Here is a 46,746-nt window from a genome sequence, read left to right as displayed (position 1 = left end):
CGGGGAGGAAATAAGCTCACAATGAAAAAACCACGAAGAAAAACAATTTCTTCGTGGTTTTTTCATTTTAAAGAGGACTTTTGGGACAGCCTCTTCTTCTATTATTCATTATCACTCTTATGGAGGTTTTCCAGCCGTTGAATGCGTGCTTCCAGCAGTTCATACTCTTCGCGGGTGACAAACCCCATTTCTTTCGCCCGCTGCTGCATTTTTGCTTTTCCCTGTTCACTCCATTCGGCATCTTTCTGCATCCCTTTTGCTATGAATTCATCGAACATTTCACGTGCCTGTGATGGACTGAGATCCCCGCGTTGTACAAGATCATCCAATAATTTTTCCGCTTTTTCTTTACCACTAAGAGCAGCTCCCAGCCCTAAATAAAATCCCTTTTTTAATAAATCACTCATCATGGACCCCTCCTGTTAGTATTGATAGCCTGCATCATTTTGACATGTTTCCTTCCAAAAGACAGCAGCCCTGCTGCCCCCATCAAACCGACACCAAATCCAATCCACATCAGCAGCAGATCAGCAGATCGGTACCAGTATAGACCAAATACTCCTCCGGCTATCATAGTGAAAAAAGATAAGCTTGCGTAAAATAAATAAAATTGGTGGAACATATGATTTTGCTGCTTTTCAGCAGACCATTCCCGATCCCTATCGCCACTCTCCAAGAAGCTTACTAGAGCCCTTGGAAGAGATAACAATGGTCTGGCTGTATCGGCTGCTATATCTTTATAAAAACCATACTTGGAATCCGCTCCACTCATCCATTCCCTGATGACCGGTTTCCCCCATGCCATTAAGTCTATTTGCGGATAAACCGCCGTCAGCACCCCGATGATAATGGAGGTTGCCCTGCCTAAAAAGGCATAATCCGCCGGCAGCTGGATCGGCTGGTTTTTAACGAATTGCTGGATATCCTCCATAATGTCGTTCATGATTGTTGCATCAAGCTTTGTAAAATCCCCTTCTAAATACATATCAACGGTTTCCCGCAGCATCTTTTTCACACGTTCTGTATCAGCATTGCCTAATAGAAAATTCATCTTATATAATGCATCAATGACCTGATCATAATCATCGAGGATGAAGCCTTGAATCATCATACGAAGATAACTGGCATCTCGCTTCTTTATTTCCCCTACCATGCCAAAATCAATCACGACAACTGTGCCATCCGCTTTAAGCATCAGGTTTCCAGAATGGGGATCCGAGTGGAACATCCCAGTATATAAAAACTGTTCGACGCACAGATCAAACAATGTCCTTGCCACCTGTTCTCTACTGATGCCATTTTCCTTAATGAACGGGATGTCGGTAACTCTGGCACCTTCAATCCACTCCATTACCAGCACGCGTTGGGTCGAAAGATCATTATAATATTCCGGGATATAAACATTCTCCATATCCTTAAACCGCTTTTTGAAGTGATTGCCGTTTTGAAGCTCTTTCTTAAAATCCAGTTCATTGCTCATTACCGTGACAATTTCACGGTACAATGCCTGTAAATCTGCTTTTTTTCCATAGCTTGAGAACCGGCGGAGCATCCAGAAGACAATCCTCAGTGCTTTAAAGTCCATCTGGAAAATCTCTTTGACTCGATACCGTTGCACTTTGATAGCAACTGGAGTACCATCTTTTAACGATGCTTTATAAACCTCGCCAATGGAAGCCGATGCGACCGGTTCTTCCTCAATATACTCGAGGAATTCGCCCAGCTCTCCTCCCCATTCCTCCTCTATTATCTTTTTGGAATAGGAAAAAGGCACGGGTTTGACGCGATCGACCAGCCCTTCCAGTTCTTTTATAAATACTTGGGGAAGCAAGTCAGCTCGCGAACTGAGAAACTGTCCAAATTTAATCAGCAGCCCACCTAGGCGGATGGATTTGACACGATATTCATGTGCCTGTTTTGCCATCAGGTTGTCCCAATTACGCTTTGTCTCTTCATCCCAAATCCGGTTTGTCTTATGGAACCAGAATAATTGCAGCATGAACTTGGCTGACATCCAGACAATGACGAATACCCGGTAAATGCCTATGTATTTCATCCGATCCCGCACGGCCTCTCACCCCCCTGCTTTTTCTTTCTACTTATTAGTACCCTATTTTTTATCTGTCAATCTTAGAATTGGGCATACGGATTTAGCTACTGAAAGGAATGTTTTTTTCGGTGACAAAAATAATAATTAAATTACATATATTTCTTTTAAAATTGCATTCAATAGTGCTTACGTCTCTCAATATCATTACTTTAGAACCAATTATGGTATAAAATCCCTCCCATTTTACCATTCACAATTTTCCGAATTTTGCCGATAATTATAAACATATGGAAACAATCCATGAATTTAGGGGGAGGAATCACATTGAATAAAAAATTTACAGCCTTGCTGTCAGCTAGTGCGTTAACATTATCGTTGTTCGCGCCAGCTGCAGGAGCAGGAAACGTAAGTGCAGAAAGCAAGTACAGCAATTTTAACACCGAGCGGTACACCGACCGCATCGACATCGACGGATTGTTGGAAAAGCAGTCGCAGGATGAAGATTTTCAAAAGGAAGCAAGGCAGAAGATTAAGGAAGAAGCAGAAGGGATCAATTTTAATGAAACCGAGACTTCTGCCTCTAAAGAATCTGATAGCAATTTCACTTATGATGGTGGAACCAAACAGTTCTTGGATCGCAACCTTGGATTCAAACCATTTACCCTTCGCAGCGTAGGTGAGCATGTTGAAATTTGGGTAGCTAATGATCTTGGTTTTCCCGAAGGAGACCCTCGGGAACCTCATGTTGTGACACAAGAGCAAGTGGACAAGCTTGCGGCTGAGTTTGACAACAATATCTATCCAACCGATACAGAGTTCTTCGGAACTCCAGACAGCCATGACGGTAGTAATTCATTATTAGACGATTTAGGATATGTTCCCGAAGGTTATTATAATGGTGATGGCGATAAAATCATTATGCTAGTAGATAATATTCAAGATGAAAACTTCAACGATCCAGATTATCCATTCTTTGTTGCCGGTTTCTACTGGAGCACGTTAGAAATGTATATGGACCGTAACATTATCACCATTGATACAAATAACTGGGAAGAACGCTTGGAGAGCACTTTCTATGGAACTACTATCCATGAATTACAGCACTTGATTCATGACGATAATGACTCTGATGAGACTACCTGGCTAAATGAGGGTATGTCTACTTTCTCTGAGTATCTTGGCGGATATGGCATGGATGCTGGATCGATCAATTTTCTTCTTGACCATCCAGAGAACTCCTTGACTGCCTGGGACGAGCATTACAGTGCAGAAACTGGCCCTGAAACTATTGCAGATTATGGTCTCGTACAGCTATTCACACTTTACAGTTATGAACAATTCGGGCAAGAGTTCATCCGTACACTGGCAAAAAGTGAAGATAACAGTATCGAAAGCTATAACAATACTTTGAAAGAATTCGGTATAAATAAGACTTTCACAGAAGTCTATCAAAACTTCTCTACAGCACTAGCGATCGATGAAACAAAAACCAAAAACGGTATTTACGGTTTTGAAAACATTGATTTACGTGAACTGCCTGTAGAAGATGGTGTACGTGGTAAAACTGTAGACTTTGAAAAAGCAGACACATATGAAAAAGAAGGCGTACCTGCGTGGGGAACAGACTTTAAAGAACTTAATTTCAATAGTAAAATTCTCGACATCTCTTTTGAAGGCGTAGATTTCTTAGCAAGTAAATGGGAATCTGTCGAAGATCCACTTGAGTCTGGTGACCAAGTCTTATGGGGTAATAAAGGCGATGAAGCAGACCATAACTTAATTTTTGAAGCTGATTTGACTAACGTTGACACAGCAACACTTCAATTCGATAATTACATTGATATTGAAGAACAATGGGATTTTGGAGCAGTACAAGTTTCTACTGATAATGGCGAAAAATGGACTTCTCTTGCAAATGAAAATACACGCTCCGATATTGTAGAACAAGGATATCCGAAAATCAAAGAAAATCTACCAGGGTTCACTGGACATTATGAAGACTGGCAACAGGAAACTTTTGACCTTTCAGACTATGCTGGTGAGAAAGTACACATTTCATTCCGATATATGACAGACTGGGGCTACAACGACAGTGGGTGGTTTATTGATAACATTGGAATTCCTGAGATTGGTTTGAACTATGATGGTTCTACTACTGAAGGCTTCCTATCCATGGACGAACTGGAAGAAAACTATGTAGAGTACGGTGTAACTTTTATTAATGAGAAAAAGAATGGCGGTTACCGTGTACTACATGTCGATCCATTCGATGTTACTGAAGAGGACGCACTTGAATTACGCCAGTTGTTCAAAGACGGTAAGAATTATATGACTACTTACTATGCTGCTCCACAGGACAGCTTAACTTCGGTAGACTTTGAATATGAAGTTAATTTAAAAGAAAATAATAAGAAAAAGAATAAATAAAAATAAAAGCCAACTGGAGTATCCACTCTCTGGTTGGTTTTTTCTTTATTCTATGGCATGCTTAAAGAAAAAAGGCAGGCGAATACCTTTGCATATAAAAGAACTGGAAGTGAGAGATTTACAGAAGGTTTCGGAATGGCTCTATCATATGAACGAGCAGGACAAGCATTTTGTTGCCTGGCTAGCATCGGACCAAAACGAAATCTATGAACAAATCTGGACCTTGACGCAATTCACCGATCCATTAGCTTACGTGGCATGGGAAAACGAGCAGATCATTGGTTTCCTTGGCATCCTGCCGTTTTTCGAACAGAAGCTATGCCGGCTCCTTGGCCCATTCGCCATCGATCAGGAAGCTGAAGTGATGGAAGGTTTATGGGATAAAGCATCGTTAACGATGGAACTCCATTTCAAAGCTGTAAAAGTAGCCAGCTTCAAAGCGAATAAGCATTTGATAGATTTTTGTGAACGACATCGCTTCCACCTGTATAACATTGAAAAAACGATGGTACTCTACCGTGACGACTATCGCTCTGGAGAGTACGAAGCTCGTAATATCGTGGAAGTGACCGATCAGGACGAAGCGGAAATCAGCCGACTCCATCCGGAAGGTGCCTATTACACTACTTCCGAGATGATGACCCTGTCCCGGAAAGAATCGAACAAATTATGGGGCTACCAGAGTGGCGGCGAGCTGAAGGGATATCTCTATTTTGAAACGATCATTCCAGGAATTGAGGGGGAAATTTGTTTCGTCAACGTTGATCAGAGCGAGCGCAGTCAAGGGATTGGCACTGTTCTCATCGATCACGCCCTTCAATACGCATTCCTGGCTCTTGATTTAGAAGAAGTGACGATTTCAGTACGAACGAATAATGATGGTGCCGAAAGCCTGTATCGCGAGCTTGGTTTTGAAGAAGCCCAAACCATTTACGCTTACGAAAAATTGTTCCAGGAACCGGTTCTGAAAAACCCTTTCCATTAAACAACGAAAAGCCGCAGCTAACCTAATCCAGGTTGCTGCGGCTTTTTTTACATGTTCAGGCCTGCTCGCTTATAACTCTAACTTTCTAGTTTGACCTGGTACAATTTCTATTTTCTCTTCCATTACAAACAGCTCCACGCCGTCTCCTTCAACAACCTCCAATTCTACACCTTCCCGGGAAACCTGTACTTTGATTGCACTGCCGTGATCATGCAGATGAAAGGCATAACTATCCCATTGTTCCGGAAGCTGTGGTGACAAATGCAAGCCGTCCTCTTTGATACGCAATCCGGCAAACCCAAAGACAATCGCCATCCAGGTGCCGCCCATATTGGCCATATGGAGACCGTCTTTTGTATTCCCATGGGTATTGTCCAAATCCAGGCGGGCTGTTTCTTTAAAATAGTGATAGGCCTTTTCCATGTTCCCAAGCTTAGCTGCCATCATACTGTACACGCAGGAAGACAGTGAGGAATCATGGGTAGTGATTGCTTCATAGTAATCATAAGTCTGTCGGATTGTATCGTCATCGCTATAGTCTTCCACTAGAAAATGAGCCAGTACGGTATCTGCCTGTTTGCAAACCTGGTAGCGGTATAATGTCAGAGGATGATAGTTCAATAACAGCGGATAATACTCTTTCGGTGTGTTTTCAAAATCCCAGACCGCCTTATTTAAAAAGCTGTCATCCTGAGCATTGATTTGCAGCTTGTCATCATATGGCAGGTACATGGCTTCTGCAGCCTGCTTGAAGTGTTCAGCTTCTCCGGCCTGGAAATCAAGACGGGCAAATATCGTATCGGACTCGTCCTCTTTCCAGTCCTTCATTTTTTCATAGATTAGATAAGCCCATTCCAGATTATATTTTGCCATAGCGTTTGTATAATAATTATTGTTAACGACACAAGTATACTCGTCAGGACCTGTAACATTATCAATGGCGAAACTTCCATCGTCACGGAAATGACCCATATCCGTCCATAGTCGGGCCGTCTCCAATAGTACCTCCGCCCCGTAATCTTTCAGGAAATCGTCATCCCCGGTGACATGGTAATATTGGATATAGCTATAGGCAATATCAGCGCTGATATGGTACTGCGCTGTTCCAGCCGGAAAATAACTGGAGCACTCCCCTCCATTGATTGTTCGCCAAGGAAACAACGCCCCTTTTTCATGCCCCATTTCTTTCGCTCGTTCCCGGGCACGGTCAAGGATCGAGTGCCGGTAGATCAGCAACTGCTTGGCTAATTCTGGAGCGGTCATCAAAAAGACTGGGATCATATATATTTCCGTGTCCCAGAAATAGTGTCCTTCATAGCCTTCACCACTTAGTCCTTTAGCTGATATGTTGCTGAATTTATCACGACCGGCAGATTGTAATAAATGGTACAGGTTAAAGCGAATCCCCTCCTGCAAAGCATCGTCCCCTTGCACCTCCACATCACTATGCTTCCAGAACTGGTGCAGATACTTTTCCTGGGCTTCCTTCAGCTGATCTGCATCCATTGTATCCAGTTGACCTTTGACACGCAGTGCTTTTTGACGTAGGTCTCCATTGTGCCGCAGATCATCGACGTAGATATTCCATTTACTGAACGCCAGGGACTGCCCCTCGTCTGCCTGCGCCTCGTATGTGTAAACGAGCCGTTGGTCATCTGCCTCTTTTTCAATATCCACCAGTTTTCCATCGAGGCCTTTGTGATAACTTAGGCAGGCCATTTCCAGTTCCGATCTTTCCGTTTTGCTTTTCAAAAACGTGTTCCCTTCGAAAGTATCTGCTTCCTGCACATGCAGCAGTTTGGCATGTCCTGCACCGACACGGGGGTCCGTTGGATCAACATGGTTTTCCACCTCTCCATCCACCGTAGAAACTATGGTGATGACATCACTGAAGTTCATCGGAATAATCGTTACCTGGATCAAAAACAATTCTCTGTGTACAAAAGAAACTACACGTTCAAAATGGATTTCCACTTCTTTTCCCAGTGGTGATTTCCAAGTGATCGTCCGGTCTGTTTTTCCTTGATCAAGATGCAGTTTCCTTGCGTATTCCAGCACCTCTCCTTCCTGAATCGAAAAATGTTCCTTTTCCTTTCCTAAATAAATATGAATGGTTTGACTATCAATGACATTCAGCATTTTTTGCTGCGTATCAGGAAAGGCAAATAATTTTTCGCCATAAGGGATATCAATAACATCATGAAAAGCGTTCAGATACGTCCCGCGTACAGTCGGTACTGCCCGGCCATATGCTTCTTCAAAGTTCCCTCTAACACCGATATAGCCATTCCCAAGGAAAAACAAGCTTTCCTCATTATTTAAATCTAACTCTTTCAAAGAATGCCGTTCAATTGTCCAACTCATTCTCTCACTCCTCATACTAATTAATCCAATGGAGTTATCCGTCCAACCTTTTCACAACTATCATTGTTCCCGTTATGCTTAACCAGCAAACACCGCCAAAGGTCGGGTTTAAAAAAATGTTGAAATCGCTTACAATGGTGATGGTATCATTATATAGCAAGATATATTATGCTTAGGGGGCATCACGATGTTGACAATTAAGCAAACGATGATTGACCAGTTTATGAGCATACGCACGGCTAATACTAACCAGTACGCCCACCCACCCTACTTGATGGAACAACAATTGTTAGAGGCTATCACAAACAAAGATAGAGAACGGGCGATTCTGCTATTGAAAAACATCAACCAATCGAAACGCATTATCCAGTCTGAGCAACACTTGCGATCGTGGAAAAATTCGGTGATAAGTTCGTGTACCCTCTTTACAAGAGCGGTCATCAAAGGAGGAGTCGATCCTGATACAGCCTTCCGCTTGAACGATGCTTATCTCAATAAAATAGAAGACATCAGGTATCCCCGGGATATCTATGAACTCGAACATACAATGCTGGAAGATTTTATACATACCGTCGAACAGGCGGACAACCTCCTTTACAGCCCGGTTATCAACAAAGCCATCGCTTATATTCACGAACATATATTATCCGACTTAACGTTAGAGGAAATTTCAAGTGAATGTTATGTAAGCCCAAGCTATTTGTCCCACCTGTTTAAAAGAGAAGTCGGCATTTCGATCGTCCAATTCATCAACGAAAAAAGAGTCGATGAATCCAAGTATTTCTTACTTCATACTTCTACGTCCATTTCAGATATCGCCAAGCTGTTTCAGTTTTGCAATCAAAGCTACTATACTTCTGTGTTTAAAAAGTATGTCAAGCAAACCCCGAGGCAATACCGCGAAGAGTTGGCAACAGCCATACAAGAGGAGTGCTGAACAACAATTCAGGGTATGAGTTTTGGTGGAGGGATAATATGAGAGAATTAATACAAGCCGCGTTGGCTAAGGCGGGAGACAACCAGGAAATCAACACATTTAAGAAAATATCAGGAGGAGATATCAACGAAGCTTTTCAAGTGACTACCTCCGAAAACAGCTATTTTATCAAAGCTAATCAGCAAGTACCTCGCCACTTTTTTCAAATGGAAGTAAAGGGACTTGAGCTTATTCGCGGAACCGAAACCATCCCCGCCCCAACCGTCTACCACTATGACCTTCCAGAAAATGGAGGACCTGGGGTGATGGTAATGGAGTGGATTCATGGTACTCGAAAAGATGATACAGGTAAACGATTAGGGAGACAACTGGCAGCCATGCACCAATCCCAACATGACTATTATGGATTGGATGGGGACACATTTGTCGGGACGCTTACTCAGCCAAATGGCTGGTATGAAGACTGGCCAAGTTATTATCGTGAGAAAAGACTACTTCCACAAATGAAATTAGCAGACAGTCAAGGTCTTCTCCACGCTGGACGCAGAAAAAGGTTAGAGCAACTGATCACTAAGCTGGACGAATGGCTTCCAAAGCAACCTGGTGCCTCGCTCCTTCATGGGGACCTTTGGGGTGGAAATTGGATGGCAGGTCCCGGCGGGCAGCCATATTTGATCGATCCTTCTGTGTTGTACGGAGACCGGTCATTTGAGCTGGCCTTCACCGAACTGTTCGGCGGGTTTCCTGAAGGATTTTATGAGGCTTATAACGAAGTTTATCCACTGCCGGACAGCTATGCTGATCAGAAAGAATTATATCAGTTATTCTACTTGATAGTACACTTGAATTTATTTGGAGAAAGTTATGGACCATCCGTAGATCGTGTCCTGCAGCACTACATTGGCTGACGACTTACGAGTAAGCCCTCCCCTTGCCTGAGTCTGATATTTCTACCAGTTCAAGCGGGTATGGTTCGAAATACGTCTGCCGCTTCAGATATTTTTGATCAAACCGGATTGTCCAGGCCTTCAAGATAGCCAGCACCGTGCTAAGCGGCACTTTTTCTTCCTCGTACTGACGCAATTCGTCCAGGAAGTAGCGTTTCTCATCATGCTCACTACGACTTTTGGGGTAGGAAAGTAACGCATTTTTTACATATCCTCCTCAGAAACTATGATGCTCGTTTTATCGCTTCTAAATTTTTCTATTGGCAATTCATATGTTTTGTATTAAAATAAATCGTGCTGTATTTTTATGAATAATCTTATAGGAGTGTACAATCATGAAAAACTATCGCGCTGTCGATCACTTGAAATTTATTATTCCATCCTTAATCGGTATCATCCTGTTTATGGTACCTTTTTATGATAAAAGAGAAGAGATTGTCACTATTCCGATTGCTATCTTATCCGGGTTGGTGGAAACCGCCCTTGCAGATCAGCTTTCCTTCATTATGATGATCATTATTTCTATCACTGCAATCGGTTCTATTGTCATCAGACTGACAGGTCCATCATTACTCGAGCAATTCCCTTTTTTCCAATCCTTATTCTATGTGTCTCCTGTTTGGCTGATCACAAGGATTCTGGGAATGGTTTTTGCCATCATGGTTTATTATCAAATCGGACCGGAGGCGATCATCTCAGAAAATACAGGCGGGCTGCTGCTGGATTCCCTGCTTCATGTCCTGTTTGCTGTATTTCTGTTTGCCGGTTTATTCCTGCCATTATTACTTAACTATGGACTATTAGAGCTTGTCGGTGTGTTATTGACCAAAGTCATGCGCCCCCTTTTCACACTGCCAGGACGTTCATCCATTGATTCCATTGCCTCCTGGCTCGGCGATGGTACAATCGGAGTGCTTTTGACAAGCAAGCAATATGAAGAAGGTTATTATTCCAAGCGTGAAGCAGCAGTGATTGGGACAACCTTCTCTGTCGTTTCCATCACGTTCAGTTTAGTCGTTATCAGTGAAGTCGGTTTATCCCATATGTTCGTCCCGTTTTATTTGACAGTGGCCTTTTCCGGGTTTGTAGCCGCCCTGATCATGCCAAGGATTCCGCCGCTATCCCGTAAACCTCGGACGTATGTAACCGAAGAAGCAGAAGATATCGAAGAGGAAATTCCAGCAGAACATAACATGTTCAGCTATGCCTACCAGCAGGCAGTGGAACGCGGGAGCAAGGAAACCAGTGTCAAGAAATTCTTCAAACAAGGGGCCCAGAACATCCTCGATATGTGGATGGGTGTAGCACCGATTGTCATGGCTCTTGGTACGATCGCACTTGTTATTGCGGAATTCACTCCAGTTTTCACATGGCTAGGCTACCCGTTCATTCCATTGTTGGAATTGATGCAGGTGCCATATGCAGCAGAAGCATCCGAAACGATTCTCGTCGGTTTTGCTGACATGTTCCTGCCTGCAATCATCGGTGCCTCCATTGAAAGTGAAATGACCCGTTTCATCATCGCTACATTATCTGTCACCCAGTTGATTTATATGTCTGAGGTCGGTGGTTTGTTGCTCGGTTCCAAAATACCAGTGAATATGAAGGACTTATTCATCATCTTCCTCCTTCGTACCCTGATTACACTACCGATTATCGTTCTTGCCGCTCATCTAATCTTTTGATTACTAAAATACACCCCGGAGCTCTCCAATATCTGGAGGCTCCGGGGTGTTACTTTTATTTATTCATTTCATCGACGAAGGCACGACCGGCGCTTAGGCTGGATTGTGGGTTTTGTCCAGTGACGAAGTTTCCATCTACTTTAATATGGTCTTCCCAGTTCTCCTTCGTTACAAATTCCGCGCCTTCTTCACGGAGTTTACTTTCCAGCATGAAAGGCATTAATCCATCGAGTCCTGTATCACGCTCTTCCGCGTCCGTAAAACCTGTGATTGTTTTTCCTTTAACAATAGAATCTCCATTACTGTCTTTCACACCGACAAAGCCAGATGGGCCGTGGCATACCGCACCGATCAGCTTATCGTTATCGGCAAAATGCCTAAGCACGGACTGCAATGTTTCATTCTCAGGAAAATCGAACATGGTTCCGTGTCCCCCCGGCAGGAAGACTCCATCATAGTTCTCGGGCGTGATATCATCCAGCTTCACGGTACTGTTCAGCGGATCCATTACGCTGTCATCCCACTCATCTGGCAGCTCGTTAGAGTAGCTGTTCGGATCAATATGAATCTTTCCTCCCTTTGGGCTGGCAGTTGTTACATCATATCCTGCTTGCGTAAATTCCATGTAGGGTTCGACAAACTCAGATAGCCAAAGACCTGTTTCATGCTCTTCATCAATTTTTTGGGTACTTGTTACAATCATCAATACTTTCTTAGCCATGGCGTTGCCATCTCCTCCTTTATAGTTGAAACTCTCTCTACTTACTATTTCACATTTCCTGTTATTTCAAACAAAGAACAAAAGCGCAAGCGCCTTGTTTACCCCCGACAAGCTTAAGACAAGCCTCGCCGTGACGTTCTTTGTACTTTTAGACCGATTAAGAGTAGAAAAGGTTTAAAGTATAAGTAAAACTAAGGCTTTCGCCATAAAACATTGGCGATAAGCCAAGTTTTTCTAATCACAGAGAGGATTGACTTAAGACCTCGAGGGGGGGGGTAGGCGCTGGAGCTGGATGTAGCCCGTTACAAAGGGTAAACACCAACCAATAATTAATAAAATCCTAGAAAATGAAAAACCGTACCTGTCCGGACAGATACCGGAAGATACGGTTTAATGTTTCTCTTTTATGAGGTTTGCTGTCTTTTTCTTAAGAATGCAAACTTACCTTCGATAAATGGCTGGGCCAGTGTCAATGCAGGCTTACTTGATAATAACAATACGATTAGCATGGATAACACGGCTAAACCGAAGACATCCAGAATACCATCGACTTTGAAAGCGTCAATTTGCCGGAAATATTGGATGAAAAATCCATGGAGCAAATAGACATACAACGTGCGTTGACCTAAGCTGGTCCATCGCATTTCGCGCCCTGGCATCCAGGCGATTACACTAACAATCATCAGACCAGCCAGCAAATAAATGCCTAAGCGTATCAAACCGCCCCAATTTTCCATATTCAATACCGCATAAGATTTAGAACCTAACAGCCAGCCTGAGTTGATTTCAGGTAATATTATTAACAGTCCTGCTACTACTGCCATGACTGCTAATGAGACGATTCTTACAGGAACCGTCCGCCATTGAGCGATATTTTCCTTTGACAGCCAGTAGCCCGCCAGGAAAAATGGGAAAAATACGAATGTCCGTGACAGACTGTAGGCGTGGCCAATTGTATCAAAGTATCCGACCAGCACCCCAATGCTGACCGTGATAGCCATTCCGGCAAGTGGCGGTATTCTGCTGAATAATTGTAATAGAAGATGCCAGCAGAACATGCTCACTAAGAACCAAAGGGACCAATGGGGATAGAAAAGCCCCGTTGCCCAGCTTTCTTTTCCAATAAAAAAGAAATAACCGGAATAAATGGTCTGGAAGATTAAATATGGGAAAAGCAGTTTCTTAGCTAATTTAGCTATATAGCCTTTATTTCCTGCACCTTTTGCAAAGAATCCTGCCAGCAGGATGAAAGCCGGCATGTGAAAGGTGTAAATCCACATATACAAGGTATACATCGATTTGGATCCATCCGTAAACGGCTGAATCATGTGCCCGAATACAACAAGAAATATCAAAATGAATTTGGCATTATCAAACAATGCATCGCGTTTCATACGCCTCAGTCCTTTTTTGCTTCATAAGTGTTCGCTTTCCTATTCACCGTTTCGCTTATTTCTAAACGGCTATTCTCCACTATTTTATAAGAAAAAGACAAAGGGTAGTGCATTTTGAATAAGATGTTATGAGATTTTAAGCAGGATGACAAACTATGTAAATAACCTGTAACAGAAAGAAAAGCAGCTGATGCTCTGCCAGCTGCTTTCGTAATTCTTTTTATTCGAAGTCAATCGCCCAGGTTCCGTCGATGAACAGTGGCTCGGTATGGCCATTCTCTGTTTCTCCCTGAATTTGCAGATCTGCTGATCCCATCATGAAGTCCACATGGATGAGGCTGTCATTGACCCCTTGCTTGTCCATTTGTTCCTTGCTCATATCGGAACCGCCTTCGATATTGGTCGGATAAGCCTTCCCCAGCGCAAGGTGGCAGGAAGCATTTTCGTCATACAACGTATTGAAAAAGATATGACCGGACTGGGAAATTGGTGATTCATGAGGGACCAAGGCGACTTCACCCAATCGTTTAGCGCCTTCATCGGTTTCGAGCAGGTGCTTCAATGTATCTTCTCCTGCTTCTGCTGAGTAATCAACCACTTTCCCCTCTTCAAACGTAAGTGTAAAGTTTTCTATTAAGCTTCCGCCATAGTTTAATGGCTTAGTGCTGGTCACTTTACCATTTACTCCATACTTATGAGGCATTGTGAATACTTCTTCGGTTGGAATATTAGGGTTGAATTCAACTCCCTTGTTGGTCTTTGTGGAACCGCCATGCCAAATATGCCCTTCCGGCAAATCGATTGTCAAATCGGTCCCGGGCGCTTTGTAATGGAGCTTCCGATATTGCTTTTTATTTAAAAATTCCCGAGCATGGCGAAGGTTTTCATTGTGCTGGTTCCAGGCTTCCAATGGATCCTCTTGATCGACGCGCGAAATTTTGAAGATTTGGTTCCACATCCTGTTGACGGCCATCTTCTCCGGAAGATTCGGGAATACCTTTTTCGCCCATGCTGCTTGTGGAAAGGCGATAATACTCCAGGAAACCTTATCATTCATGACATAATCGCGGTAGTTGCTTAAGGCTTGAGCACTGGCTTTGTTAGCTTCTGCAATTCGTTCGGAATCTACGTCATTCATTAAGTCAGGATCGGGACCATAAATAGTCAGCAGGGAGTAACCTTCCTGGACCATTTCTTCTAGTCCTTCAGCTTTCCACTTTGGAAAATTTTTCAGGACATCTAATGGAGCATTTTTCATCTTCATGTAGGAAACAAGTTCATCATTCCATTCTACATGAACGTTTTTTGCTCCCTTCCCATAAGCCTTTGCTACAATCACACGGGCGAGATCGGAGGCTTCTATGGGTGCATTCACGATTAAACCTTGCCCTTTTTGTAAGTTGACTCCCTTGGTAAGAGCTAAGTCTGCATATTTTTCAAGATTTTGCTGGTGGTTTTTCATCTTTTTACCTCCACTAATCCGTTTTTATTATCTATAATTATTTCATAATTTTTGCTTCTTTCCCAGCAATAGCCTCATCAACTACAATTAATCCTCCTTTTACTGAAGGATCCTTATCGAGATAGTTGGGTCCGTTACCATAAGAGGACTGGGATGGGCAGGGAAACCACTCGCTTTCCTGCGGGATGAGCATGACAGGTGAGACCCCGCAGAGCGTCAGCTCGAGGAGGCTCAGCGCATGTCCGCGGAAAGGGAGTCGTTCCCCACCGGACCGTTATGCAGGCAAACATCTCGAAATCAAGTCTTCGACTTTTCGGGACTTTTGGTTAATAAAAAAAGTCCTGTTGATCAAACGTTTGATCAACAGGAGTTCTGTTCATTTAAACAGCAATATCTTTATCAATGGCGCCTTTGTCATTGAACATTTCGTAATTGAATTTACCAAGAATGCGCGAGGTTAATGTACCCGATGTCATGGCTCCATTAACGTTCAAAGCGGTTCTTCCCATATCGATCAGTGGCTCTACAGAGATAAGGAGCCCTGCCAGGTAAACTGGAAGATTCATGGAGGATAACACAATTAATGCTGCAAAGGTTGCTCCTCCCCCTACTCCGGCAACACCGAATGAACTGATTCCAACTAACAAAATCAGTTGGATGAGGAACCCGGGACTGAGTGGATCGATACCTACTGTAGGGGCTATCATGACAGCAAGCATAGCTGGATAAATCCCAGCACAACCATTTTGGCCGATGGTAGCTCCGAATGAAGCCGACATATTTGCCGTTCCTTCATCTACTCCCAGGCTGTTTTTCTGAGCAGAAATGTTTAACGGAATGGTTCCGGCACTCGAACGGGATGTGAAAGCGAAGCCTAATACCGGCAAAACTTTTTTCAAATAGGTCAACGGGTTCAAACCGCTTAATGCTATTAATGACAAATGAAGTAAGAACATGACTAGTAAAGCTACATAGGAAGCCATCACAAACTTCCCAAGCTCCATTATTCCGCCAACATTTGTTTGTGCAACGGTGTTGGCCATCAAACCCATGATTCCAAATGGAGTTAAACGAAGAACGAGTGTAACGATTCTCATGACTACTGTATAAATCGCATTGATTCCTTTAATGAAAACCGATGCCTGTTCCGGATTCTTACGCCTTACCCCCAGGACTGCTATTCCGATGAAAGCCGAAAATATTACGACTGCAATGGTGGAGGTGGCCCTATCGCCCGTCATATCCAGGAATGGGTTGGCAGGAATAAATTGTAGTATCTTTTGCGGAGTACTCATTCCTTCCACATCCGCAAGCCGCTCCTCCATGAAGCTTCCACGTTCCTGTTCCGCCTGGCCTGCTTCAATTTGATCTGCGTTCAAATCGAAGGCAAGGGAACTGCCTATTCCAACAACGGCAGCAACCATGGCTGTTGCTACTAATATACCGATAATCCATCCAGACATTTTTCCTAATTCTGATGATTTTTCAAGATTAATAATAGATTGAATGATGGACACCATTACAAGCGGGATAACAATCATCATCAATAATCGGACATAACCGCTCCCTACTATACTGTACCAGTCTGTCGTTTGAGCTACGACATTTGAATCCGCCCCATAAATCACCTGCATAGCTATTCCCAGCAGAATACCGAAGCCTAAACCAGTAAACACTCGCTTGCTGAAAGAAAAATGTTTTTGCTGCATTTTCACAAGAATACCGATAAGGACAAGTAAAACAGCAATATTCAAGCCAACTAACATATGAATCATCCCTTTCTCACTTTAAACTTTACAATCCCGATAAGTTTAATTGGTGTTAAATAAGATACACTCATTTTATGCAGCTGTCAATAAATAGTTGTCTGCTTTATTATATGAAAATTTAAAGTTGTCCTAGTCTTAGTAAATTTTATAAATACTTGAAAGTTATACTTCCAGAGAATTAAAAAAGCCCACGCATTTAAGCGTGAGCCATATGAAGCCATTATTATTGGTCGAACATTTTATTCAAATTAGCCATTTCAATCGCTGCAGATGCTGCCTCCCAGCCTTTGTTTCCTGCTTTTGTACCAGCGCGTTCAATTGCCTGCTCAATCGTATCGGTTGTGATTACACCGAAAATGACTGGAATACTGCTCTTGCTGGCAGCCTGCGAAACCCCTTTTGCTGCTTCACTGCAAACATAATCAAAGTGAGGCGTAGAGCCACGGATGACTGCGCCTAATGTGATAACTGCATCATATTTCCCTGATTCCGCCATACGGGAAGCAATCATCGGAATTTCAAATGCTCCTGGGACCCAGGCAGCTTCTACCTGTTCTAAATCGACACCGTGTCGCTTCAAACCATCCAGAGCTCCTTCATAGAGTTTGCTTGTGATGAAATCATTGAAACGTCCGACGACGATTCCTATTTTCAAGTCTGTACCGACCATATTACCTTCATATTGTTTTACCATAATCTTCTCCTCCTTCATCCTTTAAAAGTGAAATAGATGACCTAGTTTTGATTTTTTCGTTTGTAAATATTTTTCATTTTCTGTACGGCTTGGCATCTCAATCGGAAGCCGTTCTACTACTTCTAATCCATGTCCGCCTAAACCGGATATTTTTCTTGGATTATTGGTAAGCAGACGTAATTTCGTAATACCTAAATCTTTTAATATTTGTGCACCGATGCCATAGTCCCGGAGGTCAGGCGCAAAACCAAGCTTCTGGTTGGCTTCTACAGTATCAAGCCCTTGTTCCTGTAATTTATAGGCGTGCATTTTATTCAAAAGGCCGATTCCGCGGCCTTCCTGGCGCATATATAGCAATACTCCGCTGCCATTTTCCTCAATTTGACGAAGTGCCGCTTCAAGCTGCGGCCCACAGTCACACCGGTAGGAGCCAAAAACATCACCAGTCAAACACTCGGAGTGTACCCTTACCAACGTCGGTTCATCCGGCTTTATTTCTCCTTTGACCAATGCCACGTGTTCACGGAAATCAACGTCATTGGTATAGCCATAAGCTTTAAAGTCCCCATATTCTGTTGGGAGATTGATTTCTACCTCGCGTTTTACATGGTTCTCATAACGGTTACGGTACTTAATCAAGTCAGCAATCGTAATCATGGTGAGGTCGAATTCATCTGCCATCTTACGCAAATCGGGGACCCTGGCCATTGTTCCATCTTCTTTAATGATTTCACAAATTACACCTGCAGGAGCTGATCCCGATAGCTTAGCCAAATCGACAGCGGCTTCCGTATGACCGGCCCGGCGCATAACGCCTCCATCTTTTGCCAGTAAAGGGAAAATATGGCCTGGCTTATTGAAATCTTCAGGCCGGGATTCCGGATTCAGTAACTGCTTGATAGTCTCAGCTCGTTCTGCAGCTGAGATTCCTGTTGTCGTATTTTTATGATCGATACTGACGGTGAACGCAGTAGCCAGAGAATCCGTGTTTTTTTCCACCATCGGGAATAAATTCAACTTTTCAGCAATCGGCTGACTGACAGGGGCGCACACCAATCCTTTTCCATACGTAATCATAAAATTGATCATTTCCGGAGTCGCATATTCGGCCAGCCCGATGAGATCCCCTTCATTTTCCCTATCCTCGTCATCACATACAATGACTACTTTACCTTGTTTCAAGTCTTCCAGCGCTTGCTCTATCTTATCAAACATCTCGGTCACCTCTCTCAATTTCCTCCAAATCCGTGCTCATCCAGGAATGCCTTCGTCAAGTTTGAAGATTGGCTCTTTTGACTTTGCTGTCCTGATAGAAAATGTGCCACGTATTTACTGATCATGTCACATTCAATATTCACACTGTCTCCTACACCTTTTGCCCCAAGTACGGTATGTTCCATCGTGTGCGGGATTAATGAAATGGTGATGGTATCCTCACTTACGCCAAATACCGTCAAGCTGGTTCCATCAACTGCAACAGAACCTTTATAAACAAAATACCCAAGTAAATCATCCGATAAGGAAATATCATAATATACCGCATTTGAATGGTTATTTTTGCTTACTATCTTTCCTTTTCCATCAATATGACCGGAAACTAAATGGCCACCGAACCGGCCATCAGCTGCCATCGCTCTCTCTAAATTAACTTTGCTGCCTTTCTTCAGCTCATTCAAATTCGTTGCATGGTACGTTTCCGGCATAACATCGAAGGAAAGGTTGTTATTTTTGATATCAGTAATCGTCAAACATACACCGTTAATTGAAATACTGTCACCCAGTTTGGCGTCTCTGACAATAGTATTAGCAGTTATCGTCAGTTCCATCGCTTCTGTTTTTGATGTAATCGCCTGGATTTCACCAATTTCTTCTACAATACCTGTAAACATTTATGTTCTCCCCTTTGGAATGGCTGTCAATTTGATATCTTCGCCCACCATCTCTGTCGATTGAATACGTAAATCCAGGGCCTGCTTTAATTGCTCGAAGCCTTTTCCTTCTACGGGAGTAAGCGCGTTTTTACCACCTAGCAATTTCGGAGCGATGTAGGTGATTAATTCGTTGATTTTACCTGCGCGTACAAAAGCATCGGCTATCGTCCCTCCGCCTTCTACCAGCAGGGAGGTGACCTCTTTCTCCCCTAAATAGCTGAGAACTTCTGCAATTTTAATGGCAGGAGATTTAAGGGAAATCACCTCGACGTGACCTTTAGAGCGATAAGCTTTCAATTGATGAGGAGAGACTCTGCTGCTTGTAATAATCCATGTTGGAGCCTCATCATTTTGAAGCAATTGAGAAGAAAGTGGTGTCCTTAAATGGTTATCCAGAATAATACGGATTGGATTCTTACCGTTCCCCTCGATTCGGGTAGTCAACTTCGGATCATCGTTGATAACCGTCTGCACACCGACCAGGATAGCATCACAACGGCGACGGTAATTATGTCCGTCGTTCCTTGCCGCCTCTCCGGTAATCCATTTACTTTCCCCGGAGGAGGTAGCAATTTTTCCATCCAGGGTCATTGCGGTTTTCAAAAACACATATGGGGTGCCCGTTTCGATGTAATGAAAAAAGTCGGTGTTCAGGTGGTCTGCCTGTTCTTTTAATACGCCGGTCACTACTTCAATCCCGGCATTTTCCAGCATTTTCACTCCTCTTCCCGCCACTTGGGGATTCGGATCGCTTGATGCGATGACCACCCGCTTCATACCAGCATCAATGATAGCCTGGGCGCACGGCGGAGTTTTTCCATAATGGCTGCAAGGTTCCAATGTCACATAAATAGTCGCCCCTGCCGCCTTATCTCCAGCCATCTTTAATGCGTTTACCTCCGCATGAGCTTCTCCCGCTTTAATATGAACACCAAGCCCGACTACTTCATTATCTTTAACGACTACCGCTCCTACAGCGGGATTCGGCGAGGTCTGGCCTACTGTAGGTTTTGCCATATCAATGGCAAGCTTGATATATTGTTCATCTCTCTCCATCATTTCCTCACTCCACATCTTTGCTGCAGAAATTCTACAAAGAAAAACCCTGAAGAAGGCATACTTCTCCAGGGTCTGTAAACGTCTTTATTTTTTAGTATGCTAAAGAAGCCATACTAGCAGTATTTATGACCTTTACTTTTTCCTTCTCCCATCCAGACTGTCACTGTCGGCTTTGGAATTTCACCAAATCAGGGGGAGGACCAGATGCAAAAGCATCTTTTTTCCATAGCCATTTATGGAGGTAATCCCCGTCGCGGGCTGAAAGCAATTACACTTATAACCGCCGGTTGAGAATTTCACTCGACCCCGAAGGAACTTGATACGTATTCTATTGACTTATACTAAATATAAAGGAAATAGTCGTATTTAGCAATTCATTCGTTTAATTAAGGTTCCACACATATATTTCCACTATATTTTTCTTTTACACGGCTACACTAAACATAAACATCAGTAAGAGGTGCTGAATATGAAGCATAAAGAAAAACGAAAAGAACAAAAGTATACGGATTTTTCTAACGTAGAAACACAACGCAACTTTCTGGTGCCAGAGGACTTTCCAGATGGCCCTTATGGTTCACCAATTCGAAAAGATGAGCCGGTGGAATATAAAAGTACCCCCTGGAAAGAGGGTCAACAATATTATAGTAATTTCGCTTATGAAAACCGTAATCTGCACGAGGATTTGCCACGGCAATATCCAGGGGCACATCCGACTCATGACGATAAAGAAATGGACAGTGAAGCTCCTTACGACAATGCTTCAAACAAAGGAGATAGTTAAAAAAGTGCAAAGAGGGATTTCCTTCTTTGCACTTTTTATTTAAGATTCAGCTATAAACGTGTCTGCTTCCAGGGTAAGTTCCACATTTCCCTGGATTGCTTTTGAAATCATGCAGCTGGTTTCCGCTTTTTTCACCAATTTATCAAGTTTAATTAAATCACTTCTTGCTGCTTCTTTTTTTAAAGCAATTTTAGGACGGTGGATAATCTTCTGATAGGTAAAAATTCCATCTGTCACATCGACAATCCCCTCTGATGTCAACCCCATTTCCTTTAATGGCAAACCGGCTCGTTCAATCATAGCTGCAAGAGTAATGAGGTAGCAAGTAGCCGCAGCCCCCAATAGCATTTCGTCCGGATTTGTTCCAATATCAGGGCCTTCCATTTCTTTTGGAATCGATATTTCTGTTTTAAGCTTTCCAGCATCTATATATCCGACATTATTCCTTCCGCCAGGCCACTCTGCCTTTAGATGAAAATGGTGTTCTGCCATTATATCCCCTCCACTTCTCTCCTCTATTGTATACAGGAACAAATTGTTATTCAAAAAAACAACCATGCCCCTAAGACATGATTGTATCATTCATCATTTTCAATTAATTGTTTTAATACAACCGCGTGATTATATTCTTCATTCTTTGCCCCGAACAATAACACCAGTCGTTCGTTTTGCGCCATTTCCTTTAACTGATTGAGCTGTTGCTTACGTTCCTTGCTGTTATCAATCTGTTCTTTATAATAGTCTTTAAACTCCTCATATTTTTCAGGATCATGGTCGAACCACTGTCTTAGTTCCTTGCTTGGAGCTATTTCTTTCATCCATTCGTCTACTTTGGCTTTTTCTTTAGAGATTCCACGCGGCCAGATGCCATCCACCAGGACACGGTTACCTCCTAATGGTTCGGATTCATCATAAATCCTTTGTAAAACTACAGACATTTCTCTAACCCCTTTCTCATCCTTATCCTTTTCTTATAACCGGTTTTTACATCAAATAAACTACTTTTTAAAAAATAAATTTCAGTAGTTCACCATCGGTAGAAAGATCCACCTTTTGCTGTTTTATTATTGAGAAAGGATAGTCTGGGGTTGCTTACGCTTGCCAATCTTTTTGGAATCGTTCGATTTTGATCTGGAGGTCTTTTAGCATACGTGATAATTGTTCCAGCTCAGCACTGCCTGCTTCCTGTTCGTCCATCGAGTCTGCCACTTCATGAAGCATTTTAATGCGGTTTTTAATATATTTCATTTGTTCGCTTGGCTGATCTGTCGCTTTTCCCATCGTGCCACCTCCAATTTATATTTTATTTGGCTCTTTTACTCGGTGTTGATTTTTATAATTTGCTTATTCAACAATAGGGCCAAAAAGTCGAAGACTTGATTTCAAGATAATTATTGGGGATTAGGGGCTCCGGGAAACGATTCGCTTTCCGTGGGCGTGTGCTGAGTCTCCTCAGGCTTCGCCTTGCGGGGCCTCAGCGATCCCGCATATCCCACAGGAGTCTCACCGTTTCCCTACGCCCCTTTGCCATACGAAGTTCTCGAAATCAAACTTGTGGAAAGCGCTCTATGATAATAGAAAGAAGACTATGGACCCTTTACATCCTTTATATATGCCTGAGGATGAAGGTTTATTGTACGCCCTTTTCCCTTTTTGCAGGGTCCGTTTGTTACAAAGCTGTTTGGATGGGCAGGGAAACGGGGAGACTCCCGCGGGAGAAGGGGCTAGGCGAGATCCCGCAGGGCTTTAGCCCGAGGAAGCTTGCCAGGTCCCCCGCAGGAAAGCGAGTCGTTTCCCTGCCCATCCCTTTCCACTTATGGTAACGGACCCAACTATCTCGAAACTGAGCCTTCAGTAAAAGGGGGCTTATTTGTAATATTAACACTGGAGTTTATGAGAGTTTTATTTTAAAACAGCCGCACCATTTGGGTGCGGCTTAAAGGTATTATTCTTCTGGAAGTTCTCTTTTGCTGGATAGGAACCAGCCTGCTGCTGCTATTAATACCAATACAGAATAGAAAATAACTTTCCAGAGAGTTGAATGAGCAAAGTGCTCATCCAGGATTTGGATGTTCGGATGCGCCAGCACAGATACAACCAGCTTGATACCGACCCAGCCGACAATAACGAAGGCTGCAATTTCAAGCCCCGGACGGGTGTGAAGCAGTTTTACGAAGACATTGGCAGCAAAACGCATAATGATAATACCAATCATTCCCCCTGCCAATACGACCGCAAACTGTCCACCATCCAAACTACCTACGTTCGGGAGACCGGTTTCAGGAAGCGCAACTGCTAAAGCCACCGCTGCAAGAATGGAATCGACAGCAAACGCCAAGTCTGCAATTTCCACTTTCAAGACAGTGGTCCAAAACCCACTGCCAGCTTCCGGTGCTTTGTCCTTCTCTTCTCTTTCGGCATCCGTTTCCCGCCATTTATCATACAGGTGCTTGACAGAAATGAAAATCAGGTAAGCAGCACCTAGTGCTTGTACCTGCCACACATCGACAAGGAAAGAAATGACAAATAAAGAGCCGAAACGTAATACGAACGCTCCTGCCAACCCATAGAAGAGTGCTTTTTTTCGTTTTTCCTCTGGAAGGTGTTTGACCATAATGGCAAGCACTAAGGCATTGTCTGCTGCCAATATTCCTTCCAAACCAATGAGTACAATCAGTACCCACCCATATTCAATCAATAATTGCGTTTCCATGCTAACTCCAGCTCCTCCAAATAAAAAATGATCTCCACCTCATGGCAAAGATCATAAAAACAGACCTTTACCATGAGTGGTAAAGGTCTCGCTCACAACGAATGTTGCCAATAAAGCCGGAGAATAAATCCCGAAATGACGACTTTATCGTTTAAAGCTACTCCCCTTTAAGGAAATACTAATGTACTGAATATGATACCACGAAGCGGCAGAAAGTCAATTACTCTCTATCGCTTGTAGTGGCTTTATTTTTTATCATAGCTGCTATATTCTTCCTATACCCATTTTCAGCTATTATAATCCTGTTATTAATATTTTTTCAGAACGACCTACCACTATCATTATTGTTTACAGGGAGTCTATAATGGATACATAAGGAAAGTATTATCTACATAGAAAAACATTGCTACTCTATAAGTACTTATGGCATTGCTTTTCGTTCTTTTTCTTAAACATTCATTCTTTGAGTGAAGTAAGCTTTTATAAAGTATAAAAAAGGTGTGTGTATAGCTTGTTGGATAAAACATGGTTTAAAGTACTGGTTGCTGTTATCCTTATTTCTTTATTGATTTTTTTGTTAGCTAAAATTGATTTCATCTTTGATCCGCTCTGGGCTACTATTGGTGCCGTAGGTGTTCCGATTATTGGGGCTGGGATACTCTTTTATGTAACGCGCCCTATCATGTATTTTTTGGAGCAATATAAATTTCCAAGGCTGCTGGCTATATTAACTGTCTATTTAATTCTTATATTGATCGGATTTATCATCTCTAAGTTTATTGCACCCATTGCTCAGGAGCAGTTCTCCCGTCTGATTGACAATCTGCCTAAGATGATGGAGAGTGCCCAGGATTTTATTGTATATTGGCAAACGAACCAATCGCTTCTGCCAGCACAGGTCACTGAAACCATCAACCCAGATAATATCATGGAAAATATTGAAAAATACTCAGAAAGTGTCACTACTGCTATCATCAACTTTATCAGCTACCTTGTCAGCTTTGTAATCGCATTGGTTTTGGTGCCGTTCTTCTTATTTTTCATGCTGAAGGATGGTGAAAAATTAGTCCCATTCATTCGGCAGTACCTGAACAAACGTGTTGGTGACAGCTTCACACGATTAGCAAGCTCTGTCGATCACACGCTGCAGGCTTTCATTCAGGGGCAGCTGATAGTCAGCTTCTTTGTCGGTGTATTGCTGTTCATCGGTTATGCGATTATAAGCTTGCAGTATTCCCTTACTTTGGCATTATTCGGGATGGTCACTAACGTTATTCCATTTGTCGGTCCATTTTTAGCAGTCATTCCTGCGATACTGGTTGCTTTATTCCAGGATCCCATCATGGCGGTTTATGTAGCCATTATCATGCTTGTCGCCCAGCAGATCGAAAGCAACTTAATATCCCCGAATGTCATGGGAAAAGCACTCAGCATCCACCCGCTTACCATCATTACGATTATATTGGCCGCCGGAAGTATTGCGGGTTTCCTTGGCATACTGTTCGCAATCCCGGTTTATGCTGTTTTTAAAACAATCGTTCATCACCTCTACCAGGAATGGCTGGCAAGTAAAGAAAAACAGTACACAGAATAATTTTCTCCCTGCAGGTCTTGCAGGGAGAAATTTAATGCCTGGCCATGATCCAAAATAGAAAAAAGGAGAATCATTTATGCAAGAGACACCCCGGCTTTGGACAAGGCCGTTTATTTTTCTTTTACTAGGAAACTTGTTCACTTTTATGAGCTTTCAAATGTTACTGCCTAACCTTCCTCCATACATCGAAGCTATAGGCGGAAACAAAATGGAAATCGGCCTTGTCACCACCATGTTTTCCATTGCCGCCATCTTAATCCGGCCATTTATCGGGCATATTTTGATGACCAAAGAACGAAAGGCACTTATACTTGCCGGTTCCATTTCCCTCTTGATGATGACACTGCTTTACCCGGTAACCCAGGTTGTTCTCATTGTTTTGCTGCTCCGGTTCGCCCATGGACTGGCATGGGGGTGGTCAACCACTACAAACGGAACCGCGGCTGTAGATATTGTACCCAGAAAACGGGTCGGAGAAGGTATGGGTTATTTTGGATTATCGATTACCGTCGGGATGATTATTGCCCCCAGTCTTGGTATTTACATTTATCAGCACTATACTTTCCATTTATTGATATGGATTTCAGCAGCACTTGGTATTATCGCTATTCTTTTATTTACACTAACAAATTTTCATACTCCTGAAAGTGTAAAAGAAAACCAGGAAGCTCCTCCTAAGTTTTCGTTTATCGGTTCCCTTGTTGAAAAAAGAAGCTGGTATCCAGCTTTCGTTACTTTTCTCACTACATTTGGATATGGATCGATTGTTACCTATATCGTGATATTCGGAAACGAACGAGGGTTAAGCGGCACCTATTTGTTCTATTTATTCAATGCTTTGCTTGCTACCATTTCACGTCCTGTTACTGGCCGATACTTTGACAAGCGTGGACCGTGGAACCTGATTATGTTCTGTACAGCCATCACCTTCGTTGCTATGTGGATTCTTGCCAGTGCGAATACTAATATGGATTTAATTATGGCCGGAGCTTTATTTGGTCTTGGTTATGGTTCCATGATGCCAGCCTTCCAGGCCTGGGTCATCTCTAAAACAACTACTGCGAGAAGCGGGATAGCTAATGGGATGTTTTATTCTTCCATCGACCTTGGCATCGGCTTAAGCGCTGTAGTATTAGGGGTAATCTATCAATTTGTTGAAACAGCTTCATTATTTAAAATATCCAGCTTTTTATTTATTCTTGTCTTCATCCTGACCTGGCTGGATGCCAGGAAGCAGACAGAGCCCTGGCATCCTGTCAGTTAAATCAAAAGAAAAGGGCGACTCCCAAAAAGAGTCGCCCTTTTCTTTTAAATATAATTATTCGCCTGCGATATCTTTGATTTCCTGCTCAAGTTTATCAAGGATTTCGCCGTCTACAGTTGAAACTTCCTCACGGTAGAAATCACGTACAGGCATTGCTTTTTCCCTGAACTGATCTCGTTGTTCTTCTGTCAATTCAATGATTTCAGTTGGGTTATCTTCATCGTTCTTGATGACTTCAAGGTATTCTTCATTTTGCTTTTTCTGTTCTTCAAATACCCATTCCTGCATTTCTTCTGTTGTTTCTGTAACCATATTCTGCAGATCCTCAGACAGGCCTTCGAACCAATCTGAATTTACTGTAGTCATAGCTACGTAGTTATTGTGATTAGAGATAGTCATATAATCCTGCACTTCATGGAAAGAAGCATCTCCAATGAAGAAGATCGGGTTTTCCTGACCTTCTACAGTGCCACGGTCAAGAGCTGTGTACAGTTCAGACCAGGACATTGGAGTCGGCTGCGCACCATAAGCCTTATAGGATTCAAGAATCAATGGAGACGTCTGGGTGCGCATTTTGAAGTTCTGGAAATCTTCAGGTTTTTCAATTTTCTTGCTGGAAGTCCACTGCATCGCACCTTCCGTCCAGAAAGATAGCGGTGTAATGGAATGTTCCTTATACTTTTCAACTAAATCAGTGTTCAATGCTTCACTCGTATTCAATACTTCCTGTGTCTTTTCTACACTGTCCGGGAACAAAAAGTGTAGAGCGAAAACTTGTCCTTCTTTTACCATGTTACCAGTGAACCCTGGAGACATAACAGCCATCTCTACAGCCCCGCCCTGCAGCTGCTCGACCTGGTCACTTTCTGTTCCAAGTCCACCGTACTCATACACTTCAATGTTCACTTGGCCGTCGGACTTTTCATTCATACGATCCGCAAATTCCTGGGCATATTCATACTGAACCTGACCTTCAACTTCTTCCGTGACGAATTTCCAGTTTTGCGTGCCTTCACCACCAGATTCGCCACCATCTCCGCCGCCTTCATTACCTCCACAAGCAGCTAAAACCATACCAATCGACAACAACAGTATGAAACTTAGTAACCCTTTTTTGTTAAAAATAATCATTACCCCCTACAAGTTTTTTATATTATCCCCCACTCCTTACAATAAAATAAGTGAGAGCTCCTCAAAGAAAATCAGCAGGAACGAAACAAATACCAGCATGATGATGTATGGCGGTGTTCCCTTGATAACTTCCAGGTACGGTTTATTGAATACCGCACTGGCTGTAAATATGTCGACACCGAATGGTGGTGTTGCAGATCCTAGTGCTGCCTGGAATGTGATAACTACTCCTAAATGAATAGGATCGATACCTGCACTCATTGCAGCCGGATAGAAGATCGGTGTCAATACCAGAATGACGACGATTGGATCTACGAACATACATCCGATGAAGAAAAATAAGGTAACCATAAGTAATACGAAAATCGCACTAGGTTCAGGGCCAAGGACAGCCTCGGTGATCATTTGAGGAATTCTGGCAAACGAAATGACCCACGTGAATGCCTGTCCACCTGCTACCAGCACAAATACAGCAGAGGTTACCAAACCGGTGGAACGTGCAATTTTCGGCAATTCTTTTATATGGATGGAACGATAAATCAATACTTCGAGAACAAAAGCATAGAGGACAGAAACCCCCGCCGCTTCTGTAGGACTAAAGATACCCGCATAAATACCACCAATGATGATAATCGGGAATCCCAGCGGAAGCAATGCTTTACGGAAGGATCGGAAACGTTCTCCCCAGCTCGCTTTTGCTGTCAATGGAATGTCAGCGACTTTCGCATAAATAACACTATAAATGGCAAATAATAGAAAAACGATAACTCCTGGAACAATACCGGCAATAAACAAATCACCGACAGATGTTCCTGACACAAGCCCATACATGATCATTCCGATACTTGGTGGAACGAGCAATGCGATATCACTGGAGTTAATAATCAGTGCTATTGCAGTAGGATCTTTGTAGCCCACTTTCAATAACCTTTCCCTCATCGGTGTACCGATTGCAACAACTGTCGCCTGTGTCGATCCTGAAATAGCACCGAACAACGTACAGGCAGCCGCGGTGGTAATCGCATATCCCCCGCGCAGATGACCAATGAAAGAACTGATGAAATCCAGCAGCCGTTTAGAAGTCTTACCAGTCGTCATGATGTCAGCCGCAAAAATAAACAATGGAACAGCCAGTAGTACATAAGGCTCGATTCCTGTAGCGAACTGCTTCATCAATAGCATCGGGTCTAAGTTTGGAAAATATAAGAATAGGACAACCATTGGCGCCGCCATAAGCGGGATCATCATTGGGAAGTTCAATAACAATAGTACAACCATGATTGTTAACAGAGTAGCTACCATATTGTTTTCCTTTCCTGAACAGATTTGTTTGCATCAATTTAATTATCGTCTACAAATGAACTTCATCCTGGACGTCCCGTTCACTCAATTCTTTATCATTGTAATCTGTAGCATCTGTGCCCAGATAAACGGTGTCCCTGTCTGTTATATTGATTAACATATTCCGTATAAATTGAATTCCTCCCAGCGCGAAGCCGATCGGTATCGCAATGTACATATAATATAAAGGTGTTTGCATCGCTGAAGTTACTCGCCCTGAATTTTTGATATCGATTACATATAAATAAGAATAATAAGCGAGTACAAACAAGAAAAGAGCTGTTATCGCGGGGATGAGAATCATAAGTATCTTTCTTATTTTAAACGGAGCCATATCGTAAAATGCCGACATACTGATATGCCTGCCTTTGCGTGCGGCGTAACTGATACCCATAAAAGTTGCGATAATGACGGAAAACTGACTGACCTCGTCAGCAAATGGAGGGGAATAAGTAAACAGTGCTCTCATAAGAGCTTTACCAACAACCATAACTGCAATGATGATTACAGCATAGCTTAAAATGAATTCTTCTAATTTAAGTATAAAATTGTCTAGTATCCTAAGTAATTTCAATGTAAGTATTCCTCCTAATAAATTGCAGGAATTATCTAAAAAAAGCTCATGTATTCTTTATCATACCGTGTGGCTTTCCTACATTCAAACTCCCCTCTTCGCTATAATACGCTTTCACTACATAAATATTGGCATATATAGCAGTTACATCGCATATATTTATATATTATCTCAAATGCTGGGTAATAATGCTTACTCTATATATTATCAGAAAATTCACTATAATTCTACCTAAAATATGACAGATTCTAAAGTATGGAAGATTATAGGGTGTCATTATTCATGGGAAAAGCGATAGACAAGCGATTCCCCGATAGGATAATACCCTATTTTCTTATAAATTGAATTAGAGGTGGGGTTTTCGGCATCGGTATAAAGGCTGCAAAACCGGTAACCTTGATCTAATAGTTTTTCCGTCAATGCCCAGACCGCTTGGGTAGCGTATCCTTTCCGTTTGTATTCATCAGGAGTGTAAACAGCATTGACTGTTGCACCATGTTTCGTACTTCTTGATTGATTAACCATCGATACCGGAATGCCATTCACAATCCATAAGTTCATGGAACCAGACTTAACCATATGTTCCGCCAGCGTTTCGGCGTCCTCCATAATCGATCTTTCTCCTGCTTCTCTTCCAAAGAAACGCAGCCATTCCGCAATCAGGACTTTATCACTTTCTTTTGCAACTTTTAGTTTTCCTCCATTTGCATGGATTTGCTCAAGCTGGTCTAACCGATAGACAAGCTGTTTCATATGGATGTAGCTCGTACGCTTACTCTTCTTAGAATAAGCATCTTTAAACATAGTTGCACCCTCTGCTTTCCCTACTATTCCATCAACCGGATAACCATTATCATATAGATAGCAGGCAGCCATATCGATGACTGATTGATCGGTATCACATGCAGGGAGCACCCACTGATTCCGCATCGTATGTAACAGGGTATAGACTACCTCGCCGCCTTCTTCAATCGTGATCAAGTCCGCTTCAGCAGGCTGCTTCTTTAAACGCTCTGCAATACCTAAAGGCAAATTATTCATCGCCTCCTGTTTCATCAGAAACGATTCCACCTTCTCCAGGTACACCTTCGGATCATTATAGCTTTTTACTTCCATGTTATCCTCCCCCTTCAAAATAACACTCTGTTAAACATTGGTGTTGATTTTCCCATTATTAGGCTTATTCCACAATAGGGCCGAATTATGGAAGACTCAGTTTCAAGATATTAGTTGGAATAACGGGGCGTGGGGGAACGAGTAGCTTTCCACGGGAGTTCGTTGAGGACTTTCAACTCCGCTTTATTAAGACCGTCCCGGCTGCACATCCACTGCGCAGCGGTCTTTATACCCTTTCTAATGACCGTTAGCCACTTCTCCACACTGTTTAGTGGTCTCTATTCATGTTCTAAAGACCGCTCCGATACATTTCCACTCTTCTAACAGTCTTTATCGACTGAAAGACCCTCCCCTCGCGATGAGAGAAGGTTCTGATGCTTACATTTTTGATGATGATTTAATCATTCACTCCTTTTCCATTAAGAATATGTCTCAGGGCATGCCCATGGAATGCGAGTGAATTCCCGGACCTCCATAACGTTACTTCCATAACGGAAACAAATATATCTTAAAACTGAGTCTTCAGTTATTGGGAGCTTTTATTGCAACAACAACACAGAGGCTTAACAGAGCCTAAGATAAAAGTGCACTTACTATACCACACTTGACAACTCCCCTACAATGGAATTAGAGGTGATGACAGTGACAAATAATGAAATCAAAGATCAGATTGCTGAGCTGAAATCCGATTACGTCCGCATCCAGGGTGATTTAGATAAAATTGAAGCTACTGGTGGAAATGTCACTAATGCGGAAAAGCAGCTTCATCATATTGAAGAAGAGTTGAAACGTCTGAATCATAAACTTGCTGAAAACAAATAGAGCAAAAACGGCAGTCCGTGACGTAACGGACTGCCGTTTTTTTATGACTCATCCCTACCGTTCCGCTGTTCTTCCAGTCGGGATTGAATTTTATCTTTTTCTTTATCAGGCGGCATCAAACTGACCACGATATCGCCTTGTTCTGCCTTCGTAGTAAAGTCTTCCGTATAGAAATCGATTTTACCTGATGGCTTTTTAATAAATAACAGAATGGCGTCGATATTTTTGTTCTCTAAATAATCTTTAAAGGTAAACTTCGGTGTAATACTTGTTTTACGGAATTTATACCCTTCCTTTGCCAACTGGTTCAATTTTTCCCAGGAAGCTCCTTCCTCAAACAGGATACGTCCACCGATGGAGTGTACCAGACCTTCTAAATTATCTCCACTTTGGTTGCGCAAACTTAATTGATAGAGGTTATTTCTTCCGAATGTTGGCACAAAAGTAGTACAAATCAGCGCGTTGTATGAATCGAGATCTGATGCGGCAATCAGATATTCATATGGAGTCATATCCATGGTATATTCCGTCTGTTCAGACAGAATTTCTCCATGGTAGATCGGTACCCCTGCCTGCCTTGCTTTTGCTAAACGTTCCCATGAAGAATCAATAATCATAACTGGCACTTTTAATTCTTCCAGCGTTTTCGCTAAGGATACCGTAAAAGAGCTGCTCCCGTTAATCAGGACACCTGGCGGCCCCTCCATGGATAAGTTCAATTTCTTGGCCAGCCATTGGATAGAAAACCCATGGGCAACCACGGTAGAAAACACAAGAGCAAAAGTAATCGAAAGCAGTAAGTTCGCATCTTCATACCCTTCATCCAGCAGGGCACTGGCGAAATAACTGGATACGGTCAAAGCGACTATTCCCCGGGGCGCTATCCAGCCGACGAGCAGCTTCTCCGATTTGGTCAGGTCCGTTCCCATAGTAGAAATCCAAATAGAAAGCGGTCTTACGACAAATAACATTAACAGCACAAAACCGATGATTTGGAAATTGAGTATTTGAAATAATGTATCTGTCGTCAAAGAAGCCGTCAGCATGATGAAGATTGTCGATATCAATAGCAAAGAAATATTTTCTTTAAAGTGTCTCATATCTGAAATCGATGGGATATGGAGATTAGCGAGTGTCATCCCCATCGCCGTTACAGCCAGCAACCCTGTCTCATGCATGATTTCATCCGATATGGTAAAGCAGGCGATGACGACCGTAAACACAACGGGCGACTTCAAATATTCCGGCACATAGCCAGTTTCGAACATCCACCCGACTCCTTTTCCGCATGCCCAACCGAGTACAGCGGCAAACAGGGATGCAAGGAAAAATGCCAGCAATGCCGGTACGCCAACTTCATCACTGAGAATAAATTGTATGAATTCAAAAGCAAAAACGGCTAACAAGGCCCCTATAGGATCCACGATGATGCCTTCCCACTTTAGAATTTTAGCAGGTCGAGCCTTCAGTTTCGCTTGTCTTAATAATGGTAAAATTACGGTTGGACCAGTAACAATAAATAACCCGGCGATGACAATAGCTACGGTCCAGGACAAACCGGCAACGTAATGGGCAGCAAGTGCACCTAAAATCCAGCCAAGAAAGGCTCCAAACGTTACTATCCTGACAACCGGACGGCCGAGCCCTTTAATTTCTTTAATATCGAGGTTAAGACTTCCCTCAAACAGGATGATCGCTACCGCCATCGCAATGATCGGACGGTATACATCGCCAAAGTCCTGCTCCGGGTTAATCAATCCCAGTATAGGACCTGCCAGTAAACCCGCAATTGACATGAGTACGATTGCGGGCAGCCGGAATCGCCACGCCGCCCATTGGGACCCTATTCCAAGCAGACCAATCAGCATGAATTGTAGTAAAATTGAATCAATCATTACATAACTCCTTTTCTATCACAAAAACAACACCTTTCTCCACCGTTTCTATCAACTTAAAATCATTCTATATTTCTATGATTCTACTGTAAATCATGTTGTTTAAGACTCTTTCCTTTACCCAAATGGCACTCCTTCTAACCATCCGGTTAAAATTGTCAATAAAGCAATATAAAAATATATTGACATCGATTTTCGTGCTTGATAATATTAGCTCGTCTTATAAATATTCAAAAAAATCAGAGCTGGTGCAACAGTTTGAAGATAATTATTCTTGATCCTATCGTTATACATGAAAGTTATAGGCAAGGGTTAAAGTAAGTATAGGGTCGTCCCTTCGGTCAGGGGCGGTTTTTTTACGCCTTCACCCTATTGTGCATAAGGAGGAAATGTAAGTGAAAACAAGAGATACGGTCTTTATAGGTTTTATGTTATTTGCACTATTTTTCGGGGCAGGGAATCTCATCTATCCGCCGACGCTAGGGATAGAAGCAGGCACTTCTTACTGGCCCGCTATCTTTGGTTTTGTATTGACCGGAGTAGGAATTCCAGTATTGACAGTTACCGCCCTTTCTTTTGTGAAAAATGGAACGATAGAATTAGGGACGAGAGTACACCCATTATTCGGCCTTATTTTCACTTCCGTGGTTTACCTTGCTATCGGACCCTTTTTTGGTATACCACGAGCTGCCAACGTAGCTTACGAAATGGGCGTGCAGCCGATGGTTAACGGTGGGAACTCCGGGGTATTATTGGTGTTTACACTTATCTTTTTTGCACTCGTATTCTGGATAAGTCTAAGCCCATCTAAACTCGTGGATCGTGTCGGTCAATGGCTTACACCGCTATTGTTAGCTGCCATTGTAGCGTTAGTGATTGGAAGCTTCTTTTTATTGGATGGTACTGTGCAGCAACCGGTTGAGAAGTATCAATCTTCCCCATTCTCCACTGGCTTTCTGGAGGGGTATTTAACGATGGACGCGATTGCGGCGCTTGCATTCGGTATCCTTGTGATTACCGCTTTAAAAGAACGTGGTGTAACAGACCGCCGACAACTCACTCGCTTCACTTTAAAAGTAGGAGCCGTAACAGCCATTGGCCTTACAGCAGTCTATACAGCGATTGGCTGGATTGGAGCGAAAATGGCTACGGAAGGTTCCTATACCAATGGCGGCGAAATTTTATCCGGAGCAGCACAATTCATGTATGGGCAGCCAGGGACGCTTCTCCTCGGGATCATTGTAGCGCTGGCTTGTTTCACGACATCTGTCGGTTTGACAGTTGCCTGCGGACAATTTTTCAGCAAGACCTTTTCCGGTCTTTCCTATAAATTAGTTATTTCTATCGTGACAATCGTTAGTTTGGCTGCGGCCAATTTAGGGTTGGAGCAGATTATTGCATTTTCTGTTCCGGTACTGGTCTTCATCTATCCGATTGCCATCGTACTGATTGCGCTTGCCTTTGCCAATCGGTTGTTTAACGGCTCCACCTTTGTTTATCAAGGCGCTATTTTGCTTACAGCAATCACTAGCTTATACGATGGATTGGCAGCATTCGGATTGGACTTATCAAATGTGGAACCATTGATGCAGCAATTACCTTTCTTTTCGCTTGGACTCGGCTGGGTTATCCCTGCTCTCGTGGGGGCATTAGCTGGGGGACTGCTGCAATTGCTTGTAACGTCCAACGATAAAAAAATAACAAACTGACCTTTGGATTCAATTATTAAAAGGGCTGTCCTGCGGGTCTTCAAAAGACTTCCAGGACAGCCCTTTTTGGTTATTATTGATATTTGAGAATAGGACAGGGAATAGATTCTTTTTTGATAAATGACTTCCTGATATCATTAATGCTCTAATAATGTGACACTGACTTTTACATCGAGAGTCTGCTGGCCACCCCGGTATACACCCTGCAGCGGACTGACATCGGCATAGTCACGTCCCGTTCCAATACGGATATGCTGCTCAAGAGCTTCTACGTTATTCGTCGGATCAAGGCCGACCCAGCCGATGCCGGGAACCATTACTTCCACCCAGGCATGAGTAGCAGCATCCCCTATTAGCGCAGAGTCTTCCCCAACATACAAATAACCGCTGACATAACGCGCCGGAATCCCTTTGGCCCGCAATACTGCCAGCATGATATGCGCATAATCCTGGCAGACACCTTTTTTATTAGGCCAGCTTTCATACGCCTTCGTATCCACATGGGTGGCTGTTCCATCATAAACAATCAATTGATGGATATAGGCCATCAAATCGAGCGAAAATCTGACCGGATCAGCGGGGTCTCCGACAGCTTGTGTAATCTCCTCTATTTGTTCTTTATACAAAAACGTATAGGGCGTCTCATTCAAGTATGCCAAGTAATGTTTATGAAACAGCTCCGAGTGGAAAATCTCCCTCATTTCATCTGTGAAATGAATCATCCGGAGAAACGGACTTTTCTGGATACTTACGATCGAATTCGTCTTCACTTCCAAATGTTCATGTTTCTCCGGTATGAAAAATGTCTCGACATGGTTGCCCCACAAATCAATGTGCTCCTTTGTCATGGAAGCAGGCGTGATTTCGGTACGATAAGACAACACTCGCTGACACTCATCTGTTCTCGGCTTCAGCCTGATATGGTTCATACTTTGATCCACGAAACTTTCATAATAAAAGATATTCGTATGTTCAATTTTATACTTCATGATGCCGTCCCCCAACCACGGAAAAATCGTTACGTACTAATGTATGATGAGCGTACTCTTATAGTACCCACTCTTTATCGTGAAACCCTTACCTTCTATTTTATTTCAATCGGTTCAATCAAATAGTAAGTTTCAGAGAAAATTCTGCTCACCTGTATACAGCGATTTTGGAAATGATCCAGGAAGCCCATCAGCTCTTCCATGGCCATGGCTTCCAGGTTGAAATCAGAGATTTCCTGCTGGATTGTTTCAAGCAGATGGAACAATCGTTCTGAATAATGGTGGACTTCCCCCTTTTCTAATTTGCGAATGGTTTCCATCACATGATCGACACAGTAACGGATCGAGCGCGGGAACCTTTCTTCTTCAATGATGAAATGAAGGACATGCATCGCATTCATTTTAGGAGGGAATTCTTTGATATAGGCATCATATCCGTTTACCAGCCTTAAAGCAGCGAGCCAGTAATAATGATGATTGACCGATCCCTGTTTTTCCTTTCTTGCTTTCTCGCAGATGACGTTCAAAATTCTCGCCGTCTTCTCTGCCCGTTCCAGCCATTTGCCGATTTTTATGAAGGAATAGGGGACGCCGCGAGTCATTGTTGATTCAATTACACCCTGGGCGGTCATCGATGTCATTGTAATTGTGTTTAGGAAATTTTGAATTTCCTGGATCGTAAACTCATTTCGGCGGACTGCCGGCAGTTCCAGATAAAAACGGTTCAGTCCTTCCCACACTCCTTCAGGAATGATGTCCCTTGTCGCACGAGCGTTCTCACGCGCATAAGTCATACAATTGACGAGTGAGTTGAAATTCCCTGGCTCGAACGCCACATAATGGATGATCTCCTCTGACTTCAAGTTTGGATACTGGACTTGATAATCCGCTAAGGACGCAGTGATTTCTAATACTTCCTCCCAATCACGATTCAGTACCTCTGTATCATTCGCTTCCAGCATATTGATCAACTGTACATCGAGGACTCGGGCATTATTTTCAGAGCGTTCCAGGTTTCGCGCCATCCAATATAACGAGTCAGCCACTCGACTAAGCATAGCCATTCCCCCTCTTTTTCAATACCCATGTATCTTTCCCTCCACCGCCTTGTGAAGAATTGACGACAAGCGACCCTTCTTGCAGGGCTACCCGGGATAACCCGCCAGGCAATACATGACTTTCCTGCCCGCTCATGACAAATACCCGCAGGTCGACATGGCATGGGTAAAAGCGCCCTTTCTGAAAAGCCGGCGCCCTTGACAATTTAATGGTTGGCTGGGCGATATATTGATTCGGTTTTTCTAAAATCTTTTCACGAAAGACAGCAATTTCTTCCTTACCCGCATGAGGACCAATCAGCATATCATAGCCCCCGGATGCCCCGACGTTTTTCACTACCAATTCATCCAGATGATCAAGTACATAAGTACGCTGTTCCTCATTACGCAAAAAGTATGTTTCCACATTTGGAATGATTGGTTCCTCATCTAAGTAATAGCGAATCATGTCGGGCACGTACGCATACATCGCCTTGTCATCCGCTACTCCATTGCCGATACCATTTACAATGGCTACATTTCCTTTGCGATAGGCTCGGAGCAGACCGCGTACTCCTAACACAGATTTAGGGTCGAAAGCATCGGGATCCAGAAAATCATCATCTATCCGACGGTATATGATATCGACTCGCTTCAACCCCCGAATCGTTTTCATGTACACGACGTCATCCCTGACAAGAAGATCGCGTCCTTCGACAAGCTCAATGCCCATTTGCTGGGCCAGGAATACATGATCATAATACGCAGAATTATAGCTTCCCGGTGTTAGAAGGACGGCACAGGGGTTATCCGGTGAGGTGGAGTTAGCCGGAACATAGGCCATCAGTGCCTGATGAAGTTCTGACAACTGATGCTCAAGCGTTTCAATGGCATGCTCGAAAAATAATTCCGGATATACCTGCCGCATGACATAACGGTTTTGAAATACATAGGACAATCCTGATGGGTTGCGCAGGTTATCTTCGAGCACCCGGTATTCCCCATGCTCATCACGAATTAAGTCGATTCCAGCGAGGAAAATATGGTTTTGGTAAGGGATATCAAGCCCTGATGCTTGCTCGCGATAGTAATAGGGATTTTGTTCTACTAATTCTCCAGGAATGATACCATCCTTGATGATTTCCTGATCTCGATATATATCTTCCAAAAATAGATTAAGTGCTTTGACACGCTGCTTCATACCTTTTTCAATGCGCTGCCAATTTTCAGAGGGAATTATGATCGGCACGAAATCAAACGGCATGGTTCGTTCCGTTCCGACAGTCTCGTTATACACCGTAAAAGTGATTCCTTTTCGCAAAAAACTTAATTGGGCTGTTTCATTTTTTTCATGGAGGTTATCAATAGAAAAGCGGCGGAGCATTTCATAGAAGTGTTCATAATGAGGCTTGGGCTGTTCTTTGGCGAGCATCATTTCATCAAAAAAGCTTTCCATTTCATAGTGTTCCAGCATAAAAATCATCCCCCCTATTGTTGGTATAAAGTCTTATACCCTAAAAAAGCACCAAGTAGTCAGAAAATTTTCCAAACTACCTGGTGCTTCTGTTATACTATTATTTAATAGAAATAGCAATCTTTCCTTGAGCGTGGTGAGTTTCACTCAGTTCATGCGCCTGTTTCAGCCCTTCTTCGGAAAAGTCGAATTGGTGGCCGACAACCGCCCTTACCTTACCTTTCTTAATCAGGTCCGCGATTTTGGCAAGCTGCTCTCCTTCTGGCTCCAGCCAGTGGAATCCTGCTTTGATTCCTAGTTCTTTTGCTTTTTCTTCTTCAGGCGGCTGGACGATTGAAACAAGCTTTCCACCATCTTTCAGGACTTCATAGCTTTTCTCCTGAACCTCTCCGCCGATCGTATCAACGACAATATCGAAACCTTCGAGTACTTCACTGAAGTCTTCTTCCTGATAATTGATGAAGCGATCGACACCAAGTTCTGTCACCCAGTCCTGGTTCTTGCCGCTCGCTGTGGTAGCAACATAGGCACCGAAATGCTTCGCCAGCTGGATCGCATAGCTTCCTACTCCTCCAGAACCAGCGTGAATCAATACTTTATCCCCATCCTTAATTTCAGAAAAATCGATTAGACATTGCCATGCAGTCAGCCCAGCCAATGGGACAGATGCCGCTTCTTCGTAAGTGATATTTTCTGGCATGTGGGCAAGCAGGCGTTCATCAACTGCAGCATATTCCGCATATGTTCCCAGCCGTGTTAGGTCCGGCCGTGCGAACACATTGTCACCCTTTTTAAATTTCGTTACATTCTTTCCTGTCTCTGCAACAACACCAGCCAAGTCCCATCCAAGGATAATTGGAAAATCAAAGTCGGCTTTTTCTTTTAAATATCCTTGCCGCAGCTTCCAATCAATCGGGTTAATCGAGGCCGCATGAAGTTCGACAAGGACTTGATCGTCTGTAATTTCCGGTTTATCTATCTCTCTCATTTTCAGTTGTTCTTTATCGCCATAATTATCAATTACAACTGCTCTCATAAATGATCCCTCCAGAATTGAGATTCTTACATCATTTTTCCCCTGTCAGATTGAACTAAACATGATACTATTAACAAAGGATTTATAAAGGAGATACACTATGTTAGAACAAGCACGAAAAAAATTACAAGAATACTTCGGATATCAAACCTTCCGCCCCGGCCAGGAGGATGCCATCAGCCAGATTCTCCAAGGAAACAACACCCTTGCTGTCATGCCGACCGGCGGCGGGAAATCAATCTGTTATCAGATACCAGGGCTCGTTCAGCCTGGAACAGCTATTATCATTTCCCCATTGATTTCATTAATGAAAGATCAGGTTGATGCACTTACTTCTATGGGTGTAGCCGCTACCTATATCAACAGTTCTTTAAGTATGGAAGAGCAGCAGGAACGCCTGCGCGCAATGAGACAGGGGCGTTATCACTTTATCTATGTCGCACCGGAACGCTTTGATTCCTCCAACTTCTTTTATGCGATTCAGTCGATACCGTTATCGTTGATCGCCTTTGATGAAGCCCACTGTATCTCGCAATGGGGGCACGATTTCCGGCCAAGCTACCGATCGATTGTTCCGTTGTTGAAAAAACTCACAAACCTTCCAACCATGATGGCTTTAACTGCCACAGCCACCAAGGAAGTCATCAACGATATACAGCATTTGCTGCATGTTCCGGAAACCTCCGTTATCAACACAGGGTTTGCACGGGATAATCTATCCTTCCGCTTGATCAAAGGTCAGGATAAACGTGATTTCCTGCTGAATTATGCTACGGAACGAAAAAGTGAGTCCGGAATCATTTATGCCGCAACTCGAAAAGACGTCGATTTTATTCACCAGTTTTTATTAAGAAAAGGGTTCCAGGCAGGTAAATATCACGCCGGTCTTTCGGAAGACGAGCGAAAAGAAGCCCAAAACAGCTTCATCCAGGATGAAACGCTGATTATGGTAGCGACCAATGCATTCGGTATGGGGATCGATAAATCCAACGTCCGCTACGTCATCCACTACTCGATGCCAATGAACATTGAATCTTACTACCAGGAAGCGGGGCGCGCGGGAAGAGACGGCGAACCAAGTGAATGCATCCTGCTATTCTCGGGACAGGACGTCAACTTGCAGAAATATATGATCGAGCAGTCGACCTTACCTGATGAAAAAAAGGCAAAAGAATACGAGAAACTTCAGTCGATGGTGAATTACTGTCATACCCACCACTGTCTGCAGCAATATATCCTCGACTATTTCAATGACCCGACAGGCAGTGAGCCATGCGGCCGCTGTTCGAACTGCTTGTACGATGGTGAGCGGGAGGACATGACGAAGGAAGCCCAAATGGTTTTATCATGTGTGAAACGGATGGGGGAACGATTTGGAGCAGGCCTAACAGCCAAGGTGCTTCGCGGATCCTCTGACCAAAAGGTAAAAGAGTTCGGTTTTAACCGGCTGAGTACTTACGGTTTAATGTCGCAATACACGGAAAAGGAACTGACGAGCTTTATTCACTTTTTGACAGCAGAGGAATTGTTGAACCCTGGTCAGGGTAAATTCCCGACATTGCAGCTGACACCGAAAGCAGTCGACATTTTGAAAGGTGAAAAGCAGGTTTGGATGAAAATCGAAAAAACAGCCAGAAGGACGGAAGTGGATTACCACGAAGAACTGTTTGAATCCCTGCGCAGCCTGAGGAAAGAAATTGCTGACGAACATAACCTGCCGCCATATGTCATCTTTTCTGATGCCACCCTTAAAGAGTTGGCTCGCTATTTACCAGCATCCAAGTCAGAAATGCTATCCATTAAAGGGGTGGGTGAGCGGAAATACGAACAATACGGAGAGACATTCCTGGCAGCTATCGAGCCATTTAAAGAAAAACACCCAGCCGCTGTCAAAGGGCCGACGCCAATTTTCCAAAAGAAAACCGAGCAGGATAAAGAACCTAGTTATATGATTTCTTACCGGTTATGGAAAGAAGAAGGTAAGGATCTGCCTGAAATTGCCCGCGATCGCGGAATGAGTGAAATCACCATAGAAAATCATCTTTTCCGAGCTGCCAGCGAGGGTCACGAGTTTGACTGGAGTCAATGGTTTGACGAACAAACCGAAGCAGAAGTGCTTCGGGCCCGGGAAACGTTGGACGAGGATGAAGGTTTAAAAGTATTAAGAGAAGCCTTGGATCACGCCTACGATTACACCATAATTAAAGGTGTGCTTGTCAAAAACGGATTAGCCAAATAACAAGAGCCCCGGCAAAGGGCGCCGGGGCTTCTTTGTATTGGTTTGTAGCATATATGCTTAGCTTTTCTCATTTAAATTTGAAAGTGTCTCTCATAATTTAAATATTGTCTCTTTTATTTTAAAATTTGTCTCTCTTTTCTTAAAAGTTTGCTCATATAGCTTTGTTTTTTCTCATAACTCTATCAATTGGCTCTCATACAGGCTTTTTTTAGAATATTCAAGTGAGGTTACAGATCTGAATTACTTCCCTCGTTCGCGCAGAAACCTTAGAACTTCCCGTTCTGTCGGCATGCCTCCTTGCGCACCTGGTTTCGTCACAGACAATGCCGCGCCAGCGTTAGCGAATTGGCACGCCTCCTCTAACGAATATCCTTGAGCGATACGAGTACTCATTAAGCCACAGAAGGTGTCACCTGCGCCAGTTGTATCGGCTGGGGTGACCGGGAACCCTGGGACAGTGACTGCTCTCCCCTTCTCATAGAACATCACTCCTTGTTTTCCTTTTGTAATAATCAGCTTCTCCTCGAGAGCTTTCCTACTTTCATAATGGGTCATTAAGTCTGCTGCTTCCGATTCATTCGGGGTAAGGTATGTAATTTTATCCAGCAACTCTTTGCTTAACGGCTGTGAAGGTGCAGGGTTAAGTATAATGGGTACATTCGCTTCGAACGCGATTTCCGCTGCTTTCTTCACAGACTCCATCGGTATTTCCAACTGTAGCAATACAATATCACTATTGGTGAGCAGTTCGCGCTGCCGTTCTACATGTTGTGGCGTCACTTCTCCATTTGCTCCGGGTACGACTACGATCCGGTTATCTCCTTCGGTTAAAAGGATTGTCGCCGTTCCCGTCCCTATCCCTGTCATCGTTTTAATTCCTGCAGTAGCTATTTTTTCTTTTGCTAACATTGTTTTCAGAGATTTTCCAAAAGCATCATCCCCAATAACTCCAACCATGGAAACCTCAGCACCGCCTCGTGCGGCTGCTACTGCCTGATTGAAGCCTTTTCCACCAGGGTAGGTAGCAAATGACGTGCCATGCACTGTTTCTCCCTGGTGCGGCATTCGGTCAAAAGAAGTAGTCAGATCCATATTGATGCTCCCAACAACCGCGATTTTCGGTTTTGTCATTGGCAATACTCCCCTTATCACACAATATGTTAAACCTCAGCCCAACTTGAACGTGCAATGACCAAGAGAGGTACCGTCCCATAAGAACTCCATATGATCACCATTGGAGATTGGTCCCACTCCTTGTGGTGTTCCAGTGAAAATGATGTCCCCTTCTCCTGCACCTAAATGCATGCCACAATAATCAATTAACGTCTGTAAATCAAAAATCATCTGTTTCGTATTTCCGCGTTGTGCTTGTTCACCATTTTTCAAAAGCACAAAGTCACTTTCCTTACACTCCTTTTCCCCGGGAAACGGGATAAAACCCCCAATTACTGCTGCATTAGGAAAGCCCTTAGCCAACAACCAGGGATGCCCTTTTTTCTTTAGTTCACTTTGGACATCTCTCAAGGTAAGATCAAGCCCAACCGCCATGCTATCAACAATGTCATCCACTTTGATGCCTTGTTCATAATTTTTCCCAAGACGAATGACCAGTTCAGCCTCATAATGGACTTCCCCTTTGTCGCCTGGGAGCATAAGTTCTTGCCCATCCGCTTTCACAAGCGAACGATTAGGCTTGGAAAATAACAGCGGTGAAGTCGGTACGTCATTATTCAATTCCTTTGCATGCGCTACATAATTACGGCCTACACAATAAATGTTATGTATATCATTCATGTTCCTCATCCTCTCGATTTTTTAAATACATAGCTTACCTTGTCATAATTCATTTTATCTTCATAAAAACGGTGGGCGTCTATTCTTTTTAGTCCTGAAGATAAAGCCACACTTTCATAGCCATTCTCCTGGGCCCATCCTTCGACAAATTTAAGCAATTCATCACCATAACCACGAGAACGCTGTTTACTATCTGTCACCAGGTCGCACACCCAGACAAAACGGCCGTAATACAGGGTAGTCATCGGTTCAAAACCTACGACCGCTACTATGTCCTTGCTTTCAACTAAGGCAAACAATTTATATCTATTTTTCGCCTGGGCTTCTGTTACAAGTTCCAGGTAGGTATCTTTATCCAAATGAGTACGTAATTGTTTCATAATTGGAAACGCTTGAAGAATTTCTTCATCAGATTGCAGTTCTTTTATGGTCATAGCCTGCATTACAAAGCTCCTTATCTGAATTTTTTTAATATCACTAGATTAACATATTTACATTGTTCAATGGGTAATAGACTATGGGTGAATCCATAAGGTAAGCTTACGACATGGTATCAATGGAGCATATGATCATGTATCTATCACTGAGAGATGCGGCTATCTGAAAGCCCTGTTGACTGGGGGCGTTTTATTTGTCAGTTGCTGTCAAAAAAAGTATAATCTTATAATTAGTCTGTGAAACTATCATTTGATTTATATAGAAAAGGAGGAAGCAGTATGCCGGATCAGAATTACAACAAAGTCTTAATGGCAGGATTATTACTGGCGGGTTCGTTTATCACCATTCTTAACCAAACACTGATGATTACGGCGATTCCTCCGATCATGCACGAAATGAATGTCTCAGCCAATTCAGCACAGTGGCTTACGACCGTTTTTATGCTCGTGAATGGAATAATGATTCCAATCAGTGCGTTTTTAATCGAAAGGTTTACAACAAGGCAGCTTTTCATTACCGCTATGAGTGTATTTACATTTGGTACGGTCGTCGGTGGTCTTGCCCTGAACTTTCCAATGCTGCTGGCAGGAAGAGTCATCCAGTCAGCTGGTGCCGGGGTATTACTGCCATTGATGCAAACCGTTTTTCTATTGATTTTCCCTGTTAATAGACGCGGAGCTGCGATGGGGTATATCGGTCTGGTCATTTCCTTTGCTCCTGCTATCGGCCCGGCATTATCGGGATGGATCACGGAAAATTATTCATGGCGAGCATTGTTTTGGCTGGTGCTTCCACTGGCACTAGGTATCATTGCTATCGCCTATTTCATCCTGAAAAATGTAACCGAGCTTACATATCCCAGGGTGGATATACCATCTATCGTCATGTCTTCCATCGGATTCGGAAGTCTTTTATACGGGTTTACCAGCGCTGGCAACAATGGGTGGGATAGTTCCATAACGATGACGTCGTTAAGTGTGGGTATTTTCACACTGATGCTATTCATTACACGACAACTGAAAATGCATCATCCGATGCTTGAGTTCCGAGTCTTCAAACTACGGACGTTCACGATAGCGACGATCATTGGGATGATCGCCTTCATGGGGCTGATTGGTTCAGAGACACTGATCCCATTATATATGCAGAATATGCGTGATTTCACTGCGATGGAATCTGGGCTTGTGCTCTTGCCAGGTGCCCTGATTTCAGGCTTCATGTCCCCGATTACAGGAAGAATTTTTGATAGAATCGGGGCCCGCCTGCTTGGTATTGTAGGGATGACGCTGATCACGGGTGCTACTCTTGCCCTATCCTTCCTGGACACCCAAACGACAATGGTCTATTTAACCGTCATGTATGCCATTCGGATGTTTGGTTTATCGATGGTGATGATGCCTGTTACTACAGCTGGACTCAACCAGCTTCCGAAAAAGCTGATCCCACACGGGGCGGCTATGAATAATACGATGAGGCAAATCGCTGCATCAATCGGAACAGCTATTATTGTCACTGTGATGACAACAACTGCTCAAACCGCTTCCCAGCAGCCTGATATCGCTAATCCTGATATTTACGGTGTAAATGTAGCTTTTCTAGTTATTACTGCCTTATCGTTTATTGGTATCTTCTTATCAATTTATGTTAAAAAAACTTCCCCTCCAACAGAGGAAGAAGCGGAAACAGGAACAGAAGACAGTTAATCAAAAAGAACGAGCACTGCTTGAATAGTCGCAGTGCTCGTTTTATTCACATTTCTATAGAAGCTTTTCTTTTACGAAAGTCTGTAGTTTTATAATATGTGTCTTTCACTAAGATATTAGGACCGAGACATTTAACTGCCGGACAATGACAGTTCAAACTTTTGGCTGTATCTGTCTTCATCCAACGCGAATAAGCTTCAGGCAGTGAAGTATCTTTAATGTTTCCTAACGGGGGTTCATCTCCAAAGTCAGTCACAATTACCTCACCTGTAAAGATATTGACATTCAACCTGGACCTGCCATCTGGATCATTTCTAACCGTGACATTTTTTTCGTCATATAGTCGACGAAGCAGATCCAAATCCTCCTGAGATGAACTGCATGCGTAAAAAGGCAAAGTTCCAAATAGCATCCAGACATTCTCATTCCGGTGATCCAGCAGTCTTGTAATAGCCGTACTCATCTCATTTAAATCAAGGGTTTCTAAGTTGCTGGCAAAATCCACCGGGTACATGGGGTGGATTTCATGACGGGCACAGCCCATTTCTAAGATGTGATCATGAATTTTTTCCAAATAAGGTAACGTGCGCTTGTTCAGCATCGTTTCGGCAGATACCATAACCCCTGCTTCCGATAACCTTTGTGAATTTTCTACCATACGGACAAAA

Annotated in this window: 40 protein-coding genes, 1 pseudogene and 1 riboswitch (1 of these 42 only partly in view); of the genes and pseudogenes, 12 read left to right on the top strand and 29 right to left on the bottom strand. The window is 43.1% G+C overall.

From position 1 onward, the window contains the following. Positions 1 to 101: 101 nt before the first annotated feature. Positions 102 to 407: a phasin family protein gene (locus tag FHS45_RS13120; RefSeq protein ID WP_062442610.1), complete on the bottom strand. Its 306-nt coding sequence runs from the start codon at positions 405 to 407 to the stop codon at positions 102 to 104. Continuing rightward, the gene (locus tag FHS45_RS13115; protein ID WP_062442613.1) at positions 407 to 2,068 is read right to left on the bottom strand and encodes an ABC1 kinase family protein; all 1,662 of its coding nucleotides are present in this window, start codon (positions 2,066 to 2,068) and stop codon (positions 407 to 409) included. Before FHS45_RS13115 ends, FHS45_RS13120 begins: the two co-directional genes overlap by 1 nt. Before the next feature lie 306 nt (positions 2,069 to 2,374). Here FHS45_RS13115 and FHS45_RS13110 point away from each other — a divergent pair, with 306 nt between their 5' ends. Together FHS45_RS13110 and FHS45_RS13105 are read left to right on the top strand one after the other, a co-directional pair. Then, a complete protein-coding gene (locus tag FHS45_RS13110; RefSeq protein WP_229717956.1) occupies positions 2,375 to 4,477 on the top strand; it encodes a choice-of-anchor J domain-containing protein in 2,103 nt (700 codons plus the stop codon). 88 nt (positions 4,478 to 4,565) lie between these two features. Next, positions 4,566 to 5,462 (top strand): GNAT family N-acetyltransferase, encoded by an 897-nt coding sequence (locus tag FHS45_RS13105; protein WP_062447582.1) that lies wholly within the window; start codon positions 4,566 to 4,568, stop codon positions 5,460 to 5,462. A 69-nt stretch (positions 5,463 to 5,531) separates the two neighbouring features. Here FHS45_RS13105 and FHS45_RS13100 read toward each other — a convergent pair whose 3' ends face one another. Then, on the bottom strand, positions 5,532 to 7,826 hold the full coding sequence (locus FHS45_RS13100; RefSeq protein WP_062442618.1) for a glycoside hydrolase family 65 protein: 2,295 nt from the start codon (positions 7,824 to 7,826) through the stop codon (positions 5,532 to 5,534). 187 nt (positions 7,827 to 8,013) lie between these two features. Here FHS45_RS13100 and FHS45_RS13095 point away from each other — a divergent pair, with 187 nt between their 5' ends. Together FHS45_RS13095 and FHS45_RS13090 are read left to right on the top strand one after the other, a co-directional pair. Beyond that, a complete protein-coding gene (locus FHS45_RS13095; RefSeq protein ID WP_062442620.1) occupies positions 8,014 to 8,763 on the top strand; it encodes a helix-turn-helix transcriptional regulator in 750 nt (249 codons plus the stop codon). Between the two features lie 38 nt (positions 8,764 to 8,801). Beyond that, entirely contained in the window at positions 8,802 to 9,671 is an 870-nt protein-coding gene (locus FHS45_RS13090; RefSeq protein ID WP_062442623.1) for a fructosamine kinase family protein, read from the top strand. Between the two features lie 4 nt (positions 9,672 to 9,675). Here the strand turns inward: FHS45_RS13090 and FHS45_RS13085 are convergent. After that, a pseudogene (locus FHS45_RS13085) lies at positions 9,676 to 9,894 on the bottom strand (DUF1722 domain-containing protein); the annotation flags it as partial. A gap of 151 nt (positions 9,895 to 10,045) precedes the next feature. On the opposite strand from FHS45_RS13085, the gene FHS45_RS13080 reads away from it, so the two are divergent. Continuing rightward, on the top strand, positions 10,046 to 11,395 hold the full coding sequence (locus tag FHS45_RS13080) for a YjiH family protein (protein WP_062442627.1): 1,350 nt from the start codon (positions 10,046 to 10,048) through the stop codon (positions 11,393 to 11,395). A gap of 55 nt (positions 11,396 to 11,450) precedes the next feature. Here the strand turns inward: FHS45_RS13080 and FHS45_RS13075 are convergent, their stop codons facing one another. From FHS45_RS13075 to ribD, 8 genes are all read right to left on the bottom strand, one after another. Beyond that, positions 11,451 to 12,116 carry a type 1 glutamine amidotransferase domain-containing protein gene (locus FHS45_RS13075; protein WP_062442628.1) on the bottom strand — a complete coding sequence of 222 codons (666 nt, stop codon included), beginning with the start codon at positions 12,114 to 12,116 and terminating at the stop codon, positions 11,451 to 11,453. Between the two features lie 404 nt (positions 12,117 to 12,520). After that, positions 12,521 to 13,510 carry an acyltransferase family protein gene (locus FHS45_RS13070; RefSeq protein ID WP_062442629.1) on the bottom strand — a complete coding sequence of 330 codons (990 nt, stop codon included), beginning with the start codon at positions 13,508 to 13,510 and terminating at the stop codon, positions 12,521 to 12,523. 220 nt (positions 13,511 to 13,730) lie between these two features. Further along, positions 13,731 to 14,972, bottom strand: a complete 1,242-nt coding sequence (locus FHS45_RS13065; protein WP_062442632.1) for an aminopeptidase — start codon at positions 14,970 to 14,972, stop codon at positions 13,731 to 13,733. Between the two features lie 380 nt (positions 14,973 to 15,352). After that, positions 15,353 to 16,747, bottom strand: a complete 1,395-nt coding sequence (locus FHS45_RS13060) for an L-cystine transporter (RefSeq protein ID WP_062442633.1) — start codon at positions 16,745 to 16,747, stop codon at positions 15,353 to 15,355. Positions 16,748 to 16,964: 217 nt separating this feature from the next. Next, positions 16,965 to 17,435, bottom strand: coding sequence for a 6,7-dimethyl-8-ribityllumazine synthase (gene ribH / locus FHS45_RS13055; RefSeq protein WP_062442635.1), 471 nt, complete (start codon positions 17,433 to 17,435; stop codon positions 16,965 to 16,967). Between the two features lie 21 nt (positions 17,436 to 17,456). After that, the gene (locus FHS45_RS13050; protein WP_062442636.1) at positions 17,457 to 18,650 is read right to left on the bottom strand and encodes a bifunctional 3,4-dihydroxy-2-butanone-4-phosphate synthase/GTP cyclohydrolase II; all 1,194 of its coding nucleotides are present in this window, start codon (positions 18,648 to 18,650) and stop codon (positions 17,457 to 17,459) included. A gap of 14 nt (positions 18,651 to 18,664) precedes the next feature. Next, positions 18,665 to 19,324 (bottom strand): riboflavin synthase, encoded by a 660-nt coding sequence (gene ribE / locus FHS45_RS13045; protein ID WP_062442639.1) that lies wholly within the window; start codon positions 19,322 to 19,324, stop codon positions 18,665 to 18,667. Then, positions 19,325 to 20,422 carry a bifunctional diaminohydroxyphosphoribosylaminopyrimidine deaminase/5-amino-6-(5-phosphoribosylamino)uracil reductase RibD gene (gene ribD, locus FHS45_RS13040; RefSeq protein ID WP_062447584.1) on the bottom strand — a complete coding sequence of 366 codons (1,098 nt, stop codon included), beginning with the start codon at positions 20,420 to 20,422 and terminating at the stop codon, positions 19,325 to 19,327. It abuts the gene before it with no gap. 139 nt (positions 20,423 to 20,561) lie between these two features. Beyond that, positions 20,562 to 20,743: riboswitch (FMN riboswitch) on the bottom strand. A gap of 151 nt (positions 20,744 to 20,894) precedes the next feature. Here ribD and FHS45_RS13035 point away from each other — a divergent pair. After that, positions 20,895 to 21,209: a hypothetical protein gene (locus FHS45_RS13035; RefSeq protein ID WP_062442641.1), complete on the top strand. Its 315-nt coding sequence runs from the start codon at positions 20,895 to 20,897 to the stop codon at positions 21,207 to 21,209. Between the two features lie 39 nt (positions 21,210 to 21,248). On the opposite strand, the gene FHS45_RS13030 is transcribed toward FHS45_RS13035, so the two are convergent. The 4 genes from FHS45_RS13030 to FHS45_RS13015 form a co-directional block, all read right to left on the bottom strand. Next, the gene (locus FHS45_RS13030) at positions 21,249 to 21,701 is read right to left on the bottom strand and encodes an OsmC family protein (RefSeq protein ID WP_062442644.1); all 453 of its coding nucleotides are present in this window, start codon (positions 21,699 to 21,701) and stop codon (positions 21,249 to 21,251) included. An 86-nt stretch (positions 21,702 to 21,787) separates the two neighbouring features. Continuing rightward, positions 21,788 to 22,147, bottom strand: coding sequence for a DUF488 domain-containing protein (locus FHS45_RS13025; protein WP_062442645.1), 360 nt, complete (start codon positions 22,145 to 22,147; stop codon positions 21,788 to 21,790). A gap of 154 nt (positions 22,148 to 22,301) precedes the next feature. Then, the gene (locus FHS45_RS13020; RefSeq protein ID WP_062442648.1) at positions 22,302 to 22,490 is read right to left on the bottom strand and encodes an SE1561 family protein; all 189 of its coding nucleotides are present in this window, start codon (positions 22,488 to 22,490) and stop codon (positions 22,302 to 22,304) included. A 664-nt stretch (positions 22,491 to 23,154) separates the two neighbouring features. Next, positions 23,155 to 23,922 carry a TerC family protein gene (locus FHS45_RS13015; RefSeq protein WP_062442651.1) on the bottom strand — a complete coding sequence of 256 codons (768 nt, stop codon included), beginning with the start codon at positions 23,920 to 23,922 and terminating at the stop codon, positions 23,155 to 23,157. 502 nt (positions 23,923 to 24,424) lie between these two features. On the opposite strand from FHS45_RS13015, the gene FHS45_RS13010 reads away from it, so the two are divergent. Both FHS45_RS13010 and FHS45_RS13005 read left to right on the top strand, forming a co-directional pair. Continuing rightward, entirely contained in the window at positions 24,425 to 25,516 is a 1,092-nt protein-coding gene (locus FHS45_RS13010; RefSeq protein WP_308789099.1) for an AI-2E family transporter, read from the top strand. A 76-nt stretch (positions 25,517 to 25,592) separates the two neighbouring features. After that, the gene (locus FHS45_RS13005; protein ID WP_062442655.1) at positions 25,593 to 26,780 is read left to right on the top strand and encodes an MFS transporter; all 1,188 of its coding nucleotides are present in this window, start codon (positions 25,593 to 25,595) and stop codon (positions 26,778 to 26,780) included. A gap of 54 nt (positions 26,781 to 26,834) precedes the next feature. On the opposite strand, the gene FHS45_RS13000 is transcribed toward FHS45_RS13005, so the two are convergent. From FHS45_RS13000 to FHS45_RS12985, 4 genes are all read right to left on the bottom strand, one after another. Beyond that, positions 26,835 to 27,854 carry a DctP family TRAP transporter solute-binding subunit gene (locus tag FHS45_RS13000; protein ID WP_243847141.1) on the bottom strand — a complete coding sequence of 340 codons (1,020 nt, stop codon included), beginning with the start codon at positions 27,852 to 27,854 and terminating at the stop codon, positions 26,835 to 26,837. Positions 27,855 to 27,947: 93 nt separating this feature from the next. Continuing rightward, entirely contained in the window at positions 27,948 to 29,213 is a 1,266-nt protein-coding gene (locus tag FHS45_RS12995) for a TRAP transporter large permease (protein WP_062442660.1), read from the bottom strand. Between the two features lie 49 nt (positions 29,214 to 29,262). Beyond that, positions 29,263 to 29,826, bottom strand: coding sequence for a TRAP transporter small permease (locus FHS45_RS12990; protein ID WP_062442663.1), 564 nt, complete (start codon positions 29,824 to 29,826; stop codon positions 29,263 to 29,265). 276 nt (positions 29,827 to 30,102) lie between these two features. Beyond that, positions 30,103 to 30,942, bottom strand: coding sequence for a GNAT family N-acetyltransferase (locus FHS45_RS12985; protein WP_062442665.1), 840 nt, complete (start codon positions 30,940 to 30,942; stop codon positions 30,103 to 30,105). Positions 30,943 to 31,563: 621 nt separating this feature from the next. On the opposite strand from FHS45_RS12985, the gene FHS45_RS12980 reads away from it, so the two are divergent. Further along, positions 31,564 to 31,764 carry an SE1832 family protein gene (locus FHS45_RS12980; RefSeq protein WP_229717958.1) on the top strand — a complete coding sequence of 67 codons (201 nt, stop codon included), beginning with the start codon at positions 31,564 to 31,566 and terminating at the stop codon, positions 31,762 to 31,764. 41 nt (positions 31,765 to 31,805) lie between these two features. Here the strand turns inward: FHS45_RS12980 and FHS45_RS12975 are convergent, their stop codons facing one another. Next, complete coding sequence (locus FHS45_RS12975; RefSeq protein ID WP_062442671.1) at positions 31,806 to 33,659, bottom strand: cation:proton antiporter; 1,854 nt, start codon at positions 33,657 to 33,659, stop codon at positions 31,806 to 31,808. Positions 33,660 to 34,054: 395 nt separating this feature from the next. Here FHS45_RS12975 and brnQ point away from each other — a divergent pair, with 395 nt between their 5' ends. Further along, a complete protein-coding gene (gene brnQ, locus FHS45_RS12970) occupies positions 34,055 to 35,368 on the top strand; it encodes a branched-chain amino acid transport system II carrier protein (RefSeq protein ID WP_062442673.1) in 1,314 nt (437 codons plus the stop codon). 137 nt (positions 35,369 to 35,505) lie between these two features. Here the strand turns inward: brnQ and FHS45_RS12965 are convergent, their stop codons facing one another. From FHS45_RS12965 to FHS45_RS12950, 4 genes are all read right to left on the bottom strand, one after another. Further along, on the bottom strand, positions 35,506 to 36,357 hold the full coding sequence (locus FHS45_RS12965; RefSeq protein WP_062442676.1) for a transglutaminase family protein: 852 nt from the start codon (positions 36,355 to 36,357) through the stop codon (positions 35,506 to 35,508). A gap of 95 nt (positions 36,358 to 36,452) precedes the next feature. Beyond that, positions 36,453 to 37,415 carry an alpha-E domain-containing protein gene (locus FHS45_RS12960; RefSeq protein WP_062442678.1) on the bottom strand — a complete coding sequence of 321 codons (963 nt, stop codon included), beginning with the start codon at positions 37,413 to 37,415 and terminating at the stop codon, positions 36,453 to 36,455. Next, a complete protein-coding gene (locus FHS45_RS12955) occupies positions 37,408 to 38,868 on the bottom strand; it encodes a circularly permuted type 2 ATP-grasp protein (protein ID WP_062442681.1) in 1,461 nt (486 codons plus the stop codon). The genes FHS45_RS12960 and FHS45_RS12955 overlap by 8 nt, the downstream gene beginning before the upstream one ends. A gap of 100 nt (positions 38,869 to 38,968) precedes the next feature. Continuing rightward, positions 38,969 to 39,904: an NADP-dependent oxidoreductase gene (locus tag FHS45_RS12950; RefSeq protein WP_062442684.1), complete on the bottom strand. Its 936-nt coding sequence runs from the start codon at positions 39,902 to 39,904 to the stop codon at positions 38,969 to 38,971. Between the two features lie 100 nt (positions 39,905 to 40,004). Between FHS45_RS12950 and recQ the strand changes: the two genes are divergently transcribed. Then, a complete protein-coding gene (recQ, locus tag FHS45_RS12945) occupies positions 40,005 to 42,143 on the top strand; it encodes a DNA helicase RecQ (RefSeq protein WP_062442686.1) in 2,139 nt (712 codons plus the stop codon). Between the two features lie 240 nt (positions 42,144 to 42,383). On the opposite strand, the gene rbsK is transcribed toward recQ, so the two are convergent. The 3 genes from rbsK to FHS45_RS12930 are packed head-to-tail and all read right to left on the bottom strand — an operon-like array spanning position 42,384 to position 44,380. Next, positions 42,384 to 43,274, bottom strand: coding sequence for a ribokinase (gene rbsK / locus FHS45_RS12940; protein ID WP_062442689.1), 891 nt, complete (start codon positions 43,272 to 43,274; stop codon positions 42,384 to 42,386). A gap of 36 nt (positions 43,275 to 43,310) precedes the next feature. Next, complete coding sequence (locus FHS45_RS12935; RefSeq protein ID WP_062442692.1) at positions 43,311 to 43,937, bottom strand: fumarylacetoacetate hydrolase family protein; 627 nt, start codon at positions 43,935 to 43,937, stop codon at positions 43,311 to 43,313. A 5-nt stretch (positions 43,938 to 43,942) separates the two neighbouring features. After that, entirely contained in the window at positions 43,943 to 44,380 is a 438-nt protein-coding gene (locus FHS45_RS12930; protein ID WP_062442695.1) for a GNAT family N-acetyltransferase, read from the bottom strand. Between the two features lie 273 nt (positions 44,381 to 44,653). Between FHS45_RS12930 and FHS45_RS12925 the strand changes: the two genes are divergently transcribed. Further along, positions 44,654 to 46,078 carry an MDR family MFS transporter gene (locus tag FHS45_RS12925; protein WP_062442699.1) on the top strand — a complete coding sequence of 475 codons (1,425 nt, stop codon included), beginning with the start codon at positions 44,654 to 44,656 and terminating at the stop codon, positions 46,076 to 46,078. A gap of 46 nt (positions 46,079 to 46,124) precedes the next feature. On the opposite strand, the gene yfkAB is transcribed toward FHS45_RS12925, so the two are convergent. Next, positions 46,125 to 46,746 carry the 3' portion of a radical SAM/CxCxxxxC motif protein YfkAB gene (gene yfkAB / locus FHS45_RS12920; protein WP_062442702.1) on the bottom strand. Its footprint extends 503 nt past the window's final position, so the window shows 622 of its 1,125 coding nt (coding positions 504–1,125); its start codon lies beyond the right edge, outside the window; it ends in the stop codon at positions 46,125 to 46,127.

The organism is Thalassobacillus devorans (assembly GCF_011761345.1).
GTDB lineage: Bacteria > Bacillota > Bacilli > Bacillales > Halobacillaceae > Thalassobacillus > Thalassobacillus devorans.
The sequence above is the reverse complement of the archived record's forward strand: the minus strand, read 5'-3'. Positions and strand labels throughout refer to the sequence as shown.

Excerpts from the sequence above, each read along its gene's own strand:
- FHS45_RS13120 (WP_062442610.1), bottom strand. The coding sequence starts at position 407 with ATGAGTGATTTATTAAAAAAGGGATTTTATTTAGGGCTGGGAGCTGCT.
- FHS45_RS13100 (WP_062442618.1), bottom strand. The coding sequence starts at position 7,826 with ATGAGTTGGACAATTGAACGGCATTCTTTGAAAGAGTTAGATTTAAAT.
- FHS45_RS13095 (WP_062442620.1), top strand. The coding sequence starts at position 8,014 with ATGTTGACAATTAAGCAAACGATGATTGACCAGTTTATGAGCATACGC.
- FHS45_RS13090 (WP_062442623.1), top strand. The coding sequence starts at position 8,802 with ATGAGAGAATTAATACAAGCCGCGTTGGCTAAGGCGGGAGACAACCAG.
- FHS45_RS13080 (WP_062442627.1), top strand. The coding sequence starts at position 10,046 with ATGAAAAACTATCGCGCTGTCGATCACTTGAAATTTATTATTCCATCC.
- FHS45_RS13075 (WP_062442628.1), bottom strand. The coding sequence starts at position 12,116 with ATGGCTAAGAAAGTATTGATGATTGTAACAAGTACCCAAAAAATTGAT.
- FHS45_RS13070 (WP_062442629.1), bottom strand. The coding sequence starts at position 13,510 with ATGAAACGCGATGCATTGTTTGATAATGCCAAATTCATTTTGATATTT.
- FHS45_RS13065 (WP_062442632.1), bottom strand. The coding sequence starts at position 14,972 with ATGAAAAACCACCAGCAAAATCTTGAAAAATATGCAGACTTAGCTCTT.
- FHS45_RS13060 (WP_062442633.1), bottom strand. The coding sequence starts at position 16,747 with ATGATTCATATGTTAGTTGGCTTGAATATTGCTGTTTTACTTGTCCTT.
- ribH (WP_062442635.1), bottom strand. The coding sequence starts at position 17,435 with ATGGTAAAACAATATGAAGGTAATATGGTCGGTACAGACTTGAAAATA.
- FHS45_RS13050 (WP_062442636.1), bottom strand. The coding sequence starts at position 18,650 with ATGTTTGATAAGATAGAGCAAGCGCTGGAAGACTTGAAACAAGGTAAA.
- ribE (WP_062442639.1), bottom strand. The coding sequence starts at position 19,324 with ATGTTTACAGGTATTGTAGAAGAAATTGGTGAAATCCAGGCGATTACA.
- ribD (WP_062447584.1), bottom strand. The coding sequence starts at position 20,422 with ATGGAGAGAGATGAACAATATATCAAGCTTGCCATTGATATGGCAAAA.
- FHS45_RS13035 (WP_062442641.1), top strand. The coding sequence starts at position 20,895 with ATGAAGCATAAAGAAAAACGAAAAGAACAAAAGTATACGGATTTTTCT.
- FHS45_RS13030 (WP_062442644.1), bottom strand. The coding sequence starts at position 21,701 with ATGGCAGAACACCATTTTCATCTAAAGGCAGAGTGGCCTGGCGGAAGG.
- FHS45_RS13025 (WP_062442645.1), bottom strand. The coding sequence starts at position 22,147 with ATGTCTGTAGTTTTACAAAGGATTTATGATGAATCCGAACCATTAGGA.
- FHS45_RS13020 (WP_062442648.1), bottom strand. The coding sequence starts at position 22,490 with ATGGGAAAAGCGACAGATCAGCCAAGCGAACAAATGAAATATATTAAA.
- FHS45_RS13015 (WP_062442651.1), bottom strand. The coding sequence starts at position 23,922 with ATGGAAACGCAATTATTGATTGAATATGGGTGGGTACTGATTGTACTC.
- FHS45_RS13005 (WP_062442655.1), top strand. The coding sequence starts at position 25,593 with ATGCAAGAGACACCCCGGCTTTGGACAAGGCCGTTTATTTTTCTTTTA.
- FHS45_RS13000 (WP_243847141.1), bottom strand. The coding sequence starts at position 27,854 with ATGGTTTTAGCTGCTTGTGGAGGTAATGAAGGCGGCGGAGATGGTGGC.
- FHS45_RS12995 (WP_062442660.1), bottom strand. The coding sequence starts at position 29,213 with ATGGTAGCTACTCTGTTAACAATCATGGTTGTACTATTGTTATTGAAC.
- FHS45_RS12985 (WP_062442665.1), bottom strand. The coding sequence starts at position 30,942 with ATGGAAGTAAAAAGCTATAATGATCCGAAGGTGTACCTGGAGAAGGTG.
- FHS45_RS12980 (WP_229717958.1), top strand. The coding sequence starts at position 31,564 with ATGGAATTAGAGGTGATGACAGTGACAAATAATGAAATCAAAGATCAG.
- FHS45_RS12975 (WP_062442671.1), bottom strand. The coding sequence starts at position 33,659 with ATGATTGATTCAATTTTACTACAATTCATGCTGATTGGTCTGCTTGGA.
- FHS45_RS12965 (WP_062442676.1), bottom strand. The coding sequence starts at position 36,357 with ATGAAGTATAAAATTGAACATACGAATATCTTTTATTATGAAAGTTTC.
- FHS45_RS12960 (WP_062442678.1), bottom strand. The coding sequence starts at position 37,415 with ATGCTTAGTCGAGTGGCTGACTCGTTATATTGGATGGCGCGAAACCTG.
- FHS45_RS12955 (WP_062442681.1), bottom strand. The coding sequence starts at position 38,868 with ATGCTGGAACACTATGAAATGGAAAGCTTTTTTGATGAAATGATGCTC.
- FHS45_RS12950 (WP_062442684.1), bottom strand. The coding sequence starts at position 39,904 with ATGAGAGCAGTTGTAATTGATAATTATGGCGATAAAGAACAACTGAAA.
- recQ (WP_062442686.1), top strand. The coding sequence starts at position 40,005 with ATGTTAGAACAAGCACGAAAAAAATTACAAGAATACTTCGGATATCAA.
- rbsK (WP_062442689.1), bottom strand. The coding sequence starts at position 43,274 with ATGACAAAACCGAAAATCGCGGTTGTTGGGAGCATCAATATGGATCTG.
- FHS45_RS12935 (WP_062442692.1), bottom strand. The coding sequence starts at position 43,937 with ATGAATGATATACATAACATTTATTGTGTAGGCCGTAATTATGTAGCG.
- FHS45_RS12930 (WP_062442695.1), bottom strand. The coding sequence starts at position 44,380 with ATGCAGGCTATGACCATAAAAGAACTGCAATCTGATGAAGAAATTCTT.
- FHS45_RS12925 (WP_062442699.1), top strand. The coding sequence starts at position 44,654 with ATGCCGGATCAGAATTACAACAAAGTCTTAATGGCAGGATTATTACTG.